General features: G+C 63.7%; 46 protein-coding genes, 1 tRNA gene and 1 pseudogene. 25 read left to right on the top strand and 23 right to left on the bottom strand.

All coding sequences use genetic code 11. The features are described 5' to 3' along the window. The 4 genes from VF769_RS09015 to VF769_RS18535 all read left to right on the top strand — a co-directional run. Nucleotides 1-1,160, top strand: a 1,160-nt coding sequence (locus tag VF769_RS09015) for a TrbI/VirB10 family protein (RefSeq protein WP_331008063.1), incomplete at its 5' end; no start/stop codon positions are given. Then, nucleotides 1,157-1,495 (top strand): helix-turn-helix domain-containing protein, encoded by a 339-nt coding sequence (locus VF769_RS18450; protein WP_349258121.1) that lies wholly within the window; start codon nucleotides 1,157-1,159, stop codon nucleotides 1,493-1,495. The genes VF769_RS09015 and VF769_RS18450, both read left to right, overlap by 4 nt. Nucleotides 1,496-1,560: 65 nt before the next feature. After that, a complete protein-coding gene (locus tag VF769_RS09010; protein WP_331008062.1) occupies nucleotides 1,561-1,833 on the top strand; it encodes a BrnT family toxin in 273 nt (90 codons plus the stop codon). Continuing rightward, nucleotides 1,811-2,302: a DUF2188 domain-containing protein gene (locus VF769_RS18535; RefSeq protein ID WP_331008061.1), complete on the top strand. Its 492-nt coding sequence runs from the start codon at nucleotides 1,811-1,813 to the stop codon at nucleotides 2,300-2,302. The genes VF769_RS09010 and VF769_RS18535 overlap by 23 nt, the downstream gene beginning before the upstream one ends. 127 nt (nucleotides 2,303-2,429) lie before the next feature. Here VF769_RS18535 and VF769_RS09000 read toward each other — a convergent pair whose 3' ends face one another. Then, nucleotides 2,430-2,759: a hypothetical protein gene (locus VF769_RS09000; RefSeq protein ID WP_331008060.1), complete on the bottom strand. Its 330-nt coding sequence runs from the start codon at nucleotides 2,757-2,759 to the stop codon at nucleotides 2,430-2,432. Nucleotides 2,760-2,928: 169 nt separating this feature from the next. Here VF769_RS09000 and VF769_RS08995 point away from each other — a divergent pair, with 169 nt between their 5' ends. Both VF769_RS08995 and VF769_RS08990 read left to right on the top strand, forming a co-directional pair. Next, nucleotides 2,929-3,264: a hypothetical protein gene (locus VF769_RS08995; RefSeq protein WP_331008059.1), complete on the top strand. Its 336-nt coding sequence runs from the start codon at nucleotides 2,929-2,931 to the stop codon at nucleotides 3,262-3,264. Then, nucleotides 3,252-3,473 carry a hypothetical protein gene (locus VF769_RS08990; RefSeq protein ID WP_331008058.1) on the top strand — a complete coding sequence of 74 codons (222 nt, stop codon included), beginning with the start codon at nucleotides 3,252-3,254 and terminating at the stop codon, nucleotides 3,471-3,473. Before VF769_RS08995 ends, VF769_RS08990 begins: the two co-directional genes overlap by 13 nt. 10 nt (nucleotides 3,474-3,483) lie before the next feature. On the opposite strand, the gene VF769_RS08985 is transcribed toward VF769_RS08990, so the two are convergent. Together VF769_RS08985 and VF769_RS08980 are read right to left on the bottom strand one after the other, a co-directional pair. Next, the gene (locus tag VF769_RS08985; RefSeq protein WP_331008057.1) at nucleotides 3,484-3,867 is read right to left on the bottom strand and encodes a DUF5655 domain-containing protein; all 384 of its coding nucleotides are present in this window, start codon (nucleotides 3,865-3,867) and stop codon (nucleotides 3,484-3,486) included. Beyond that, a complete protein-coding gene (locus VF769_RS08980; RefSeq protein ID WP_331008056.1) occupies nucleotides 3,851-4,507 on the bottom strand; it encodes a TetR/AcrR family transcriptional regulator in 657 nt (218 codons plus the stop codon). The genes VF769_RS08985 and VF769_RS08980 overlap by 17 nt, the downstream gene beginning before the upstream one ends. Before the next feature lie 545 nt (nucleotides 4,508-5,052). Between VF769_RS08980 and VF769_RS08975 the strand changes: the two genes are divergently transcribed. From VF769_RS08975 to VF769_RS08965, 3 genes are all read left to right on the top strand, one after another. Next, the gene (locus VF769_RS08975) at nucleotides 5,053-5,655 is read left to right on the top strand and encodes a TetR/AcrR family transcriptional regulator (protein ID WP_331008055.1); all 603 of its coding nucleotides are present in this window, start codon (nucleotides 5,053-5,055) and stop codon (nucleotides 5,653-5,655) included. A gap of 105 nt (nucleotides 5,656-5,760) precedes the next feature. After that, nucleotides 5,761-6,768 (top strand): lipid A deacylase LpxR family protein, encoded by a 1,008-nt coding sequence (locus VF769_RS08970; RefSeq protein ID WP_331008054.1) that lies wholly within the window; start codon nucleotides 5,761-5,763, stop codon nucleotides 6,766-6,768. An 82-nt stretch (nucleotides 6,769-6,850) separates the two neighbouring features. Continuing rightward, complete coding sequence (locus VF769_RS08965; RefSeq protein ID WP_331008053.1) at nucleotides 6,851-7,405, top strand: acyloxyacyl hydrolase; 555 nt, start codon at nucleotides 6,851-6,853, stop codon at nucleotides 7,403-7,405. A gap of 17 nt (nucleotides 7,406-7,422) precedes the next feature. Here VF769_RS08965 and VF769_RS08960 read toward each other — a convergent pair whose 3' ends face one another. The 3 genes from VF769_RS08960 to VF769_RS08950 are packed head-to-tail and all read right to left on the bottom strand — an operon-like array spanning nucleotide 7,423 to nucleotide 11,453. Continuing rightward, the gene (locus tag VF769_RS08960; RefSeq protein ID WP_331008052.1) at nucleotides 7,423-8,859 is read right to left on the bottom strand and encodes an efflux transporter outer membrane subunit; all 1,437 of its coding nucleotides are present in this window, start codon (nucleotides 8,857-8,859) and stop codon (nucleotides 7,423-7,425) included. Nucleotides 8,860-8,862: 3 nt separating this feature from the next. Beyond that, nucleotides 8,863-10,353 (bottom strand): DHA2 family efflux MFS transporter permease subunit, encoded by a 1,491-nt coding sequence (locus VF769_RS08955; protein WP_331008051.1) that lies wholly within the window; start codon nucleotides 10,351-10,353, stop codon nucleotides 8,863-8,865. Then, nucleotides 10,350-11,453, bottom strand: a complete 1,104-nt coding sequence (locus tag VF769_RS08950; protein WP_331008050.1) for an HlyD family secretion protein — start codon at nucleotides 11,451-11,453, stop codon at nucleotides 10,350-10,352. Before VF769_RS08950 ends, VF769_RS08955 begins: the two co-directional genes overlap by 4 nt. A gap of 96 nt (nucleotides 11,454-11,549) precedes the next feature. Between VF769_RS08950 and VF769_RS08945 the strand changes: the two genes are divergently transcribed. Beyond that, nucleotides 11,550-12,494 carry a LysR family transcriptional regulator gene (locus tag VF769_RS08945; protein WP_331008049.1) on the top strand — a complete coding sequence of 315 codons (945 nt, stop codon included), beginning with the start codon at nucleotides 11,550-11,552 and terminating at the stop codon, nucleotides 12,492-12,494. A 105-nt stretch (nucleotides 12,495-12,599) separates the two neighbouring features. Here VF769_RS08945 and VF769_RS08940 read toward each other — a convergent pair whose 3' ends face one another. The 4 genes from VF769_RS08940 to VF769_RS08925 form a co-directional block, all read right to left on the bottom strand. After that, nucleotides 12,600-13,742, bottom strand: coding sequence for an ABC transporter permease (locus VF769_RS08940; RefSeq protein ID WP_331008048.1), 1,143 nt, complete (start codon nucleotides 13,740-13,742; stop codon nucleotides 12,600-12,602). Between the two features lie 74 nt (nucleotides 13,743-13,816). Further along, entirely contained in the window at nucleotides 13,817-15,331 is a 1,515-nt protein-coding gene (locus tag VF769_RS08935; RefSeq protein WP_331008047.1) for a DHA2 family efflux MFS transporter permease subunit, read from the bottom strand. Between the two features lie 3 nt (nucleotides 15,332-15,334). Continuing rightward, nucleotides 15,335-16,423 carry an HlyD family secretion protein gene (locus tag VF769_RS08930; RefSeq protein WP_331008046.1) on the bottom strand — a complete coding sequence of 363 codons (1,089 nt, stop codon included), beginning with the start codon at nucleotides 16,421-16,423 and terminating at the stop codon, nucleotides 15,335-15,337. Then, on the bottom strand, nucleotides 16,423-16,911 hold the full coding sequence (locus VF769_RS08925) for a MarR family transcriptional regulator (RefSeq protein ID WP_331008045.1): 489 nt from the start codon (nucleotides 16,909-16,911) through the stop codon (nucleotides 16,423-16,425). Before VF769_RS08925 ends, VF769_RS08930 begins: the two co-directional genes overlap by 1 nt. Nucleotides 16,912-16,981: 70 nt before the next feature. On the opposite strand from VF769_RS08925, the gene VF769_RS08920 reads away from it, so the two are divergent. Continuing rightward, nucleotides 16,982-17,851 (top strand): alpha/beta hydrolase, encoded by an 870-nt coding sequence (locus tag VF769_RS08920; RefSeq protein ID WP_331008044.1) that lies wholly within the window; start codon nucleotides 16,982-16,984, stop codon nucleotides 17,849-17,851. 6 nt (nucleotides 17,852-17,857) lie between these two features. On the opposite strand, the gene VF769_RS08915 is transcribed toward VF769_RS08920, so the two are convergent. Next, a complete protein-coding gene (locus VF769_RS08915; RefSeq protein WP_331008043.1) occupies nucleotides 17,858-18,265 on the bottom strand; it encodes a MarR family transcriptional regulator in 408 nt (135 codons plus the stop codon). Between the two features lie 95 nt (nucleotides 18,266-18,360). Here VF769_RS08915 and VF769_RS08910 point away from each other — a divergent pair, with 95 nt between their 5' ends. Beyond that, a complete protein-coding gene (locus VF769_RS08910) occupies nucleotides 18,361-21,111 on the top strand; it encodes a TonB-dependent receptor (protein ID WP_331008042.1) in 2,751 nt (916 codons plus the stop codon). A 348-nt stretch (nucleotides 21,112-21,459) separates the two neighbouring features. On the opposite strand, the gene VF769_RS08905 is transcribed toward VF769_RS08910, so the two are convergent. After that, nucleotides 21,460-22,242, bottom strand: a complete 783-nt coding sequence (locus VF769_RS08905) for an NUDIX hydrolase (protein ID WP_331008041.1) — start codon at nucleotides 22,240-22,242, stop codon at nucleotides 21,460-21,462. Nucleotides 22,243-22,494: 252 nt separating this feature from the next. After that, complete coding sequence (locus VF769_RS08900) at nucleotides 22,495-23,730, bottom strand: tyrosine-type recombinase/integrase (protein ID WP_331008040.1); 1,236 nt, start codon at nucleotides 23,728-23,730, stop codon at nucleotides 22,495-22,497. Between the two features lie 152 nt (nucleotides 23,731-23,882). Between VF769_RS08900 and VF769_RS08895 the strand changes: the two genes are divergently transcribed. Continuing rightward, the gene (locus VF769_RS08895; protein ID WP_331008039.1) at nucleotides 23,883-24,509 is read left to right on the top strand and encodes a glycosyltransferase; all 627 of its coding nucleotides are present in this window, start codon (nucleotides 23,883-23,885) and stop codon (nucleotides 24,507-24,509) included. Here VF769_RS08895 and VF769_RS08890 read toward each other — a convergent pair. Continuing rightward, nucleotides 24,506-25,510, bottom strand: coding sequence for a threonine aldolase family protein (locus VF769_RS08890; RefSeq protein WP_331008038.1), 1,005 nt, complete (start codon nucleotides 25,508-25,510; stop codon nucleotides 24,506-24,508). The two genes, VF769_RS08895 and VF769_RS08890, sit on opposite strands and share 4 nt — an antisense overlap. A 160-nt stretch (nucleotides 25,511-25,670) precedes the next feature. On the opposite strand from VF769_RS08890, the gene VF769_RS08885 reads away from it, so the two are divergent. Beyond that, nucleotides 25,671-27,998, top strand: a complete 2,328-nt coding sequence (locus VF769_RS08885) for an ATP-binding protein (RefSeq protein WP_331008037.1) — start codon at nucleotides 25,671-25,673, stop codon at nucleotides 27,996-27,998. Here VF769_RS08885 and VF769_RS08880 read toward each other — a convergent pair whose 3' ends face one another. Then, nucleotides 27,999-29,411, bottom strand: coding sequence for a M20 family metallopeptidase (locus tag VF769_RS08880; protein ID WP_414731772.1), 1,413 nt, complete (start codon nucleotides 29,409-29,411; stop codon nucleotides 27,999-28,001). Nucleotides 29,412-29,803: 392 nt separating this feature from the next. Here VF769_RS08880 and mdoH point away from each other — a divergent pair, with 392 nt between their 5' ends. Then, entirely contained in the window at nucleotides 29,804-31,672 is a 1,869-nt protein-coding gene (gene mdoH / locus VF769_RS08875; RefSeq protein WP_331008035.1) for a glucans biosynthesis glucosyltransferase MdoH, read from the top strand. Nucleotides 31,673-31,729: 57 nt separating this feature from the next. Continuing rightward, nucleotides 31,730-31,804 (top strand) — tRNA-Gly (locus VF769_RS08870). Between the two features lie 28 nt (nucleotides 31,805-31,832). Here VF769_RS08870 and VF769_RS08865 read toward each other — a convergent pair. Then, entirely contained in the window at nucleotides 31,833-33,200 is a 1,368-nt protein-coding gene (locus tag VF769_RS08865; protein WP_331008034.1) for an MBL fold metallo-hydrolase, read from the bottom strand. A 139-nt stretch (nucleotides 33,201-33,339) separates the two neighbouring features. Here VF769_RS08865 and VF769_RS08860 point away from each other — a divergent pair, with 139 nt between their 5' ends. The 5 genes from VF769_RS08860 to VF769_RS08840 all read left to right on the top strand — a co-directional run bounded on the left by VF769_RS08860 (nucleotide 33,340) and on the right by VF769_RS08840 (nucleotide 41,068). Then, complete coding sequence (locus VF769_RS08860; RefSeq protein ID WP_331008033.1) at nucleotides 33,340-34,077, top strand: ABC transporter ATP-binding protein; 738 nt, start codon at nucleotides 33,340-33,342, stop codon at nucleotides 34,075-34,077. Between the two features lie 45 nt (nucleotides 34,078-34,122). Further along, nucleotides 34,123-36,444 carry an ABC transporter permease gene (locus tag VF769_RS08855; protein ID WP_331008032.1) on the top strand — a complete coding sequence of 774 codons (2,322 nt, stop codon included), beginning with the start codon at nucleotides 34,123-34,125 and terminating at the stop codon, nucleotides 36,442-36,444. Further along, complete coding sequence (locus tag VF769_RS08850; protein ID WP_331008031.1) at nucleotides 36,444-37,652, top strand: efflux RND transporter periplasmic adaptor subunit; 1,209 nt, start codon at nucleotides 36,444-36,446, stop codon at nucleotides 37,650-37,652. Before VF769_RS08855 ends, VF769_RS08850 begins: the two co-directional genes overlap by 1 nt. An 81-nt stretch (nucleotides 37,653-37,733) precedes the next feature. Then, the gene (locus VF769_RS08845; protein WP_331008030.1) at nucleotides 37,734-38,150 is read left to right on the top strand and encodes a hypothetical protein; all 417 of its coding nucleotides are present in this window, start codon (nucleotides 37,734-37,736) and stop codon (nucleotides 38,148-38,150) included. 35 nt (nucleotides 38,151-38,185) lie between these two features. Beyond that, entirely contained in the window at nucleotides 38,186-41,068 is a 2,883-nt protein-coding gene (locus VF769_RS08840; protein ID WP_331008029.1) for an HAD-IC family P-type ATPase, read from the top strand. Here the strand turns inward: VF769_RS08840 and VF769_RS08835 are convergent. After that, on the bottom strand, nucleotides 41,040-41,315 hold the full coding sequence (locus VF769_RS08835) for a DUF5132 domain-containing protein (RefSeq protein ID WP_331008028.1): 276 nt from the start codon (nucleotides 41,313-41,315) through the stop codon (nucleotides 41,040-41,042). The two genes, VF769_RS08840 and VF769_RS08835, sit on opposite strands and share 29 nt — an antisense overlap. A gap of 104 nt (nucleotides 41,316-41,419) precedes the next feature. On the opposite strand from VF769_RS08835, the gene VF769_RS08830 reads away from it, so the two are divergent. Both VF769_RS08830 and VF769_RS08825 read left to right on the top strand, forming a co-directional pair. Beyond that, nucleotides 41,420-42,673: a DUF445 domain-containing protein gene (locus VF769_RS08830; RefSeq protein ID WP_331008027.1), complete on the top strand. Its 1,254-nt coding sequence runs from the start codon at nucleotides 41,420-41,422 to the stop codon at nucleotides 42,671-42,673. Between the two features lie 100 nt (nucleotides 42,674-42,773). Further along, a complete protein-coding gene (locus VF769_RS08825) occupies nucleotides 42,774-43,829 on the top strand; it encodes a RimK family alpha-L-glutamate ligase (protein ID WP_331008026.1) in 1,056 nt (351 codons plus the stop codon). On the opposite strand, the gene VF769_RS08820 is transcribed toward VF769_RS08825, so the two are convergent. Further along, nucleotides 43,826-44,557 carry a hypothetical protein gene (locus VF769_RS08820; protein ID WP_331008025.1) on the bottom strand — a complete coding sequence of 244 codons (732 nt, stop codon included), beginning with the start codon at nucleotides 44,555-44,557 and terminating at the stop codon, nucleotides 43,826-43,828. The two genes, VF769_RS08825 and VF769_RS08820, sit on opposite strands and share 4 nt — an antisense overlap. 94 nt (nucleotides 44,558-44,651) lie before the next feature. Between VF769_RS08820 and VF769_RS08815 the strand changes: the two genes are divergently transcribed. After that, nucleotides 44,652-45,224, top strand: a complete 573-nt coding sequence (locus tag VF769_RS08815; protein ID WP_331008024.1) for a TetR/AcrR family transcriptional regulator — start codon at nucleotides 44,652-44,654, stop codon at nucleotides 45,222-45,224. Between the two features lie 285 nt (nucleotides 45,225-45,509). Next, nucleotides 45,510-47,057, top strand: a complete 1,548-nt coding sequence (locus VF769_RS08810) for a 2-isopropylmalate synthase (RefSeq protein WP_331008023.1) — start codon at nucleotides 45,510-45,512, stop codon at nucleotides 47,055-47,057. 41 nt (nucleotides 47,058-47,098) lie between these two features. Here the strand turns inward: VF769_RS08810 and VF769_RS08805 are convergent, their stop codons facing one another. The 5 genes and pseudogenes from VF769_RS08805 to VF769_RS08785 all read right to left on the bottom strand — a co-directional run. Next, entirely contained in the window at nucleotides 47,099-48,409 is a 1,311-nt protein-coding gene (locus VF769_RS08805; RefSeq protein WP_331008022.1) for a TolC family outer membrane protein, read from the bottom strand. 19 nt (nucleotides 48,410-48,428) lie between these two features. Then, nucleotides 48,429-49,667 (bottom strand): ABC transporter permease, encoded by a 1,239-nt coding sequence (locus VF769_RS08800; RefSeq protein ID WP_331008021.1) that lies wholly within the window; start codon nucleotides 49,665-49,667, stop codon nucleotides 48,429-48,431. Next, complete coding sequence (locus VF769_RS08795; protein ID WP_331008020.1) at nucleotides 49,651-50,364, bottom strand: ABC transporter ATP-binding protein; 714 nt, start codon at nucleotides 50,362-50,364, stop codon at nucleotides 49,651-49,653. The genes VF769_RS08800 and VF769_RS08795 overlap by 17 nt, the downstream gene beginning before the upstream one ends. Next, nucleotides 50,364-51,899, bottom strand: coding sequence for an efflux RND transporter periplasmic adaptor subunit (locus VF769_RS08790; RefSeq protein WP_331008019.1), 1,536 nt, complete (start codon nucleotides 51,897-51,899; stop codon nucleotides 50,364-50,366). Before VF769_RS08790 ends, VF769_RS08795 begins: the two co-directional genes overlap by 1 nt. Before the next feature lie 132 nt (nucleotides 51,900-52,031). Continuing rightward, nucleotides 52,032-52,465, bottom strand: a pseudogene (locus tag VF769_RS08785) (hypothetical protein); the annotation flags it as partial.

The raw sequence follows: 52,465 nt of genomic DNA, 5'->3' as shown, positions 1-52,465 counted from the left end.
ACGGCCCGCCGCGGGAGACGCCCATGACAGTCCAGCCCGATGCAGCAGATGACTCACGGCCATCGCCCGCGCCGATAACGGCCATTCGCGCTGCGCCGCCAAAGCCGCGACGCCTCTCGCGCAAGACCTTGATGGCGGGCGCCCTTGGCCTCGGCGCCCTTATCGCGTTTGCGCTCATCAACGGACTGTCGGAACGCGATCGCACGCCGGCTTCTGGCGAAGAAGGCTCGCAAACTGTCCAAGCCTCTAATCCGCCGGAGAACATTCGCGAGGCGCCTGCAAACTATGATCTCGCGAATTTACAGCCGCCCGAAGAAGACCGCGATTATTTCTGGGGCGATCACGCGCCAGCTGACGCAGGCCTGGCTGCCCCGGAGGATGCCGGCCCTGCTTCATACGAGCCGGTTCGCCCCTCACCGCTTGAAACGGAGGCGGACGCGGCGCGCACGTCATCCATTCTCTTTTCAGGGCGCCGCGAAGGCGCGGCGTCTGCAAGCGCGCAGAGCTTCAGTGAAAATGGCCGGGGCGCCGCCTTCCTGAATGGTCAGCGCGGACGTGACGACGGCGTGCTCGACGCAGCCTACGCGCCGCCCCGCTCGCCCTACACGGTTCAAGCCGGCGCCACGATCTCTGCCGCGCTCATCACCGCGCTCAATTCCGACCAACCCGGGCGCGTCATTGCTCAAGTGAGCGAGAACGTCTTTGACAGCGTCACCGGCGAGACATTGCTTATCCCGCAGGGCGCGCGTCTGATCGGCGCATATGATGCCGATACGGCTTATGGCGAGCGGCGCCTTCTGGTTGTCTGGAACAGGCTCATCATGCCGAACGGGTGGTCGATCCCGCTGCGCGCCATGCCCGGGGCCGACGCCGCGGGAAGCGCGGGTCTGACCGGCGACGTTGACGCCCACATTAGCCGCATCGCGGTCGCCTCGCTCATCTCCGCCGTGCTTGGCGTCGCCGCCAATGAAAGTGAGGACGAAGACGACGCGAGGCTTTCGCAGAGCATCGGCGATGCCGCCGCGCAGCAGGCTGCGCAGACTGGATCGCGTCTCATCGATCGTGAACTGAATGTGCGTCCGACATTGCGGGTACGCGCAGGCGCGCGCGTCCGGGTGCTCGTAAGCCAAGACATTCAGCTGCGCCCATACCCACCGTGAAGAAACCGCGCGCCAAAAAGCAGCCCCTGCCGCAACCCGATCTCTTTGGCGAGGGCGCCCAATTCTCGCAGGCGCCCAAGCAAACATCGTCGCGCGCACCGCCTGCGCCAAGCTCGCGCCGTGGGCGCGTCGTTACTCCGCCGCCTCTTCTGCTCAACGTCCGAGAAGCCGCCGCGCGCCTTGGCCTTTCCAAGTCGACCTTGGACAAGATGCGCTGCGCCGGCAAAGGGCCCCGATACGTTAAATCGACCGATAAAGCGGTGCGATACGACCCAGCCGATCTCGACGCATGGATCGCCGCGCGACGCAGCAAAGACGCCGCCGGGGCCAATTAGCCCCCAGCCTTCGCGCCAATCACCGCTTGAACGCCTTGAAACCGCCAATTAATGTAGTTACGTAAATGTACGAATGGGACCCGAATAAGGCGCGCGCGAACAAAGCCAAGCATGGGGTCGCGTTCGACGCTGCCCATGAGTTCGATTGGGATGAGGCTTTGGAGGTCGAAGACACGAGCGAAGATTACGGCGAGGAGCGTTGGGTCGCGATCGGCCCAATCAAGGCCCATCTTCATGTCCTTGTTTATACGCCCCGCGGCGCCAACCACAGGATCATCAGTTTGCGCAAAGCCACGAAAAAAGAAGCAAAGGCCTATGTCGAAGCGAAAGCCCAATAACATCCGTCAGAGCGACTGGGACGCGGTAGACTCTCCCGAACTCTCGGATGTGATGCTGAAACAGCTGACGCCGGCGCGAGGGCCGGGCCGCCCCCGCGCGCTCAATCCAAAGCAAAGTGTTACGTTACGTCTCGATCGTGATGTCGTCTCTCACTTCAAAGCGACCGGCACGGGCTGGCAAACCCGCATCAACGCCACGCTCAAAGCGGCGGCAGGAGGTAGCGCCATGACGAAGAATGATCGCTATGTCGTGAAGCATGGCGATGGCTGGGCCGTGAAAGCCCCTGGCGCCTCGCGCGCTAGCGCCGTTGCGCCGACGCAAAAGCAAGCCGAAGCGCGCGCCAAGGAGATCGTGAAGAAGCAAGGCGGCGGCGAGGTCCGCATTCAAGGACGCGATGGGAAGATCCGGGATTCCGACACAGTGAGGAAGGGCCGCGACCCCAATCCGCCAAGAGACAAGAAGCACTGATCACAATTGGCAGGCGGCAGCTGGCGCGAAAGCGATCGAAGCCCGAAGGGCCGAGACGCGCGCGCGCTTTATCGGTGCGCGGCTCGGTTCACGAGAGCGCGTCCCGCGCACAGCGCGGGTTCGCCTATCATGAAATCTTCTTCTTCGGTTTCAGCATTTCCAGACTCAACACCAACGCATCGAGATCCGTGGCATTGAGCGCTACGACTTCCGCCTTGGTGTAGAATGGTCGTGAGACTCCGACATAGACGCGCGGCGGTCGCTTCCTGTGTTGCTTGCAGAATTTGCACGATAGCCGCTTAGCGAGATCGGCAACGCGTCCCTCAGTGCCATAGAGCTTCACCAGTTCGATCGCCGTGAAGAGCGTGCCACGCGCGCATCCCGTGCAACCGAAATAGAGCCCGCTCAGTCGCCCGAGCTGGCCAAACTTCACTGGCACTTTCTCCTCGTAAGCCACGTGACTACTCGCACCCCGAACGAGGCGCCCCTCCTCGCAGAGACGTCTTGCACGCTCAACCAATTTGTGCTTGTTTTGTTCTCGCATCGGGGGGACCGATTGGCGCCAGCCAATCACGTCGAGACATCAGCGCCCTTCTCTTCAACGCTTGAAGAAGGCGCGTCTCGTCATGGGCCGTCTCTATCTGACCGCACGCGAGTACGAAGCGCTGCTGAAAAAGCAGAACGGCGCCTGCTGCGTCGATGAGTGCGAAGAGACTGAAGGGTTGATCGGCGAGCACTCGACGCCGAACGCATGGCGGCGCGCCAAGCCTGACCAGCTCATGTGCGCGCGCTGCCACAAGGTCAAAACGCTTCGCGACATCAAGAACATTTGGAAGGTGAAGCGCCTCAACGGTGAAGCGCTGTCGCAATACGAACGCCGCCGCCGCTATGGCGCCCAGCTGCGCGGCCGGACCCTTCAATTGCGGCGCGATCAGCCCGGAGCTTCAACATGGAGGCGTTAGTTGTCGCCTGTGCTGCGCTGGTCGCTCTTGTCTTGATCGACGCCGGCTATTGGATTGCGGTGAGCTTGGCCCGATGGGCGCCTGTGATCGCCACAGGCGTAGCAGCGGCGTGGTTCGCTATGCGCGCAGGACTGCATCCGACGGAAACTTTGATCGTTGTGGGGCTCGCGAGCTTGTTAGTGCGCCATCTACGCCGAACCGGCTCCTGAAACCGCCAGCTTATGTCACGCGGCTCAGCGCGCGGGCCGTGACGAGCCAGCCGATGAGTTGGCCGTCAACATCCGCCTCCGAGGTCAAGCGAACTTCATTGTGCCAGCGATTGCGCGATACTTGTTCCGATTTGCGAATGCGCGGTCCAGCCAATGGTTTTTCCAATCGGATGGTGAGATCGAGCCAATTCTTCTTCGGATGCACGCCAGCGAACGCCGTCCCGTGGGTGAGGTGCAAAGACGTTTTCTTCGCATCCACTTCAAAGGTCACGGCTTGCCGTTTCAAGGAGGCTAGCAGTTTCTTGTAGATGGCGCGCACTACCGGCGCTTTGTTCGAAAAAAGCGCATCTTCGCCGTCATTCCGTTTGGAGGTCGATTTAACCGCTTTGCTCATGCTTCGCCTGTCTTGCAGCGCCTTGAAGAATTATGCGCACGGCGGCGCGCACATGCTGTGAAATCTCTTCGTCGCTCAACCGGTAATCGTCTTCAAGAATAGCTCGATACTGATGCTGACCGCGAACAAGTGCGAAGAACGCGAGCGCGGCTTCGTCGTGATCTGCAAAAACAACACGCTCGAGGGGCGCTCGCTCGCGCGTGTAATCCGCGACGATGCTAGCGACCCGGTTCGGTCCCACCCGCAAGCTCTCCTTGACCGCGTCGGGAAATTCACCGCTCGCGGCGCAGATCATCTTGAAGAACCGGCATGATTCCGGCGCCAAGGCGCGCCGCAGATAATGTTCGCCAATGCGTTGCAGGCCGTCCCGGAGTTCGAGCGATGGATCGGCGACAGGACAGAGCGCGGCCGCAATGCGGGAGTTGCACTCTTCCAAGACGGCCAGAAACAGGCCCTCTTTGTTGCCGAACTGAGAGTAGAGGGTCGCCAGCGAACCGCCCGCCTGGCGCACGATGTCATTGACATTGACGTGCTCGTAGCCGCGCTCACAAAACACAGTGAGCGCGGTTTCTAGAAACGCGCGTCGCCTCACCACACCGCGGTCAGAAGACGCGCCGGACACTGGGGCGTTTAGTGGCATGTGCCGAATCCCACGCTGTTCCGGCGCATTCTAGGCAATGTCGAACGATTGCGCGAGCGACAGATTGCGCGTCGCGCTTGCGCGCGACGAAACGAAACGGGGCGGGAAAAAAGCCGTGCGATTGCAATGATCCCAGTGGGAGGCACAAGGCCCGATCTTCCCCATAGCCGAACGCGCCGCAGCTCCGGCCCGCGATCATATCCGGCAGCCTTGAGCACGTCGGATCGACACTTCAGCAGCGCGGGAATTTCAACATCAGCGACCGCCGACGCAACCGCGTGCAATCCGGCTTATTCGAGCCTGGGGCAGCGCCCCGTCCGTTTGGCGGTTTCGCTCCCACTCCCGCCCGGGCATGAATGTGCAACGTCCGCTGGATCTTGGCTGAGCAAAGACGTGTTGCGGCACGCGCCGCTCGCTCTTAATCGCGATGCTGGTCCGCGGGACGACGCCCGCGCCCCTGGCGGTGCGGAGCGGGCGCACCATGTCTAGTTTGGGCGCCGAGCAAGACATAACAAACTTTAGCTCCGCAGATTGGAAACTGTCCCATGGCGCGAACCGTAGACCCGCTTCTCGGCGCGCGGCGGCGGCGCCAAATTTTGGAAGGCGCGATGGCGTGCTTTAAGATGCATGGCTTTCATCAAGCCAGCATGCACCAGATTTGCGCGTCCGCCGGCATGAGTCCGGGCGCGGTCTACAGGTATTTTCGCTCCAAAGACGACATCATCGCGGCGATCGTCGAGGCCTGGACCAATTCGCAAATGACAGCCCTAGAAGAAGCGCCCGGCGCCGGCGCGCTCACCGGCCGCCTGAACCGCTTCGTTTCTCGTTGGTTGGAACGCTTCACCGAGCATGGCCAGTCGCTCGCTGCCGACATTCTGGCGGAAGCTGCGCATAGCCCCAGCATCGCTCGCTCGCTTGCCCGCGCCGACGCACACCGTCTCAAGCTCCTCGCCACAGCCATCCGCGCGGCGCAAGCACTGGGCGAAGTCGACACCTCAATCAACGCGAACGATGCGGCGCAGGTGCTGTTTTCCGCCATCGACGGCATGAGCCTGCGACTTGTGACCGGACTAGACACAGACGCAAGAGCGGCCCGCCGGCAGTTCCGCGAGCTTGCTAGGCGCTATCTGCTGGCGCCGGCTTGTTAGAGTTCCGCGCGCGCTCAACTTGGCGAAGTTCCAATTGTAAAGGTGTTTACTTTCTTCCGTTTTTGCGTATCTATCTGCCGTCGAGTGTAGCGAGGGAGCGCAAGAATGCGTGGTGCGATACTGGCGCCGTTCGCCGGCCTTTGCCTTGCGATCAGCACGGACGCACTCGCGCAAGCCGAACTTCCTCCGAGACCTGACGACAGCGGAACGCTGACCTTCGTCTGGGAAAACGACTCCTTCGCCGATTCCGATCATAACTATACAAACGGCGTGCGCTTAGCGTGGTTGTCGGGCACCCAAACGCCGCACGGCCTCTCGCGATGGATTGCACGCAGCCTCTTGAACGCAGGCGACGACGCCGTCATCCGGCGCGGTCTGGCGATTGGCCATTCGCTGTTTACGCCCAATGACACGCAAACCGCCGCGCCGCTTCCTGATCAGCACCCTTACGCTGCTTGGCTTTATGGCGAGTACACAGCGTTGGTTGAGCAGCGCCACGAGGTCGACCAGTTCACGCTGCAGGTCGGGATCGTCGGTCCGAGCGCGGGCGGCGAATGGCTGCAGAACGAGTTTCATGCGCTCATCGGCGCAGGCGACGCGCAAGGCTGGGACAATCAGCTCGACGACGAATTGGGCTTGATCATTTCCTATGACAAGCGCTTGCGCCGGCTTGCGCGGCTGGGCGGCGGCGGCTTTGGCGCCGACGTGACGCCTAATGTCGGTTTCTCGCTCGGCAACGTCCACACCAATCTGCATGCAGGGCTGACATTGCGCATCGGCCAGGACCTTGAAAACGATTATGGGCCTCCGCGCGTTGCCCCGTCGCTTGCCGGGACGGGTTATTTCACCCCGCGCGACAATTTCAGCTGGTATGTTTTCGCTGGCGTCGAAGGGCGCGCGGTCGCACACAACATCTTTCTCGACGGCAGTTTGTTTCGCGAAGACGACCCGAGCGTGTCGAGCAACAGCTTCGTCAGCGATTTACAGGCGGGCCTGGTGGTGCAGTTCCGCCAGACGCAGGTCGCCTTCACCTATGTCGAGCGCGACGAGGAGTTCGAAGAACAGATCGACCCTCAGCGCTTCGCCGCCGTGAGCATTTCGAGAAAGTTTTGAGCGCCGCCTCCCCTCCTGCGAAGGATCATCCATGAAACAGATTGGTCGATTTGGATCCGCTCTCTCAGCATTTGCTCTTGTAATGACGCTGCAGGCGCCGGCTGCGCACGCGAAAATCGACGAGATCCGGTTTGGCGCAGTCCACAACCTGCGGCTCGATCACGACGAAGTGGTCGACGGCAAGGAAGGCGACAACGTCGAAATCGAGCTCGTTTCGAGTTCTCCAGACCTTCTCAATTTCATCGGCTCCCCGCGTCCTTATGCGGTGGCCTCGATCAGCACAGGAGACGGCGTCTCCTTTGCGGGGGCGGGCCTCATTTGGCGCTGGGAATTCGCCGACGGCTGGGCGTTCGAGCCGGGCTTCGGCTACATCGTCCATGACGGCGAGATCGACAACATATACCCGCCCGGCACGGCGGACGCGGCCGCGTTTGAGGAAGAGAACCAGCTGCTGGGATCGGAGGACCTGTTCCGCACCACGCTGGCGCTGGAGCGTGAATTCTCACCACGCTTTGCAGGCCAGTTCTATTATGAACACATGAGTCACGGTCAGATTTTGGACGAGGGGCGCAACCAGGGTCTCGACTATGTCGGGGTGCGACTGCTCTATCGCTTCGACACGGACGCTGCAGAATAAGCCGCGCTGACCGCGGCTCAGCCGCCCTCTGCGCGCCAATCGCTCGCCGTCGCCACGAAGAGAGCCGCGATGTCCCGGCGCAATTGTGCGTTCGCCTGGATGAGGCCCAAGCGCGCGCGCTGCGACTGACGTTGCGCGTCGATCACCTGCAGCAGCGTGCCCGCGCCATTGTCGTAAGCAAGCTCCGCGAGACGCGCATTCTCAGCCGCCGCGGCCGCAGCGCGGATTTGAGCCTGCACTAATTCCTGGTCCTGCGCGACCGCCTGCAGCAAGTCCGACACCTGCACGAAGGCGTTGAGCACGGTCTGCTCGTAGCGGGCCATTGCTTCGACCTGCGAGGCTTGCGCGCCGCGCCGCTGAGCGCGCAGCGCACCGCCATGAAACAGCGGTCCAGTCAAGGACGGGCCAAGCGACCAGCCTGCGCTCTCATAGTTGAACAGCGTTTCGGGTTCGAGCGAAGCGACGCTGAAGGCCGCCCCCAACGAGATGCGGGGATAAAGCGCGGCGGTTGCGACGCCGATGTCGGCTGTAGCGGCGTGCAAATCCGCCTCAGCGGCAAGTATGTCGGGGCGCGCGCGTACGAGCTCGGATGGCAAAGACACCGGAATGCGCTCCGGGATGTCCATTGCCTCGAGCGTAAGCTCCGGCGCCGCCCATTCGCTCGGCGCGTGCCCCAGCAACGCCGCCAAGGCATGACGCGCTTGCGCAAGCTGGATCCGCAGCGGAGGCAAGCGCGCTTCGTCCTCGGCGAGCTGCGCTCTCGCGGCGGTCTCGGCCGAAGCCGGCGCGCCGCCCGCGGCGATCGATCGGCGGATCATCTCGATCACGCGTCGATCATCGGCAACGATCCCTTCGGCCGCCGACAGCTGTGCTTGCAGCGAGCCAATGTCCACGGCGCGCGTGACCACCTGCCCGCTCAGCGACAGGTAGGCCGCGTCGGTGCGGCGGGCCTGCGCCTCGGCGCGCGCGGCTGCGCTCTCGATGCGCCGGCGCTGCCCGCCGAACACGTCGAGATCGAACGCCGCGCTCGCACCGACCGAATAGAGTGAGATTGTGGGACTCGGAAATCCTTCGATGCCAAAGGCGGCCGTATTGACACGCTCGCGTTCGGCGCCCGCGCCGTAATCGATCTGCGGGACTGCGCCGCCGCGCGCGGCGCTAAGGACAGCCTGCGCACGCGCCAGCGCCGCGTCGGCGGCGGCGAGCGTCCTGTTCTGGCGGAGCGCTTGCTCGACGAGTCGATCAATGTCCGTGGAGGCGAAACTGCGCCACCATTCACGCGCGACCTCATTGCTCGGAGTCAAGGCAACCAGGGTGGGCGCAGGTGCATCGCCAGCCATGGCGTAATTGGCGTCGGGCGGCGGGGCCGGGCGCTCGTAGTCCGGGCCGACGGTGATGCATGCCGATGTCATGGCGGCGCCGACAAGCATGGCGGGGAAACGGATTCTCTTCATCGATCAGACCACTATTCTTTTTGTCCGCATCAGCAGAACCAGCGGCGCGAGCGCCATGCACATCCAGAACAACAGATGAAAGGCGTCGATATAAGCGACCATCGCCGCCTGCCGCGCGATCGCTTGCATCATGCCTGCGAGTGCGCGCACGCTGGCGAAGTCGACCGCACCGGCGGCGATTGGATTATCCGGCGTCACATGTTCGACGAGCTGCGACTGCACGATTTTGGTGTTGTAGATTTGCAGCGCGCCGACAAAGGAAATGCCAATGCTGCTGCCCACATTGCGAACGAGCGTGAACAGCGAAGCGGCCTGCGTCCTCAGCTGAGGAGCGATCGTGGTGAAGGCGAGCGCCGACATGGGCACAAAGATGAGGCCAAGGCCCAGGCCCTGCAGCAAACCCGAGATCAGCACCAAGCCCTCGTCCATCTGCAGCGAAAAGCGCGACATCTCCGCGTAAGACCAGCCTGTGAGCGCCAAGCCGGCCAGGACGATTAATCTCTGGTCGATGCGACCGTGCAAGCGCCCGACAAGGACCATCGACAAAAGCGTGCCCACCCCGCGCGGCAACTGAACCACGCCGCTATGCAGGACAGGATAACCCAAGAGGCTTTGAAGCAAAGTGGGCAACACCGCCATGCCGGCGAACATCAGCATGCCGATGAAAAAGATCATGATGCTGGCCGTCAAGAAATTGCGGTCGACCCATATCTGGCGATCGAAGATCGCCTTGCGCGCAGTGAAGGTGTGAACAAAAAACAGATAGAAGCCGAGCAGACCGAGCCCGAACTCGATCCAGATTTCGCTCGAGGCGAACCATTCCTGACGCGGTCCACGATCGAGCATCAGCTGCAGACCGATCAGCCCCATCGCGAGCGCGCCAAATCCAAATGCGTCGAACTTGTGGACTTCTACTTCCTCGTGTTTCGGCAGCGCGGCGGCGACCATGAAAAAGGCCACGGTGGCCAGGGGCACATTGATAAAGAAGACCCATCGCCAAGTCAGGTTTTCGGCAAGCCAGCCGCCGAGCACCGGACCGATGATCGGTCCCAACACCGCACCGATGCCCCATAGCGCCATCGCTTGGCCGTGGCGCTGCGGAGGGTTGATGTCGAGCAAGATCGCCTGCGACATCGGAATGAAGACGGCGCCGAAGGCGCCCTGGGCCAAACGGAAGAGCACGAGTTCGACGATGCCGGTCGCCAAACCGCACAGCATTCCCGATACCGTAAAACCGACGATCGAGGCGAGCAGCAGAAAGCGGCGGCCAAACTTCTGTTCCAGCCAACCGAGGGCCGGCGTCACAACCGCGCCCGCCAGAATGAATGAGGTCAGCACCCAGCTGATCTCGTCCTGCGCGGCGCCGGTGCTGGCCCTGATCTGAGGCAGCACCACATTGGCGATGGTCGAGGCGACCGTAGAAAGGATCGTCGCCAGGATCAGCGCGAACGTGATGGCGCTGCGCTGTGCTTCGCCAATCGAGCTTTCGGTCACCGCGCCCGCCCGCGCAACGCGTCTCCGTGATCGCGGGTGTTCACGTCCACGCGCGCGCTCAGACCCATGGCGAGCGCTGCATCAGGCGGCGCCTCGTCGAAAGCGATGCGGACGCTCAGGCGTTGTACGACGCGCACCCAATTGCCGGTCGCGTTCTCGGCCGGCAGCACTGCGAAGCTGGAGCCCGTGCCCGGGGAGAAGCTCTCGACATGACCGCGAAACGCTTCGCCCGGGAAAGCGTCGATGCGAATGCGCACCGGCTGACCCGGGCGCAGGTTCTCAATCTGATTTTCCTTGAATGCCGCCTCGATCCAGGGTTCGCCTGAAACAACATAAAAAAGCGTTTGGGCGGGCTGGACGTAAGCGCCGAGCTGCACCTGACTTATGCGCGCGACAACGCCGTCGGCCGGCGCCTTGATCTCTGTGTCGGCCAGATCGCTGCGCGCGTCTTCAAGAGCGGCAAGGGCCTGCATGACCAAGGGATGAGAATCAATGTCGGCGCGCGGGTCGCCGCCGAGATTGGCCAAAGCGATCGCCTCGCCTTCAGTCGCGGCCGCGGCTTGACGGGCGGTCACGTCGGCCTGGACACGAGCGCCATCGAGATCCTGGCGCGACACCACCCCTGCCCTGAACAGGTTCTCCTGCCGTCTGGCTTCCGCCCTGGCGTGGGCGGCCGTCGCTTGCGCGCCGCGCCTGCCCGCGATCGCTTCCAGATAGGTCGCACGCAAGGCCGACACCTGAAGCCGGGCCGCCGCCAAGCGCGCCTCGGCCGTGGTCACGGCCCGCTGGAAATCACCTTGGTCGAGCCGGACCAGCGGATCGCCGGCGCGCACGGTCTGATTGTCGCTGACAAGTATTTCGACAACGCGGCCACGCACGCTGGCGCTGATCGGCGCCCGCGCGGCGGTCACGGTTGCGTTGTCGGTGCTGACCGAGCCTGCAGACGCCAGCAGCCAGACCGCCACCGCCGCCAACACCAGAACCGGGGCGCCAACCATCAACAACAGCCGGCGCCGGTCGGCGGTTCGCATCCGCCGTATTGCTTCGCTGGCGAAACTGCGCACGCGCGCCGTTGCCGTATCGGCGAACGAGCCATCCATCCGATTTATCCTCGCGCGGGCGGCCCCGCGTTCACATCGATCGCACAGATAGGTTGACATCTATTGTGAGCAAAATGGTATTTATGCACACGCAAAATGAACAACGCTCAATTTAGCGGTCTCGACCTTAATCTGCTCAAAGTGCTGATGGCGCTGCTGGCGCGGCGCAGCGTAACCGCAGCTGCCTCCGACCTCGCACTTAGCCCTTCGGCCGTCAGCCATGCGCTCAACCGCCTGCGAGCGGCGCTCGACGATCCCTTGTTCGAGCGCCGGGCCGGCGGTCTTGTTCCCACCGCATACGCCATCGATGTCGGCAAGCGCGCGGGCCCTGCGCTCGAGCAGATGCGCGCCGCCGTCGCGAAAACCGCCTTTGACGCGTCTAGCGCAGAGCGCGAGTTTGTCATCGCCGCCGGCACCTATGCAGCTTCAGTGCTGTTGCCGCACGCGCTCGCGCGCATTCATGCGGCAGCGCCTGGGGTGACACTTCGCGTCAAGCGCATCGACGCCCACTACGTCGATGATGTCGAACAGCGGCGCGTTGACCTTGCGCTCGGCGTGCCGAAGCTTACGCACCGAAGTGTGCAATGGCGCCCATTGCTTGCGGACGGCGTCGCCTGGGCCGCGCGGCGCGACCATCCGTTCATGCGCGAGCCGGTGACGGCGCAGATGCTGGCCGGAGCACGCCATGTCGTTCTCGACCGCTTCCAGTCGCTGCTCAGCGCCGAGTCGGATGCACCCTCGCCTCTGCTGGACGTAGGCGCCCAGCTCAGCGCCGCGTATTCAGGCGTCATCGCATCCGGGCGCGGCCTGCCGCCGGTTGCGATTGTCTCGGACATGGGCCAGGCGATCGACCTTGTGCGCAGCTCCGACTTCGTCACCCTGACCATGCGTAAGTTCGCGCTGGCGCAGCGTCTGCCGGACCTCGCCGTGCTCGAGCCGCCTCACCGCGGAGCGGATATCGAGATCGGCGCTGCTTATCATCCGGCCCGGCTGCATGATGGCGGCCTCAGCTGGTTGCTCGACATCTTGGCCGCACAATGAATGTCTCGCACCGCCGGCAGAGTCGCTTTGGACCGGCGCGTCGAGCGAAGTTCACGGAAACGCAATTCGGAACGTCCACCGCTAACGCCCAGCCCACTCAGACCGTCACTCTAACGTGCGCCGGAAGCGCGCCAGCGCGAACGCGCCGACGACGATAAGAATGATCGATAAGCGGACGAGATCGCCGCCGATGTCCGCAAGACCTGCGCCCTTCAGCGTGATTTCGCGCACGATGCGTAGGAAGTGCGTAATCGGAAAGCATTCGCCGAGCGCCTGGGCCCATGCGGGCATGGCGCGGAAAGGAAACATGAAACCTGACAACAGCATTGACGGCAGGAATATGAAGAATGTCGCCTGCATCGCCTGCATCTGCGTGCGCACCGCTGTCGAGATGAGGTAGCCCACAGCGAGGTTCGTCACCACGAACAGGAGCACGCCGAGCGCCAGCGCCGAGGGGGAGCCCGTGAACGGAATGCCAAACAGAAGAATGCCTGCGGCGATAACCACGAGACTCTGGATCGCTCCCACCAGCACGTAGGGTGCGGTTTTGCCAATCATCACTTCAAACGGACGCACTGGCATGGCGAGCAGGTTTTCCATGGTGCCGCGCTCGGTTTCCCGCGTCAGCGCGATTGACGTGATCATTGTCATTGTCATCGTCAGCACGACGCCAAGCAGCGCCGGGACGATATGAAAGGCTGTGACGCCCGCGGGATTGTAGAGACGATGAATGACGATGTCATAAGGCGGCGGGGCGGGCGCGAGAAACGCGAGCGGCCCTTCGAAATCGGGCGCAAACGCCGTCTGCGCAATGCGCTCGACCGCGCCGATCACGCCACTCGCGGCCACAGGATCGCTCGCGTCGGCGGCGATTAATAGTTGCGGCCGCTCGCCGCGCACCAGCCGTCTTTCAAATCCTTCAGGGATCACCACCAGGAACGTCGCCCGCCCCGACCTGATCATGCGCTCCCCTTCTTCGGGATCGTGCGTGACCTCCACGAAGTCCACCAGCGAGGAGGCTCGCAACGATGCGAGAAAACTTCGCGTCAACGGTCCGTCTTCACGCAATTCAACGACGGCCGGCAAATGGCGCGGATCGGTATTGATGGCGTAGCCAAAAAGAATGACCAGCAGGATGGGCACGGCCACCATGATCGCGAACGTCAGGCGATCGCGGCGCATCTGCACCGCCTCTTTCACGAACAAAGCCGCAAGCCGCGACCAGGAGATATCCAGCGCGCGCGCCATGACGTCACATCGTGGCGACGCTCGGCCGCGGCTCATCGGCACGGGCGCGGCGGCGAGCGAAGAACGGCGCTGATTTAGTCCAAGGCATGAACCGCTCCGGCTTGCGGCGGCGAGCGCGCGGGGCGCATGAGAAAGGCGATCGGTGCGGCCAATAGCGTCAGCAGCATGATCAAGTGAAAGTCGCTGACGTACGCGACCATGGCGGCTTGGCGAGCCACTTCGGGGGTCCAGGCCGCGAGCTGTTCGGGCCCGGCTGCGGCGGCCCCTAGCACTGGATTGTCGGGCGTCAGGTTCTGTACAAGTTCGGAATACGAAGCCTGCCAATTGATCAGGAAGATGGCCTGCATCACCGAGATGCCCACTGCCGAACCAATATTGCGCACAAGCGTGGTGATCGCTGCGCCATCCGTGCGCAATTCTCCAGGCACGGTTGAGAAGGCCAGGGTATTTGATGGAATGAAGACAAACCCCAGCCCAATGCCCTGAATGAGGCTCGACCAGATGATCAGATGCGAATCCATGTCGAGATTGAAATGCGTCATCTGCCACGCGGCGATGGCGTTGAGGCCGAAGCCGAACGCCATGAGCCAGCGGGAATCGATCAAGCGCATGAGGCGGCTGATAACGACCATTGCGGCGAACATGCCGATCCCGCGCGGCATGGTGACCAGCCCCACTTCGATCACCGGATAGCCCATCAAGTTCTGCATCATGGGCGGCAGCAGAGCGAGCGAGGCGAACATGAGCATGCCGACGACAAACGTCGCGAGCGCGCCGACGACGAAGTTGCGATCGCCCAGCAGCCGGCGATCGAAGAACGGACGCTCCGCCGTCAGTGTGTGCAGGGCAAACATGTAGAGGCCAGCCAGAGCGATCGCGGCTTCGATTCTGATCTCCCAGGACTGCAACCAATCTTCGCCTGGACCTCGATCAAGCATGAGCTGAAGCGCGGCCACGAACAAAGACAAGGTGGCGAACCCCGTGAAGTCGAAGCGCGGCGGTTGCGGCTTAGGCGCCTTGGGCAGGAAGGCGTAAACCCCGAGGAAGGCGAACACCCCGAGCGGCAGGTTGATCAGAAAGATCCAGCGCCAGCCCGAATTCTCGGTGATAAAACCGCCGAGCGCCGGACCGATAATCGGCCCAAGCACGATCCCCGCGCCAAATACCGACATCGCCTGCGCGTGCTTGTGAGGTGGATTGATGTCGAACAGGATCGCTTGCGAGAGCGGGATGAACGACGCCCCGCCTATGCCCTGCAGCACGCGAAAGGCGATCATCTGCTCCAAGTTCTGCGCCAAGCCGCAAGCGATTGAGGCCCCGACGAAGACGATGATGGAAACCAGCATCAGCCGCCGGCGCCCGATGCGCACGGCCAGCCAGCCAACCAGAGGCGTCATCAGCGCCTGCGCCACGATGAAGGAGGTGAGCACCCAGGTAATCTGATCGACGCCCGCCGAGAGCCCGCCTTGCATATGCGGCAAAGCGACATTGGCGATGGTGCTGTCGATGGTGAACATCGACGCAGCGAGCATGATCGAGATGGTGAGCGGAACCCGCCTTACGTTGTCGGGGGTCATCGCTTCGGACACTGCCTAGCGCCCTCGCAAGCGATCGGGATCGGAGCGCGTGTCAACGCGTGTGTGGGCGCTCAATCCCGCGCGCAGGATCAAATCCGGCGGTGGATTGACCAGTGTCAGGCGCACCGGAACGCGTTGCACGACTTTGACCCAGTTGCCCGTCGCGTTTTGCGCCGGCAATGGCGAGAATACGGCGCCTGTGCCGGGGCTGAAGCTTGCAACGCGCGCCTCGAACGCCCGGCCGCCAAACGTGTCGATGCGCACCGTCGCTCGTTGGCCGATCTGCATGCGGCCAATCTGGTTTTCCTTGAAGTTCGCCTCGATCCAGGGCTCGCCTGCGATGAGCCAGAACAGCGTCTGTCCCGCGTTGACGAACGTTCCCACCTGGACCTGGTCGACACGAGTGACCACCCCATCCTGAGGCGCGACAACTTCAGTATAGGAAAGCGCCAGCCGCGCCCGTTCAAGCCGGGCCGCCGCCTCGCGCACCGAGGCGTGCGCCTCGATGTCGAGGTTGGCGTCCCCGCCCAGATTGGCGAGCGCCGCGCTGAGGCTCTGCTCCGCCGCGGCACGCTCGGCCTCGGCCTGCTCAAGCGCATGCTCGGCCGCCTCGACATCCTGGCGAGCCGCAATCCCCTCTTCGCCAAGCCGGCGCGCGCGCCGCAACGCCGCCTGAGCGAACGCCACGCTCTCCCGCCGCGCCCGCAAATTCGCTTGTTGGGCGCCATACTCCGCGCGCAGCGCCATCACGCGCGCCCGCGCGGACGCGAGAGCCGCTTCGTATTGAGCGACATCAGCCTCGGGATTGGCCCGATCAAGTCGAAACAAGACTTGGCCGGCGCGCACCGGCTGATTATCGGCAACGCGCATCTCGACAATGCGGCCGGCGACGCTCGTGCTGATCGGCACGCGCGCCGCTTGTACGTAAGCGTTTTCGGTCTCCTGGTAGCGCCCGCTCGTCACCATCATGAAGAGCAACGCCGCGATCGCCACAGCGGGGACGCCATAAATGATGTAGAGGCGCGCGCGTCCGGTCAGGCGCGCGCGCAGCCTCGCCGCGAGCGAGCGCGCCGGCGCCGGTTCGGGAGCGTCGCCCGCATCCATTATGAATCGGGCGCGGCGCGGATTGCGCCCATGGCGCTCGCGCGGTCTCGCAGCCGCTCAATTAGGGCCCGCAAGGCCTCCAATTCGTCATCGGTGAATGCAGCGCACAAGTCCTCGTCGAAACGGCGCACAACGTCGAACACTTGGGCCATGGTCTCGCGGATTCTGGGATCGAGATATACCCGCCAGCGCCGCCCATCGGCAGGATCGGATTTGCGCCTGACGTGGCCGCTGGCTTCGAGTTGGTCGATCATCTGGCCGGCGCCCGCGCGGGTGATCTCGAGCAGGCGCGCCAACTCGGTCTGGCTCAGGCCGTCCTGGCGATAAAGATAGGCGAGCACGCGCCAGCTCGACCCGCGCAAGCCGACTTGGCGCATCCGCGCGTCGAAGGCCGACCGCATAAGGCGGGTTGCATCGGCGATGGCGAAGCCCAAGCCCGCCAAGCGCGTATCGAGCAAGCTCGCCTCCTCAGAGCGTGAAGCGGTCATGGGCTTGTCTCCCCCGAGGTTAATTCTGTAAACCGCTTTACTATAATCCCGCATGCGGAAGAAGGCCTTAATGTCTGCACTCGCCGATCGCATCTGTTTGTCCGGCGTCGACGAAATCCCGCTCGTTGCGGACAGTCTTGGCGCCGGGCGCCGCGGCGTTGTGCTGCTGGCTCATGGGGCGGGACAAACGCGTCGCGCGTGGGCGGGGACGGCCTCACGTCTGGCTGCTGAGGGCTGGCGCGCTGTTGCGCTCGACCTGCGCGGCCATGGCGACAGCGGCTGGGCGGCGGACGGCAACTACCGGCTCGAACGGTTTGCAGGCGATCTGGCGCGCGCCGGCAAAGCGCTCTCTACAGACACAAGGCGCCCTCACCTCGTGGGCGCGTCGCTCGGCGGCTTAGCCGGCCTCATGGCCGAGACGCACGTTGCGCCCGGCGTGTTCGCCTCGCTGACCCTGGTCGATATTACTCCACGCATGGAAGCCAGCGGGGTTGAGCGGGTGCTCGCATTCATGGCCGATCGCCTTCATGAAGGCTTCGATAGCGTCGAAGACGCAAGTGTGGCGATCAGCACCTATCTGCCGCACCGGACGAAGGGGGGCGACCTAACAGGCCTCGCGAAGAATTTGAGGCTTGGCGCTGACGGACGCTACCGCTGGCACTGGGACCCGCGTTTCATCGCCAGCGTTTTGGAATCCCGCAACGAGCACAACATCGCTGAGTTCGAGCAAAGGCTGGGCGAGATCGAGCTGCCATTGCACCTCATCCGCGGCCGGATGAGTGAGTTGATCTCGGAAGACAATGCGCGCGCGTTTTTGACCGCTGCGCCACGCGCGCGATTCACCGACATCGCCGGTGCGAGCCACATGGTGGCAGGAGATCGTAACGACGCCTTCTGCGAGGCGGTGCTCGCTTTCCTCAACGAGGTCGCCGCGAGCTGAAGCGCTTCAGTCTTTGGGCGGATTGTCGCGCGAGCCTCCTTGCATTTTAGCAAGATGATCGCGAAGGCGTGCGACCAGAGTGGTCAACGTCGACAATTCTCTATCGGAAAATTCTTCAAAGCATTCCGTCTCGACCGCTTCGGTTACGGCCAAGAAGTCCAACACTTTTGCTTGTGACTGAGGGCTTAGAAAAACCCGCCAGGACCGGCGATCATCCGGATCGGTGCGCCTTTCAACTAGACCACCCGCTTCCAGCCGATCCACCATCTGACCAACTGCCGGCCTGCTGACTTCAAGTAATTTGGCGAGTTGGGTCTGGGTGAGCCCGTCCTCTCGATATAGATAGGCAAGCACACGCCAACTGGCGCCGCTCAAGCCATCCGAACTCAGCCGTGCGTCGTAGATGGCGCGCATGAGACGCGTCACCTCTGCCAGGGCAAAACCCAACAACGCGCGTGGCGACAATGCCGCACTCGCAGAAACGCGCCTCTTGACGCTAGTGCCAGTGCTTGCGGCTCGGCGCGACATATGCAAACTTCCTCATTATAAAGCTCTTTACTAACCTCGGACGCTGCGCGAACCGGGGACGAGGGGGGATTGCCATGAAGAAAATGTCAACACTTGCGCTCCTGTCAGGGGCGTCGCTTGCCGCGATTGGAGCCTTCAGTCCCGCCTTTGCGCAGGATGAGCCAGAAGCTTCGGAGGAGATCGTCGTCACAGCGACCGGACGGACCGCAGCGATTCAAGACGTTCCGCTGGCGGTGACCGCGGTGAGCGGTGAGCAGCTCACTAATGCAGGTGTCCAGGACCTCCGTGATGTCACCCAACTCGCGCCATCGTTCCAACTCGGCACCGGCCAATCCATCGCCGCGAGCACCGCGCGGATCCGGGGTATCGGCACCGGAGGCGACAATGTCGGTTTCGAGTCAGCGGTCGGCATCTTCATCGACGGGGTTTACCGCGCACGCGCGGGCGCAGCGCTCGCCGATCTACCGGATGTGGAGCGGATTGAGGTTTTGCGTGGTCCACAAGGCACCTTGTTCGGGCGCAACACCTCCGCCGGCGCGATCAGCGTCGTGTCCGCAGGACCCGACTACGAGCCGGGCATGTACATTGAAGGCATGTTCGGCCTTGACGACTTGGAAGAGGCCGGACTGCGCACCGGTGTCAACATCGCCGTGAACGACGGCTTGGCATTCCGGCTGGATGGCGCGATCAGATCACGATCTGGGTATATCACCGACCTCATTTCAGGCGATGACCTCAACACGCGTGACCGCTGGACGGCGCGCGGACAAATGCAATTGGACATCAACCCCGACGCAACATTGCGGGTCATCATCGATGCGTCGGAAGCAGACGAGGTTTGCTGCGGCGTGACGCCGTTTATCTACGGTTCGACGCAGGGCGCCGTCACCGCGATCGTCGGACCCGCGGGGACGCCTGCGATCAATCCAGAAGGCCGCTTCATGACCGTAACGGGCGCGTTGCCCGGCCTTCCTTCGTTGGGTCCAGGTTTGCCAGCTCAGCCGCAAACGGACGCGCGCGACTATTCCGACGTCACTGAGGATATGGGTCTTTCCGCCCAGCTCGACTGGGACATCGGCGGCATGAACTTCACGTCCATCACCGCATATCGCGATTGGCAACAGACCCGCAGCCAAGACATCGACTTCAACCTCATCGACATCGCCTACCGTGACGGCGTCGAAGTCGGCGTTGAGAACTTTACTCAAGAGTTCCGACTGCAGGGCGAGACGGGCCGTCTCAACTGGCTCGCGGGGATATTCTATTCCGACGAGACCCTCACGAACAACGATCGCATCCGTATCGGCGCTCATGCCAATCTATTCGCAAACGCCCTGGCGCAGGGAGGCACGGCGCCGCTCGCCGCCATTGGCGGCCCTGCCGGCGGTTGCCAATTGTTTGACTCTGGTGCGCCGAACGCCGAACCGGACTCGATTCCTTCATTCTTCTACTGCGCCAGCGACAATCCCGCGACGCCACTCGTATTTGATCCCAATCCGGCGCTCGCTGGCTTCTATCTGCAAGGCAACGTGGCGGGCGCCGGTCAACAAAGCGATGACTGGCAGGCTGACACCCAAAGCTGGTCCGTGTTCACGCATAACGAGGTGAACCTAAGCGATCAGCTGGTGCTGACCCTTGGCGCGCGATATACATCCGAAACCAAGGACGTCACCGCCGATCTTTTGTCTGTGTCGCCTGCGTGCGATGCATTACGCGCTATTGAGATTGGCACCGACCCGTTCTTCGGCGGAGCGGCGGACGGCGTTGGCTTCATCGAGGTGCTGCAATCCACCGCAAGCGCGGGCGGCTTGATGAATATTGCGTGCAGCCCAGCCGTGAACCCAATGGCCAACGGACATTGGGAAGGATCGTCCGAGGAGAACGAATTCAGCGGCACCATCTCGCTTGCCTACCATCTCTCGGACGACGTGATGCTCTATGGCGGCTATTCGCGCGGCTATAAAGCCGGTGGCTATAATCTCGACCGCCAAGGCATGGCGCTGCGTCCTGACACAACCAGCGCGGCCACGCTGAACATCGAGCAGACCCACTTCGATCCCGAGTTCACGGACGCCTACGAGATCGGATTAAAGTCAACGGTCCTTGGCGGCACGACGACCCTCAACCTCTCAGCCTTCTATCAGCAAATCCACGATTACCAGCTGAACGCGTTCAACGGCTTCAATTTCATCACCCGCAACGTGCCGGAGGTAATCAGCCAAGGCGCTGAGCTCGAGCTGTCGTCGTCGCCTATGGAAGGCCTCACGATCAGCGGCGGCGTCAGCTACATCGACGCCTATTTCGATAGCGAAGTACGATTCAACCCGCTGACCGCCGGACAGGGCGCCAGCGACCCGAACGCCGTGTTCGCGGGCGATCCGCTCGCGCTGTCGTCGGAGTGGACGGCCACTGGCGCGATCGCCTACGAGATGCCGCTAGGCGGCGACCTGCGCGCGCTGTTCTACTTGGACGGGCGCTGGAACAGCGAATATCGCACCCAGACCCTGGGCCGCGATCCGCTTGGGCGCACCGACAACGAGGCGTTCGCGATCTTTAACGGCCGCGTCGGCATAGGCCCGCAGGACGAGCGCTGGTCGGTTGAGTTCTGGGGACGCAACCTGACCGACGAGTTCTATTATGTCGGTGCGTTCCAGGCCACGCTGCAGAACACCTACGTCATCTATCCGAGCGAGCCGCAGACGTACGGAGTCACCGTTCGCGCGCGGTACTAACGCCCCCTACCGATCAGCTGCTCCCGCGGCTGTACACGACGCGGTTGTGCCCTCCCAGGCCACTGCGTTCGCTTAAAGCCCCGGTCCCTAGTGGGCCGGGGTATTTTTTTTCGACCGTCCAATGCCCGGGCGCGGCGGTCAAGCCGTGCGACCAAGGAATCCCGTCTAAAACGCGCCGAGAGCGAGCTTGGCGCTAACGCTGTGTTCGCTAGATCACGTCCTTGACCTCAAGGGTGCGAGCGAGGCCGCTTCACCTGCGCGCCTGCAGCTCTTGCCGCTTGTCATGCGGACTCATCAAATCCCGGTCGGGCGCGAAACTTCGAGGTGCCCCGGGGACAACCTTAAATCTCACGAGAACGCGCTCAAAGGTTGCCATACCTCGCCATAACCGGCGTTGGACGGAATGCTGAGACCCGTCTCTCCATTCCGTACCAAGACTTCAGGCAACACCGTCACGAGACTGCGCGCTCTCGCCCGCGCGATGCAGTCACGAGCATCGCGCGCTTCGGCAAGCAATCGCAGGTTCATGAGCGTGGGAAATATGATGGAGCGCTCTCCCGCAGCCGCCAATCTAATGGCCTCGGCCGGAGCGAGCCATTCTGCGTCGACGGTCTCGGATCCATCGCAGGCTGCCATCTGGCCGGGTGGGGCATGCAGCGCGTAGAACCACGTGTCGAAACGCTTTGGCATCACGGTGGGCGTGATCCAACGCGCGAAGACGGCCATATCGTCGAGCCGCAGCCTTACTCCGAGATCGCTCACGACGTCGATGAAGGCCGCCTCGCCAACGTCCACAGCCCTTCGAACGGCGACATCGCAGGCGGCCTCGAAAGGCGATCCGTCGGCGCCTTGCGCCAGAAGCAATCCCGCTTCCTCGAAAGTTTCCCGGATCGCGGCAATGCGGAGCGTTCGCTGAAGCGCGTCCAGCTGATCCCAGCCAACGGAATGCGCCGCCCATCGTTCATCGCTGTCGCCAGCTTGTGTCTTACCACCGGGGAAAACCAGAGCGCCGGACGCAAAGTCGATTTGATGATGACGCTTTACCATCAAGACCTGAAACAAGGGCTGATCGCGCAGCAGGAGAACCGTCGCGGCCGGCTTGGGTTCTGGCGCTTGCCGTAGACCAGTCATCTGGCGTTCTTTCCTGCTACTTGGCGACGCACATTGTTGATCGAGTGAGACAGTGGATTACGATATCCGCATTCGCAGCCGGTGAACTACGCCAATTGCTAGCACGAAGCGACAGTGAGAGCAGAACAGCAAGCCCTTCAATCGAAGCGCGGCTCACTGCCACGATGCGACGCACAATTCTTCGAATTCCGGATTGCGCTGGGTAAGTCGCCTCATCGTGTCGGAGGCGAAAGTGGGTAGCTCCTCGAATGATCACTGCCTCGCCTTAGCGCGCTGAACGATTTGCATCAGGTGCTCCTCCCAGCGCTCTAGAGCTTCGCGCTTCTGAGGTTCGTAGTCGAAGCGATTATAGATCTTCGTCACCTGCGGACCCGGTGGCGTGTGGTTCAGTATTCGGCTGATCACATCGCCCGAGATGCCGATCTCCGCCATCATGGTCGCGCCGGTGCGGCGCAGGTCGTGCACCGTAAGATCGCCGGCGCCGACATCTTCCCGCAGACGGATGAAGCCGCGCGTTAGTGCATGGCCAGTCGATGCAACTAGCATCTTGCGACCCGCAAATGCTTGATCAGTTCCAGTGTGCGCAAAACCCTCCTGCACGACCTTCAACGCGAGCGGAGCCAGCGGGACAACCTGGGGCGACTTGTTCTTGGTTCTGCTCCCCGGGATCGTCCAGCGCCTAGCGCTAATATCCACTTCGGACCTGCTGAGCCCAGCAACCTCGCCACGCCGCTGCAGCGTCAACAAAGCGAGTTGCAGCGCCTGAGCGGTCGAACGGCCGTGCGGATTGGTGGCCATATCCACCAGGCCCCACCAAACGAGCTTGAGTTCGTCCTGCGTGGCGACGCGCTCGCGACTGGCAATGCTCGGACCTGGATACCCCGCCAGCACGTTACGTTCGATCAGGCCTCTCTGGAGCGCGAAGGCCATAAGCCCCTTGAACGCTGAGCACGCACTCCGTGCGGCTCCAGGGCGCCCCGAATCCTCAATCTCCTCAACGTAGCGCCGCACCTCATCCAATGTGAGGAGCCCAATACTCTTCTTGCCGAATTTGGGCGTCACATAGAGCCGGATAGTCGACTTCAGCCGGACGATGGTGCAGTCGCGCATCCTGCGCTCAGCATCCGCCATATAGGTCTCAAGCACCTTGTCGACGGTCCGCTCCTTGCGAATCGCGTGCGTGCGCCTCGCCTCTTTGCGCTCCTTGGCAAGGTCGCGCCCTTCGAGCCGTGCGCCAGAGCGTACTTTGCCCGCATAATCGCGCGCGGTCTCGGGAAGCACACCAGGATAATCGCCGAGCACGACCTCCGTTGGCGAAGCGCCTTCCGGCTTATAGCGCACCGACCAGGTCTTGCGGCCCGACGGCATCACCATGATCGAGAGGCCTGCAATCTCGGTGTCTAGAACGCGATAACGTCGACCTTCAGGCTGCAGATCTTCGATCGCGCGACGCGTTAGTTTGAGCTTGTGGTTCGATGGTCTTGGCAACTGATACGCTCCACTGCATCCCTCAAATCCCGTTCCTGTCCCATTCGCTGCAGAGGGAGGCATAGGGACCGGTAGGGCCCGGTAGGGTTCAGCTAGGAAGGAAAAGCCAAGCACGACAAGGGGATGCGCCGCGCGCGCGGAAAAACCGCAAAGTGCGGCAAAATCGCGGAAAATTACTCAACGTCACCGAAGACGCCGACCTGGGCTATCGCCTCGCCCGGGATGGGTACGCGCTCTCCGTCATCGGCCCACCGACCTATGAAGAAGCCCCGATCAGTTTTGGGGCTTGGCTCAGTCAGCGGACGCGCTGGATCAAGGGGCATATGCAGACTTGGCTCGTGCTCATGCGCGATCCGCTTGGCGCCGCGCGCGACTTCGGCTTTCGCGGATTTGCGGCGATGCAACTTGTTCTCGGCGGCGGCCTGCTCGCCGCTTTCGCGCATGGGCCGCTCGCGTGCATTGTGCTGATCGCGGCCCTCTCACCGTACAATTTGCTCACGCCCTCGGATTTTGCGCTGGCGGTGTTCGGCTATTGCGTCGCCGTGTTCGCCGCCTTGAGCGCGGTGGCGCTGTCCGGAAACCTAAGTCATATCCGGGCCGCGCTGACGATGCCCTTCTATTGGCCGCTCGCCACCATCGCCGCATTGCGCGCCCTGCTTGAACTGCTCGTCAGGCCCCACCATTGGTCAAAGACCGCACACGGCCTGTCACGACGCACGCCCCCGCCGCTCGCGGTCGCCGTCCCGGATCAACCTCTCGCCCGACGCGCGGCGAGTTAGAGCGACGCCAAAAGGCGGCACATGGCTTCGATGTCCGCCTCCGACTGGTTCCAGGAGACGACGAGCCGCGCCTCACCCGGCGACCAATCATAGAACTCGGCCCCCGCTGCACGCAGCTTCGCCAGCTTTTCGGCCCCTGGCTTGATGAACACCTGATTACTCTCCACCGGCGTCGATACATGGGCCGCACCGGCCGCACCGAGTTTCGTCGCCAGCGCGTTGGCGCGTGCGGCGAGCTTCAGCCACAAGCCGCCCTCGAGATATGCCAAGAATTGCGCGGCCGGATAACGTCCCTTGCACAGCAGATGGCCGCCGCGCTTGCGTCGCCGCGCGATCTCCTCGGCACGGTCCAGATCGAAGCACACGATTGCTTCCGCCGCGATCGCGCCATTCTTGGTGGCGCCAAACGAGAGCAGATCGACGCCCGCCCGCCAGGTCACATCCGCTGGCGCGCACCCAAGCGCGGCAACGGCGTTGCCAAACCGCGCACCGTCCATGTGGGTTGCGAGCCCCGCTCGCTTGGCGATCTCGCCGATCGCCGCCACCTCCTCAGGTTTATACACGGCCCCACGCTCTGTCGTTTGCGAGATCGAAACAACGCTCGGCGCCACGGAATGAATCCCACGCGCATTGCGTACGATGGCTTCCTGCAACGCCGCCGGCGTGATCTTGGCTGCTTCGCCCTCGATCAGGACGAGTTTTGCGCCTCCTGAGAAGAATTCCGGCGCGCCGCATTCATCGCACTCGATGTGCGCCTCGCGATGGCACAGCACCGCGCCCCAGGGCGGCGTGACGCTGGCGAGCGCGATCGCGTTCGCCGCGGTGCCGCTAGCGACTGTAAAGACGCGCACCTCCCGCTCGAACAACGCACTGAACGCTTCGTTCAATTTGCGCGACCAGACATCCTCTCCGTACGCGGGCGCCGGTTTATCGTTTACGGCGGTTAAGGCGGCGACGATCTCCGCGGCCGCCGCAGCTGTATTGTCCGAACGAAAATTCATTCTTCACATCCCCGCCAAAGTCACGCGTCAACACACTCTTCACAAACGCCAGGAAAACCGCGCACTTTTCGTCTCAAAATAAAACGAAAACGCAGATGCGCGAACGCTTGCTTTACAGAGCGCCGATAGGCTTAGCGCAAATTAGCCATCGGGGCGGGGCGTGCAACATTTCATCAACCATGCGGCGATCGAACGCGCAGCGGCGGAGATCTTCTCCAGCACACGCACGCGTTATTATCTGTACGCGCTGATTGCCGTCGCCACCTCGATTTCGGCGGGCTTGCCTTTGGGCGCTGTGTGGTTCGGCCTCGCGCTCATGGTCGATGAGATGCACAAATGGGCGAGCACGCACGCCAACGCGCTTGTCGGTACGCACACTAAATCACTACATTTCACGCTCGATCTCGCGCAGTCGGCGAGCCTTGCTGTCGCGCCCGGCATCCTTTGGTTCGAGCAATCCGCAGTCGGCGCGCCCCTTGCCGCCGCCATGCTCGCGATGCTTTGCACCCACACGGCGTTCTCCGCGCGACGTGGCCGGCTCTATGCATTGGCGATCTGCGCGCCCTATGCAGCGCTCGGACTCGTGTTTCTGTTTGCGAGCGGCGGCTTGACCGCCTTCGCCACCGTACTCGCCGTTGGCGCTTGTGTGGCGTACGTGCTTGCTGCGGGCCTGCATCACGCGCATCGCGCTTCACATGCGCGGGTGCAGGACATCGAGTGGCTGCGACAGCTCAACATGAGCTTCAGCGACGCGACGTCGGCGGCTTGGGAGATCGATTTCACGCGCGAACGGCTCATCGGCGCCGACCGCCTCGCCGCCTTGGTCGGTCGACCGATCAGCTATCGCGACGTGGTCGAAGGCGCGTGCTTTGCGCCGCCCGAAGATCGCGCGCTGGTGAAGTCCGCTTTCGCCCCCACACACGGCGCCGTTCGCCGCCTGGCGCTGGCCCACGACGTGATGCGCCCCGACGGATCGCGCGTCCGCGTGCGTCACCACGCCTTCGTCCGCACCACGCCGGAGGGCGCTCCGGTCCGCGTCACCTGCGTTTCCCGCACAGGCGAACCGAGCGTCGCCGCACCCGCCCTTTCTCAGGATGCTTTGAAAGACGCATCCACCGCGCTCTTAGCGCAGGGTGAGACCCTAAAAACGCTGCGCAATGAATTGTCCTTGACCACCGAGACGCGCGCGCCGCTTGAGACGCTGTCGGCTGGTCTTGCGCGCATCCTTGGCGCACTCGCGCAAGGCGCGATCGATATCGAACGTGGCGTGGATGATCTGGCCCACGCCCGTCACGCCGCGGAAAGCGCCAATCTCGCCAAGTCGCAGTTCCTCGCGAACATGAGTCACGAACTGCGCACCCCGCTCAACGCCATCATCGGCTATGCTGAGATGCTGCAGGAAGATGCACAGGACAATGGCGACGCAGCCACCGTGCAAGACCTGCAACGCATTTTAGGCGCCGCCAAGCACCTGTTGAGCCTGATCAACGAAATTCTGGACCTCTCCAAGATCGAAGCCGGCCGCATGGACGTGAGCACCACGGAGTTTGACCCGTGCGAAATGCTTGACGACGTCATTGCCACCATTCGTCCGGTCGCGGAGCAGAACGGCAACGTCATCACGCTGACCGGACTGGCGGATGGCGGCCTCGCGCAGACCGATTCCATGAAGCTTGGCCAGTGCGTGCTGAACTTCCTCTCCAATGCCGCCAAATTCACGAAGAACGGCGCCATCGAGGTCACCTGCGACCGCCGCGAATTCAATGGCGTCGAGCAAATGTTCATCAGCGTGCGCGACACCGGCATCGGCATGTCCAGCGAGCACATGTCGCGCCTATTCCAACCGTTCGTGCAGGCCGACCCGAGCATCACGCAGCAATATGGCGGCACGGGCCTTGGTCTCACCATCACACGCCGCTTCGCGCAATTACTGGGCGGCGATGTCACCGTCGAAAGCAAGCTCGGCGAAGGCTCCATCTTCACCGTGCATGTGCCCGTGAACTTCTCCGACGCCGCCGCGGCTCTGGGCGCCGCCGCGAAGATCGATGAGATGCAAGGCACGGCCGATCAGCCGCTGGTCATCGTCATCGAAGACGAACCCGATGCACGCGAACTCGCCGCGCGCGCCCTCACCCGCGCCGGTTTCGCCGTGCAAGGCGTTGGCGGCGGCGAAGCCGGCCTCGCGCTTGCGCGCGCCAAGGCGCCGGCGCTCGTGCTGCTAGACATCTTCCTGCCGGACCGCTCGGGCTGGCGCGTGCTGCAAAGCCTGAAGCACGACCCGGCGACGCAGGACATTCCGGTGGTCGTGCTTTCGGTCAACGAAGACCGCGGTCACGCGCTCGCACTAGGCGCCGCCGAGCACATCGTGAAGCCGGCGGATCGCGACATGCTCGCCGCCACTGTGATGCGCTACGCCCGCAAGCGCCCCCCTGAGCGAGACGCGCCGGCCGCCACCGTCACGCCCCTCGCCCATAAGCACGCCGGCTGATTAGTGCGACGCGTGCGCGGCGACGACGCGCGCCACCACTTCCGTCACCCGCTTGCCGGTTGGGATGTGCAGAAATTCGTTCGGCCCGTGCGCGTTCGAGTGCGGCCCAAGCACACCCGTCACCACGAATTGCGCCTCGGGGAATTTCTCGCCCAGCATGCCCATGAATGGGATCGAGCCGCCTTCGCCCATCATCGCCACCGGCTTGCCGAACGCGGCGTGTGAGGCGTCCTCAAGCGCGGCTTCCAGCCACGCCGCCGTTGGCGGCGCGTTCCAACCAGAGCCGGCCTTCTCCCCCTCATAGGTGACGCGTGCGCCATAGGGCGGATCACGTTCGACGATCTCTTTCATGCGCTTGCTCGCTTGCACCGCATCGACCGTCGGCGGAATGCGCATCGAGAGCTTGGCTTCGGTGAAGGGGCGCAGCACATTGCCTGCATCCTGCGGCGCTGGCGCGCCGGCGAAGCCTGTCACCGAAAGCGCCGGCCGCCAGGTGCGGTTCAGCACCAATTCCGCAAGATCCGTTCCAGCGGGCTTCATGCCGTCGACGAACGGAAATTTCGCATAAACCTGATCGCCCAGCGCCTGCGCAGCGACTTTCGCCTGACGCACACGCTCGTCCGGAATTTTGGCCTTCAACTCGTCCACGACGACTTCGCCAGTCTCAATGTTCTCCAACCGCGCCAGCACCTGACGCAGGATACGAAAACTTGACGGCACGACGCCGGACGCGTCGCCTGAGTGTACGCCCTCGTTCAGCACGTCGACACGCAAGACGCCGCCAACCAACCCGCGCAACGAGGTCGTGAGCCAAAGCCGCTCATAATCGCCGCAGCCGCTATCGAGGCAGACCACCAGCGAGACTTTGCCGATACGATCAGCGAGCGCATCCATGTAGAAAGGCAAGTCCGGAGAGCCGCTCTCCTCGCTCGCTTCGATCACGATCACGGCGCGCTTGTGCGGCACGCCCTGATCCTTGAGGGCCAACAGCGCGCCCAGTGCGCCGAACATCGCGTAGCCATCGTCGGCGCCGCCGCGTCCATAGAGCTTGTCGCCTTCAAGCACCGGAATCCACGGCCCCTTGCCGTCCGCCCATCCGGTCATTTCTGGCTGCTTATCCAAATGGCCGTAGAGCAGCACGGTGTCGCCGCTCACGCTTCCGGGGACATCGATGAAAATCAGCGGCGTGCGACCCGGCGCGCGTTCGACGCTCAGCGTCGCGTTGAGCGCGGGCAACTTCTTTTCCGCCCAGGACACGAACAGCTGCACCGCCCGTTCCATGTGGCCATGCTTCTCCCAGTCAGGGTCGAACGACGGCGACTTGTTGGGAATGGCGATGTATTCAACGAGGGTCGGAACAATCTCGTCGTTCCAAATCTGATCCGTAAAGCTGCGCAGCTGCGCGTGCGAAATCTCGGCCATGAACGGGGGCTCCTTAGTTCGCAAAATAGGGCCGAACGTCAGGCTTGACCACGCGCCAAGGCGACCATTGCACTTTCACGCGTAAGCATTGCTTCCTTGCATAGCTTGACGCCCGCGGATCGTTTCGGGCGGACATTTCGCGTTATCGATGAAAAGAGCCGGCTTTTTACAGGAAATGGGTTCGAGGCCGCGCGCGTCGGGCAAGATTCGGCGACGCCAGCGGCAACGAGACGCATTGGAGCTTTCCAGGCGCCACATTCTTTAGCGACGCTGCGCGGGCCTCGCCCAAGTGGTGTGCGACGCTTGGGCATTGTATCTGTGCAACCGATATCGCACTTACGTGTTTAAGCGGGTTGGCGCCTCAATGCGCTCCGGGGGATCCATTGCCTTACGATCACGCGACGACGCCGCACATTCTGCCGCCGCCGGCAACCTTGGCGATGCCTACCCAGCCCGTGTCCCAGCCGGCGCAAGCGCGTCGCTGGCATGAATACACGCCGATGTGGCTGCGTCGCACCGGCCTGTTCGCCGCCACCTTCCTGCTGACGTTCGCGGCCTTCATGGCCCCTTATGACTTGTTCGCAGGGGAAGGCTTCACCTGGATCGAGGTCGCAGCACTCGTGCTGTTCGGTCCGCTCTTCATCGGCATCTCTTGCTGGTTCTGCAGCGCCCTCGCCGGCTTCTTCCTGTTGGCGACACGCCGCGGCGGTTTCTTCAAGGTGGAGGACATCCACGGCGCTTCGCATAAACGCACGGCGTTGCTCGCCGTTGTACGCAACGAAGACGTGGCCGCCGTCTATGCACGTCTGCGCGCGATGGATAACGCGCTCGCCCGTAAGGGTCTCAGCAGCCAGTTCGACTTTTTCGTCCTGAGCGACACCAACAAGGAGCTTGTCGCGGCCCAAGAGGGCCTCGCCGCCGCCAATGCCGCCGCCAGCAGCCACAGCGCCTTCTACTATCGTCGGCGCGCCATCAATCATGGCCGCAAGTCCGGCAATGTCGCCGATTGGGTCCGCAATTTTGGCGGCGCCTACGAATACATGATTGTGCTCGACGCCGACTCGCTGATGAGCGCCGAGCTGTTGCAAGCCCTGCCGGTTTACATGGACGCGCGCCCTGATCTCGGCGTGCTGCAGACCATCCCCATGGGCATGGCCGGCGAGACTCTGTTCGCGCGCCACATGCAATTCGGCATTCGCCTCTATGGCCGGGTCGCCAGCGCCGGCGTCGCCTGGTGGACGGGCGCGGAGGGCCTGTTCTGGGGCCACAACGCCATCCTGCGCACGCGCGCCTTCGCCGCGAACGCAGGGCTGCCGCGGCTTGAGGGGGCCCCGCCGTTCGGCGGTGAAATCCTCAGCCATGATGTCATCGAGAGCATGTTCATGCGCCGCGCCGGCTGGGGCGTGGAAATGGCGCCGCTGCTGGAAGGCTCCTACGAGCAATGCCCGCCGACCCTGGTGGACGAAGCCATTCGCGACCGCCGCTGGTGCCAGGGCAATCTCCAACATCTCGGCCTGATGCGCGCGCAGGGGCTCGGCTGGCTCGCCAAGGTGCAGATCGCCATGGCGGCGATGGTCTATTTCGCGGCGCCGCTCTGGCTCGCGTTCCTGAGCGCCGGCATTGCGCTGCGCCTTGAGCAGGGCGCGCCCGAACCAGGCGAACCCTGGTTTTCAGGCAGCGCCGAGCAATTGCTCGAATTGCACTGGAGCATCGTGCTCACGGTGGTGATGCTGTTTGGGCCCAAAGTCATGGGCGCATTGCTCATCCTTACGCGCCCCGAAGAACGCAGAGCCTTTGGCGGCGGCTTCGCCGTCATCGCGGGCCTGCTGGGCGAGTTGGTGATGTCAGCGGTTCTGGCCCCGATGCGCATGCTCTTCACCTGCCGCGCCGTTGCGGAAACGCTGCTCGGCTACGACAGCGGCTGGAATTCTCAACGCCGGTCCGCGGACGCCGCGCCCTGGTCGGAAGCCTGGCGTGCGTGCTGGTGGCACACGGCCATCGGCGTTTTCGTGCTGGCGCTCGCCGCGCCCTATTCGGATCTGGTGATCTGGACGGCGCCCATCCTGTTTGGACTGGTCTTCAGCGTGCCGTTGACCGTGCTCACCTCGAGCACGCAAGCGGGCATGCTGGCCGCAAGCGCCGGCGTCTTCCTGACGCCTGAGGAGGTGGCCCCGCCGGCCGTGATGGCGGCGGACGCCGCTCGACCCGAAACGGTCGCGCCGACGCCCGAGCAAGCTGCATCCTATGCCTAGCGCGCGCCGCGGCGCGCTTGCACGCATCACAAAACGCGCTATCGGTCCTCTCAACGCGCGGGCGTAGTTCAGAGGTAGAACGTCAGCTTCCCAAGCTGAATGTCGGGGGTTCGATTCCCCCCGCCCGCTCCAAACTTATGCGCCGTATGGTCAGCCCGGTTCACTCTCCCAAATTGTAGCTGCGCCGATCATCGACGACCGTCGCCCTCCATTGGAGCTCGCGGCCGATTCTCACGCGCAGCGCGTCTGCGGCCGCTGGCTCTCCGTGCACGATGAAGGTGCGCTCGGGCGGCGCCTCAAATCCATGAAGCCAACGCATGATCTCGTCGACGTCCCCATGCGCGGAAAGCTCGGACAGATTGGCCACCTCGGCGCGGATTGGCACCCAAGCGCCAAACATTTTCAGTTCGGTTTCTCCCGCCAACAGACGCGCGCCACGCGTGCCCGCCGCCTGATATCCGGCGAATAGGATCGTGCTCCTTGCATCGGGTCCAAACGCCTTGATGTGATGCAGCACGCGACCGCCCGTGGCCATGCCGCTGCCGGCGATGATCACTTTGGGCACGGGGTTAGCCGTCAGCGCTTTCGACTCTTCCACATCACGCACATATTTCGTCGCCGCGCTGGCCGCCTCACAGACATCTTGCGGCAAGCGATGGTCATCCAGATGGTGGCACATCAAATCTGTGGCGCGGATCGCCATGGGGCTATCCAAAAACACCGGCGTCGACAGCAAGCGACCGGCTTCCTTCAGCGTCCATAAATGATGCAGCAGAACTTGCGCGCGGCCAACGGTGAAGGCGGGTATGACGATTGTGCCGCCCCGCGCGACTGTCCGTTCAATGATCGCGCCGAGCGCATCCAGGGGGTTGGTCCGCGCATGCGTGCGGTCGCCATATGTGGATTCCACCAGCAAATAATCGGCGCGTGCGATCGGCTCGGGGTCGAGCATGACGGCGTCGCCGAACCGACCCAAGTCGCCTGAAAAGACGATCACACGGTCATTGCAGCGCAGCTCCGCCGTAGCGGCGCCGAGAATGTGTCCCGCACGACGGAATCTGAGGGCGACATTGCCGCGCAATCGTTGGTCGACGTGAAAGCCTATCGGGCGCAGCAATGTCAAAGCCCGTTCCACGTCGCGCATTGTAAAGAGCGGCAACGCCGGCTTGTGCTTGCTGAACCCTTTCCGGTTGGCGTAGGCGGCGTCCTTCTCGGCAATCTCGGCGCTGTCCCTGAGGAGGATTTCGGTGAGGTCCGCCGTAGCGGCGGTGCAATAGACCGGCCCGGCGAAACCCTCACGCGCCAGGATTGGCAGATAACCGCTGTGATCGAGGTGCGCGTGCGTGAGCACCACCGCATCGATCGAGCGCGGATCAATCGGCAGCGGCTCCCAATTGCGCTCGCGTAGGACCTTGAGCCCCTGAAATAGCCCGCAATCGAGCAAAATCCGGGCATCAGACGTCTCGATCAGGTGCTTGGAGCCCGTGACCGTACCAGCGCCGCCGAAACTGGTGAGTGATAGACTCAAAACCCGCTCATCCCCTTCTCTCGGCTCGCGCAGACCATTGTCAGCCGGCCGCTCCAGCGCCACCCTCGCCGACACCGCCGCCCGCCCGATTGAGGCCAATCAAGCGCGTGACGGCTCCGCCGGGGCAAAAGAAACACCCATGGACCGGGCTGAAGAAGTGAACGCCGCCGAAGGCGGCCCTCTGTTCGCCCTGCGCGGCGTCGGCAAGACTTATGGCGAAGGCGCGACGGCTGTCCATGCGCTCATTGACGTCAATCTGGATATCGTCCCGGGCGAGTTGATTGTGCTTCTCGGGCCCTCGGGCTCCGGCAAATCTACTCTTTTGAACATCCTCGGCGGCCTCGATCGACCAAGCGCCGGCGAGGTTCTGTTTCGCGGCGCGTCGCTCACAACGCTCAACGACAGCGGGCTCACGCAATTTCGGCGCAAGCATGTTGGCTTTATTTTTCAATTCTACAATCTCATCCCCAGCCTCACCGCCCGCGAGAATGTGGAACTCGTGGGCGAGATCACCGACGACCCGCTTGACGCCGCCGAGGCGCTTGAACTCGTGGGCTTGGCCAAGCGGCTTGATCATTTTCCTTCGCAACTCTCAGGCGGCGAGCAGCAACGGGTCGCGGTCGCGCGCGCCATCGCCAAACGTCCGGCGGTATTGCTCTGCGACGAACCCACTGGCGCGCTCGATGTGAAGACCGGCGTGCGGGTTCTGGAGGCGTTGCAGGAGGTCAATGAGCGCTACGGGTCCACGACCTTGATCGTGACGCACAATGCCGATGTTGCGCGCATGGGCGCACGCGTGATCCGCTTTGGCGACGGACGCGTGCGCAGTGTCGAAGTAAACGCCGACCGCGCGGCGCCGTCGCAATTGGTTTGGTGATCCATGCGCGCGCTCGACAAAAAGCTCTTGCGGGACGTCTGGCGCATGCGCTTACACGCAGCCGGGGTCGCGCTTGTGCTTGGGTGCGGCCTCTCGATCCTGGTGATGGCTGTTGGCATGCGCGGCTCAATGGAGCGGACGCGCACCGCCTATTATGCCGAACGCAATATGGCCGACCTCGCCGTGTCACTCGTGCGCGCGCCGGACCGCGTCGCGCACCAATTGGCCGAGGCGCCCGGCGTGCAAGCGGTGGAAGCCCGCATCAGCGGCGTCGCGCTGCTGGACCTGCCCGACGTCGAGCAGCCGCCATCGGCGCGCCTCGTCTCCTTGCCTCGCGATGGACGGCCGCTCGTCAATGATCTCACCCTGGCGCGGGGACGTTGGCCGGACCCAGCACGCGCCAACGAAATCATCTTGAGCCAAGCGTTCGCCGACGCCAACCGCATCGAGCCCGGCGATACGCTCGCGGCGACAATGTACGGCCGCCGACAAACACTGCACGTGGTCGGCATCGCCAACTCGCCCGAGTTCGTCTTCGTCGCCGCGCCTGGCGAGTTGTTTCGACAAGCCGACCGCTTTGGCGTGATTTGGATGGGCCGCGAAGCGCTCGCGCGCGCCTATGATCTCGACGGCGCGTTCAACGACGCTGTGTTCACACTCGGCCGCAACGCCAACCCATCGGAAACGATCGCCGCGATCGACCGCATCCTCGCCCCCTACGGCTCGACCGGCGCCTATGGCCGTGACCGCATGATCTCTGACAGGTTCCTGAGTGAGGAATTGCGTCAGCTGTCCACCATGGCCACCTTCATCCCGGCGCTCTTTCTCATCACGGCGGCGTTCTTGGTCAACATCGCGATGAGCCGCGTGATCGCCACTGAACGCTCGAACATCGGCTTGCTGAAGGCGTTCGGTTATTCGGACGCCGCGGTCGCGTGGCATTACGCCAAGAGCGCCCTCATCTTCGCGGCGATTGGAGCATTCTTGGGTTCGGCGGCAGGCGTCGCTCTCGGGCGTGCTGTGGCCGACCTCTATCGCGAATACTACCATTTTCCACGGCTCGATTTCAGCGCGTCTCCCGCGACATTCATCGGCGCTTGGGCGGCGGGATTTGCCGCCGCGCTGGCAGGATGCTTGGTTTCGGTTCTGCGCGCAGCGCGCTTGGCGCCTGCGGCGGCGCTCACACCGCCGCGGCCGACCGCATTCTTTTCCGAAGGGGGTGGCGTTGCCGAATTTGCGGCAAAACTCGACGCCAAGTCGCGCATTATCATGCGTCGGATCGCGCGCTTCCCCCGTCGCGCCGGCACCACCTCGCTCGGTGTCGCCTTCGCCATCGCCCTGCTGGTGGTGGCGCGTACATTCCCCGCCGAAATGGATTATTTGCTCGACGTGAATTTCGGCGTCGCCAATCGCCAGGACGTCACGCTCACCTTCGCCGAAGCCCGCGATCAAGCCGTGCTGCACCAGGTCGAACGGCTCCCCGGCGTCCTCTATGCTGAACCGTTCCGTGTTGATGACATCGTCCTGCGTCACAACGGCCGCACCGTCCACGAGGCGGTTTTTGGCGTGCCCCCGGCGGCGCGCTTGAGCCGTGTGGTCGGCGCCAACCAGACGCCCATTCCGCCCCCCATTTCCGGCATCGCCTTGGCGCGCGCGCTTGCGCAAAAACTGGATGCACGCCCTGGCGACGAAATCCGTGTGGAGCAAACGCGCGGCCAACGCATCGCCACAACAGTGCGCGTCAGCACCATCGTCGACCCGATGATAGGTTCGTCAGCCTATATGGAGCTCGGCGCTCTCTCGCGCCTCCTGCGCGAACCCGGCCGTATCAGCGGCGCGCATCTCATGATGGACCCCGCTCACATGACGACATTCAATAGGCGCATCAAGCAGATCCCGGTCATCGCCGGCGCCAGTTATGTTGGCCAGGCCGAAGCCTCGATGCGGCAGGAGTTCGACGAAGGTGTCGGAGTGATGAATTTCATCTATGCCGCGTTCGCCGCCATCATGGCGGGCGGTGTCGCCTTTTCCGCCGCGCGCATCACGCTGGCCGAGCAAGAGCGCGATCTCGCCACGCTGCGCGTCCTCGGCTTCACGCGGGCGGAGGTGTCCTACATCCTCATCGGCGAACTCATGGCCCTGGCGCTCATCGCGGCGCCCGCGGGGATCGCGTTCGGCACGCTGCTTGCGATATGGCTGATGCAACTTTTCCAGACCGACATGTACGCTTTTCCGTTTGTGTTCAATCCCGGCGGCTATGCGTTCGCTGTGACGTTCACACTGGTCTGCGTCGCCGCGGCCGCGCTGGTGGTGCGCATGGGCATCGATAAACTTGATATGATCGGCGTTCTTAAGGCGAGGGATTGATGATGCGCCTGCCTACCCCAGCCGAACTGACGGCCATCGTCCGCCAGCACATCCCATCCAAGCCGCCAAAGCTCGCGCGGGCGCAATGGATATGGCTGGGTGCGGGCGCGCTCCTGGTCGTCGTGTTGACTTGGCTCGCATGGCCGCGAGCGCAAGCCGTGGATGTGGCGGTGATCGACCGCGGCGTCGTGCGCGCAGAAGTCGTTGATGAGGCCCGCACACGCATTCATGACGTCTTTGTGGTTGCCGCGCCGGTCAGCGGCGAATTGCAGCGTATCGAGCTTGAGCCAGGAGACCCAGTGGTGCGCGGTCAAGTCGTCGCCACCATACAGCCCGCCGACCCCGCGCTCCTTGACGCTCGTGTCGCCGCTGAAGCCAATGCCGGCGTGAGCGCGGCGCAAGCGGCGCTCACGGCTGCGGAAGCAGATTATCAATTGGCGCAAAACGATCGGCAACGCATCGCCGCTTTGTTCGCGCGCGATTTCGCCTCGCAAGCCGCGCTTGACGCCGCCGATGCCGCGCTGCGGGCCGCGCGCGCCGCCGTCAACGCGCGCCGCGCCGACCTCACGCGCGCCCGCGCCGCCGCTGGTTCGCCCACATCACGCGCCCGGCGCGCCACCCCGATCGCCAGCCCCGCCGCGGGCCGCGTCCTGCGCGTTCTGCAAGAGAGCGAAACCATCGCGCTGGCGGGATCCCCGCTTCTGGAGATCGGCGACCCCGCCCAGATTGAAATCGTCGCCGAGTTCTTGTCGCAAGACGCGGTACGGATGCAGGCTGGAGCCGCAGCGCAGATCGAGAATTGGGGCGGCGATCCGCCGATACCCGCGCGCGTGTTTCGCATTGAACCCTACGCGCGCACCAAGATTTCGGCGCTGGGGGTCGAAGAGCAGCGCGTCAATGTGATCATCCACCTGCAAGAGCCGGAGCGCGCGCCGTCCCTGGGGCACGGATTTCGCGTCGACGCGCGCGTGGTGATCGCTGAAGCGGCGGACGCTCTACGTGTGCCGACGGATGCACTCGTCCGCGACGGACGCGGCTGGGCGGTGTTCGTGGTCGAAAGAGGCCGTGCGCGGCTTCGGCCTATCGCGGTCGGCCATGGCGGCGAGGATTACCGCCTGGTCACCGAGGGACTCGCGCCCGGAGACCGCGTAGTCCTGTTTCCGGGCGACGATCTGGCCGATGGCGCGCGCATTCGCCCAAATGGGTGAGCGTGCGCGCTTCTGTCTTGATCGCGCGCAAGGTAGTCTCCGCCCCGGCGTGGACACTCGCGACCGAAAGGGAGCATCGTGATGAGCCAAGCAGTTATTGATTTTTGTGAAGGCTTGAAGTCGACGTTGTTGACGCTGGAAGATCGTCTGGCCAAGGCGAAAACCAATTTAGAGACTGGCGCCGCAGGGGCCAGCAGCGAAGCCAAGAAGCACATTGACGAAGCCGCAGCGCAATTGGCGCAGTTCAAGACGCACGCGGCTCTGATGGCCCAAGCCATCCGCGCCGACTTGCCAAATCAAACCGCCGTGGCCCAGGAAAAGCTCAAAGACTTTGGGCAAGAGGCGCAAGTTGCCCTGCGCCACGCCGTGGTTTTCCTCGCCGAGAATACGGCCGAAGCGCTGCAGGTCGGTGCGAAGTCCGCGCAGCGCGTCGCCGAGCACCTTCGCCATGAGACCGCCGTTGCCGTGGTCGAAGATCAGGCCAAGCCGCCGGCGTGACGCTCAGGCCAAGCCTCACTGCTGATGTAGCCGATGTGACTTACGATCATCGGCTGGAGCCGCATGTTCGTGTGCATCACGCCTTGCCAGGGCGTACGCGGCTCAGGCTTGAGCCCTTGCGCGGGCGCCACGATTTGCTGGGCGCCCTTGCACGTCGCGTCGCGGCCCGCCCTGGCGTCGCCGACGTGCGCGAAAGCCCTTTGACCGGCGCGCTCCTGATTGAGCACGACGTCAGCCTCAGCGCCGAAGAGATTGCTGCGATAGTACGTAACCTTTGGCGCGGCGGCCTCACCGCGCCAGTCGCGCCCGCGCCTGCAGACTCCGCAAGCCAACCTTGGCACGCGATGACGGGACCAGCGGTGGCCTCGGCATTCGCCAGTGCGAATGGCCTGACACACGATCAAGCGCTGGAGCGATTGTATCGCATTGGCGAGAACCGCCTGTCGGAGCCCGTGCCGCCTTCGCCGCTCACGGTCTTTGTCGGTCAGTTCAAGTCCGTGCCTGTTGCCTTGCTTGGCGGATCGGCGATCCTCTCGCTCGCCACGGGCGGCGTCGTCGACGCAGTGCTCACCTTGGGTGTGATCGCCCTCAACGCCGGCATCGGCGCATCCACCGAAAGTTGGACCGCAAGCCTCATCCGCAGACTCGCGCGTCAGACCGATCCCGACGCAATCGTGCTGCGCGCCGGGAGAGAGACGCACGTGCCGACCTCACGCGTCGCCCCAGGAGACTGGATCTCGCTTAAGACAGGCGCCGCGGTGCCCGCGGACGCGCGTCTCTTGCAATCGGAATCGCTGCTGGTCGACGAATCTTCTCTGACCGGCGAGAGCTTCCCGGTTGAGAAATCCGCGGAGGCGTTTGTTGAAGACAGCGCACCGCTCGCGGTCAGGTCCACGATGGTGCATCGCGGCGGCGTCGTGACCAACGGGACAGGGATCGCCGTGGTCACCGCGACCGGCGCCGCCACCGAGATCGGCCGTGTGCGCGGTTTACTCCAAGCAGCTCATCCGCCCAAACCGCCGATGGAGCAAGCGCTCGACCGGCTCGGCGTGCGTCTAACGCTTGCCTGCCTCGGCGCATCCTCGCTGCTGGCGGTGATGTTGCTTGTGCGCGGCGCGTCGATGGGCGCCGTTGCGCGCAGCGCCGTTGCCCTGGCTGTCTCCGCCATTCCCGAGGGTCTGCCCGCGCTCGCCGCCTCCACAAAGGCGATCGCCGCGCGCGCGATGTCGCGCGAGGGCGCGTTCGTCCGCAACGTGAACGTGCTTGAGACTGCGGCCAATATCGACGTGCTGTGCCTCGATAAAACAGGCACGCTGACCCAGAACCGCATGCAGGCCTCAGTGGTTCAAACACTCGCAAGCCGTTACGACGTGACAGATGAGAAGCGCGCACCTGCGGGGGCGCGACTCGTCGCGAAATTCGCCGCACTCTGCAACGACGCCACGTTGTCGGACTCCGAGACGCCTTCCGCGGGCTCGGGCACAGAACTCGCGCTGCTGCACCTAGCCTCCAACGCAGGCTTCGACGTTAACGAACTGCGCCAATCCCTCCCGCGCGTCGGCGTACAACTCCGCACCGAACAGCGGCTCTACATGGCCACGGAACACGAGCACGGCGAAACCCCGTTGCTCGCGGTCAAAGGCGCCCCTCACCAAGTGTTGGGCCTCTGCACTAAAGTGCGTTCAGGCGGCGCAACGCGGGCGTTGTCCGAGGCCGACCGCCTGCAAATTCAACAGCAGAACGAAACCCTCGCACATGAGGGATTGCGCGTGCTGGGCGTGGCTCGCGGTCTCGGCGCGTCGCTCAGCGGCGGCGAGCCGGACCAATTGGAATGGCTCGGCCTGGTGGGCTTGCGCGATCCGCTGCGTCCTGGCGCCGCCCAAATGGTGTCGACGTTGCAGCGGGCGGGATTGCGGACGATTATTCTCACGGGCGATCAGGCGGGTACCGCACGTAGGCTCGCGCGAGATCTAGGATTCTCGAAGGATGGCTCGCTCGATGTCGTGGACGCGAGCGCCTTGCGCGACATGTCCGCTGAGGTTCTGAAGCACACGGTGCGCACGACAGAGGTTTTTGCGCGGGTGAGCCCATCGGACAAACTGGCCATCATCCGTGCGCTGCAATCGGACGGTCACGTCGTGGCGATGACCGGCGACGGTGTGAACGATGGTCCGGCGCTACGCGCCGCGGATGTCGGCATCGCGATGGGCCGATCCGGCGCCGATGTGGCGCGCGACATCGCAGACATCGTCATCGCCGACGATGATCTCGGCACCCTGCCGCGCACGCTGGCGCGCGGCCGGACCGCCGACGAGAATCTGCGCCGCGCCGTCCGCTTCTTGCTCGCGACGAACGCCAGCGAGGTCGCGCTTCTCCTCGCCGAAGGCCTGCATGGCCCGGACGCGCTGGAAACGCCCGCGCAACTTTTCTGGCTCAATCTGATGACCGACGTGTTTCCCGCGCTCGGGCTGTCCATGGCGCGCCCGGCCGCCGACGTTCTCGAACGTCCGCCGCGTGCGGCCACGCACGATGTATTCGGTCAGGAAGAGCTGAACTCAATCGCCAAAGACGCCGTGCGCATGGCCATGCCCGCCATCATCACGCACATCATCGGCACAGCGCGCCACGGGTCAGGACCGCGCACGCGCGGTTTGACCTTCCTGGCGCTCGCCAGCCATCAGCTCGCGCACGCGCTACGCCTGCGCCCCGGGCGCCCAGTGAGCGATCTGTTTGACCGACCGGTGGAACTGGGGGTCGCTGCGGCTTACGTGCTCTTAGCCGCGCCGTTTGCGCTCGCGCCGCTACGACGCATATTGCGCATCACACCGCCGCGCGTGCTCGAAGCAACCACCATCGTCGGCTTTTCGCTTGTCCCCCTTGTCGGCAAGCTCATGGCGCGACACGTGGCTCCTCGTTGACGACGGCGGCGCTCGGCTCCGCGGTCAGATCGGTTTTCACCTCAGCCACCAAGTCTTCGATGTCCTCGGCGAATTCCGCAACAGAAGCGCGCGCGCCTTCGTAAAATTTTATGCCTCGCTTCAGCCCTTCACGCACGAGCGGTCTGGCAGTTCTCAATACATGCGGTGCGGCCACCACCGCCGCGATGGCCAGAGCGCCCGCGCCCAGTACAAACGCCGCCCCAAGGACCCGACTGCCCAACGCCATTGTCCACTCCGCTTCGGCCCGCCCTCTCTTGCATACGAGGAGCCGACCTTGCCAACTTGCCCTGGATCAATCGTATCCAACCCAAATATGCGAGCAATTCGACAATGTCGCACGAGAATCTCAGCGAACCGGCGGATAAGACGCGCTCCCTCGCCGCCATGCGATTGCTCGCAGGCGGCCTCTTGGTGCTCATGGCCTGCACCTTTGTTCTGGCGCTTTCGCGGCAGGATCAAGCACCGATCTGGGGCTATGTCCGCGCCTTCGCCGAAGCCGCGCTGGTGGGAGGATTGGCTGATTGGTTTGCGGTAACGGCCATCTTTCGGCGGCCGCTCGGCCTGCCAATCCCGCACACCGCGGTCATTCCCCGGAGCAAGGAGCGCATCGCCCAAGCATTGGGGGAGTTCGTCGCGGTGAACTTCCTCGCGCCCGAGGTGATTGGCGCACGGCTGCGCGACCAGGACCTCGCCACCGCGCTTGGCCGTCAACTGGCGGATCCGGCCACCGCCCGGCGCGTCGCGGACGGCGTTATGGATGCCCTGCCTGGCGTCGTTGATCTGCTGGACGACGAAGTCGTCAGCGAATTCATGCGCCGCCAACTCACCGATTTCAGCCGCGATGAGCGGCTCTCCGCCACTTTGGGACGCGGTATCAAACTCCTGACCGAACACGGTCGCCACCAGCCGGTGCTCGACGCGGCGCTTGCCGAAGGCTGGCGCGCCCTGGAAGAGCACGAGCCGGCCATTCGCGCGCAAGTGCGCGCGCGCACGTCGTGGGCTTGGCGGCTCATCTCCCTGGACGCGCGCGCCGCCGATGCGTTGATCGGCGCCATTGAAGACACGCTGCATCAAGTGGCCGAACAGCCCGATCACCCCGCGCGTCAGCGCATTACCGAGTTGCTGCAGAAATTCTCCGACGATTTACAGCATTCGCCGGAGTTGCGCGCGCAGATGGAACGCATCGTCGCCGACATCCTCGCGCATCCTTCCGTCGCGGCTTACCTCGGCGAAGTGTGGCAAGCCATGAAGCTGGCGTTGCGCGGCGCGGAAACCCAAGCGGCGGCGCGCAACACACTCGCCTCCGGCATTGAGCGCTTCGGAGCGGCGCTGTTGGAAGACCAAGCGGTTGTCGAGACGCTCAATCGCCGCCTTCGCGCGCTGCTGACCGAAATCGCCGGCCGTCACAATCGCGACGTCGGATCGCTCATCTCCGAGACCATTCGGAGCTGGGACACCGCGACCGTGGTCGAAAAGCTGGAACAAAATGTCGGCGCCGATCTGCAATATATCCGCATCAACGGCACCATCATCGGCGGCCTGATCGGCCTCGCCATCCATCAGACGACGATCTGGTTGCGCTGAACGGACCCAGGTTCCCACGCCCCCAATGCAATGACGTGTTGCATTGGCGAAACATTCGCCCACATTCGCGCGTATCCGTCGGCCCCGCAGGAGGTGACGCATGCGCTGCTGGCTGTTCTTCAACCGAGAGGTAGCGCCCGGCGTTCCCGAGGCGCCGGAGATTTTGCGGTTTCAGGAAACCGCAAAAATGCTCGACATCGAATTACATGTCTTGAAGCCGAGCGAGTTCGATCTTGTTGTCGATTCCAATGATACTTGGTCCGCGAGTTACCAGGGCCGCGACCTGCGCAAACCGGATTTGATCATCCCGCGCTGCGGCAGCGAAACATCCTACTTCACGCTGGCCGTGCTACGGCATTTCGAACGCCAAGGCGTCGCGATCGCGAACAGTCCCGCGGCAATTGAGTCAGTCTCGGACAAACTGCATACGCTGCAGGTCGTCGCCGGAGCCGGCCTGCCTGTACCAAAGACCATCCTCGGCAAGTTCCCGGTCGATGTGAATTTGGTGGAACGCGAACTCGGCTTTCCCGTGGTGGTGAAGAAGCTCAAGGGCACGCGCGGCAACGGCGTCGTACTATGTCGGGACCGCTCGCAATTCGACGATCTCGCCAACCTGCTCGACGGCGCGGCGAACGGAGCCGATTTCCTTTTTCAGCAATACATTCGCGCCAGTCACGGTCGCGACGTGCGCGTGCTCGTCATCAATGGCCAAATCGTCGCCGCGATGGAGCGGCAATCGGCGGACGGGGGCTTTAAATCCAACATCTCGCTCGGCGGTCACGGTCGTCCCTTCCCCGCGCCGCCGGAAATGGCGGATCTCGCGCTCAAAGTGACGCGGGCGCTCAATCTCGACATCGCCGGCATCGATATCCTGTTTGACGAACACGGCTATCGTGTCTGTGAAGCCAATTCCGCCCCGGGCTTTCAGGGGCTCGAACGCGCTTGCGGTCTCGACGTGCCGGCCGTGATCTTCCGCGCCATGGCTCGCAAATTCGGCATCCGCATCAGCCATTCCGATCGCTGGACGCACACGATCGAGACCGCCGCTCGAAACGCCCTCGATGCACTGCCGACGCCAAGGCCGGCCGCGTCGCCGCAACCGACAACGCCGCTCTTGCAGCCCGCGCCCATCCGGCGCCGGCCGCGCCCGAGCTAAGCCGCAAGCGCTTCACGCACGCGGCGATCGTAATCATTGCCGAGTTCGATCAAAGCTGTCGCGCAATCACCGGCGAAAGACGGCCCATGCATCAGCGCCAGCGTACGTGGCCGCATTTGCGCCAATCCGCGTATCGTCGACCCCATGCCGGGATGCAGCGCCGAATAGTGCGAGACGTCCTCCGCAACGATCGCCGGCTCAACAATGTCGCTCTCCACGAGAGCCGGCCGATCGCCATGCTGCGTGAAGAGATCGCCGCAGAGCAACGTGCCCGTCGATTCTTCGAACATCAGCCCCGCGTCCCAACCATGGGGCGTGTGCGGCGTATCGATGTAGCGCATACGCTTGCCCCCAAGATCGATCACCTCACCGTCAGACAAGAGGCGCGGCGCCCGGTCCGCCATGTCATTCAGCGACACCATGCATCCCACAGCGCCATGCGCGACTTCCGCGTGCGGGGCGATCGCCAACCATTCGTTCATCGCACCACACTCATCGGCCTCGTAATGTCCGAACGCAATCCAGCGCAGCTTTTCGGGCGCAATGACACGGCGCACCGCCTCGCGCACCAATGGAAACATGCGGCGCGGGCCAGTGTGAAACAGAAGCGGCTCGTCACCGGTGATCAGGAATTGGTTGAAGGTGAAGCCTTCGGGCGGGATCACCTCCGGCATAAAGGTCGACAGACGATACACGCCGCTCGCGATCTCGTTGACTTTGGTTTGCATCACCGCACCCAATTCATATTTTGACAATACAAATATGTGCAACCAAATTTGGATAGAGTCAATATAGGTGCACGCCCATGTGCAATGAAATTCGATGGCCCGCGCGTACACGTTGAAGCGCCGCGCAGAGCGACAAGCCGAAACACGGCAAAAGATCGTGGACGCCGCTGTCGAACTGCACAGCACGCTCGGCCCCGCGCAGACCTCGCTCAGCATGATCGCCGAGCGCGCCGGCGTGCAGCGGCACACGCTCTATGCACACTTTCCCGACGAGCGGAGCCTCTTCATGGCCTGCTCCGGCCACGTATTTGAACGCCATCCGCCACCTGATTCTGCGCCGTGGGGCGCCATCCGAGACCCCATGAAGCGCCTGCAAACTGGCCTTTTGGCCCTCTACGAATGGTACGATTGCGTAGCCGCCGCTATCGCCGCGCCGATGCGCGACGCAGAACATCACGCGCTCACGCGCGAGGTCAGCGAACTTCGCTTCGGTCCGCCGATGGCGGCGATGCACGAAATCCTGGGCGCCAAGCTCAAGGCCAAGCAGCGCGCTCTCCTCCCCCTAGCGCTCAGCTTCGCGACGTGGCGCACGCTGGTCCGCGACACGGGGCTGAAACCGGCAGCGGCAGCCATGGCAATGGTCAAGGCCATCGAGGCGCAGGACTAGGCGGCACCTGCGCGCGCGGGCTCCGGACTGGAATATTCCACCTCAGTACAGTCGCCGCTTGCGAAATCCACCCCCAAATCCGCCTGCACCTAGCCCTTCCAGCAATAATCTTGCTTACAAGCACACAATCGGGTAGGAAATTTCACATGAGCGGTCGCCGCCCCCTATGTCAGGCAAGCCTTGCCTCCCTGAGCCTTAGCGGCCCCAGGGCGTAGACCGGCTGCTTTGCGGCCTGCCCTGGGGATCAACGTTTCCGATCGCAGTCCTATTCCCAAGGCCAGGGCCATGACCAAGCAAGACCACGTACGCATCTTCGACACCACTATGCGCGACGGCGAGCAATCGCCGGGCGCGGCCATGACCATGGCCGACAAGATCGAGATCGCGCGCCAACTCGATTCCATGGGCGTCGACATCATCGAGGCGGGCTTTCCCGCCGCCTCCAACGGCGACTTCGAAGCTGTCCGCGCCGTCGGCACGGTGCTGGAGAACGCGGTGCTCTGCGGGCTCTCCCGCGCCGGCCCGAAAGACATCGAACGCTGCGCCGAAGCGATTAAAAGCGCCAAGCGTTTCCGCATCCACACCTTCATCTCGACCTCGCCGATCCATCGCAAGCACAAGCTCAACATGGAGGCGCACCAAGTGCTCGATGCGGTCACCGCTTCGGTCACGCTCGCGCGCAATTTTACCGACGACGTGGAATGGAGCGCCGAGGATGCGACGCGCACCGAGCGCGATTTCCTGAAACGCTGTGTCGAGGCCGCGATCCGCGCCGGCGCCACGACGATCAATATTCCGGACACCGTGGGCTATTCTTTCCCCGATGAGTATCGCGAGCTCTTCCGCGACTTGATCGAAAGCGTACCCGGGGCCGACAAAGCGATCTTCTCGGCGCATTGTCATAACGATCTGGGTCTCGCCGTAGCCAATTCAATCGCGGCCGTGCAAGGCGGCGCGCGCCAGATCGAATGCGCCGTCAATGGTCTCGGCGAACGCGCAGGCAATGCAGCACTCGAAGAGATCGTCATGGCGTTCCGTGTCCGCGGCGCCGACCTCCCGTTCCAAACCAATATCGACAGCCCACAATTGATGCGCGTCAGCCAAACCGTGGCGCGCGTCACCGGCTTTCCTGTGCAATTCAACAAAGCCATCGTCGGCAAGAACGCCTTCAGCCACGAAAGCGGCATCCACCAAGACGGAATGCTGAAGCACACCGAGACGTACGAAATCATGCGCCCCGAAGATGTCGGCCAAGGCGCGACCAGCTTGGTGATGGGTAAGCTCTCCGGCCGCCACGCGTTCAAGAAGAAGCTCGAAGAGCTGGGCTACACGCTCGCCGACAACGCGTTGAACGACGCCTTCCAGCGCTTCAAGGAATTATGCGATCGCAAACGCCACGTGTTCGATGAGGACATCGTCGCGCTGGTGGACGATCAGATCGCGCACGGCGATGACGCCATCCAGGTGTCGCGCCTGCGTGTCGTCGCCGGCACCGAAGGCCCGCAAACTGCGGAAATCGACCTCACCATCAATGGCGAAGCGGTTTGGAGAACCGCCCGCGGCAACGGGCCCGTGGATGCGATCTTCAACGCCATCAAGGAAGCCGCGCCGCACGAGGCGGACCTCGACCTCTATCAGGTCCACGCCGTCACCGAAGGCACCGATGCGCAGGCGATCGTGAGCGTACGCCTCTCGGCGGGCGGCCGCTCAGCCTCGGCGCGTGCGTCGGATGCGGATACGCTGGTGGCGAGCGCGCGCGCGTACGTGGCCGCGCTTAATCGCCTCAATGCATTGAGCGGTGGGCGCATCTCGGCGCAACACAGCGCGGCGTAGCAAGGAGGAGCGCCGGCGTCACGCCGGCGGTCCACCCGAGATTAGCGTCCCCGCAATCCGTCGTTCTGGCCTTCGATCAGCCCACCATTCTGCGGCGGGATCGAGAGGATGCCCACTGAAGCCAGCATCTGGCGCTCAGCCACAACCAGATCGCGCTCGGCTTGCGCCAACGCGATCCGCGCGGTCAGCAAATCCGCCTCCTGGTCAAGCACCTCGACCGTCGAACGCAGGCCTGTTTCCTGTTCCAGCGTCACGCCTTCATACGCCAGCTCCGCCGCCTGGACTTGCTCGCGTGCGGAATCAACCGCCGCGCGCGCCGAGGCAAGCCCAGTCCAAGCGTTGGTGACGCTCTCCTGCACACCGCGTTGTGCGGCGGCGAGATCGAGATTCGAGGCCGAACGCAGCGCCCGTTGCGCGCGCGTGCGCGACCGGATCGCGCCGCCTTGGAAGAGCGGGATCGAGACGCGGACGCCCACGCTATCGCTCGTCGCTTCGGAATCGTCATCATCGAAATCCGCGCCGATCGAGCTGCCGGCCTCCAATGTGACGTTCATGCGGCCCTGCGCGGCGGCGACGTCCACGTTTGCGTCAGCCAGGCGCGTATCGGCCATGGCGGCGATCAGCACTGGGGAATTGTCGACCGACAGATCGAGCGCTGTCTGCAGATCGCTCGGCAAACCCGGTGTCGGCGCCGGCGCGCTGAGATTGGACGGCGGACGACCAACCAGACGCTGATAGGCCTGCACCGCCGCGGCCATGGCGCCCTGGGCCTGCACCAATTGCGTGCGCGCTTGCGCCAAACGCGCCTGTGATTGCGCGACATCGGTGCGCGTCACTACGCCGGCATCGAATTGCGCTTGTGCGTATTCGAACAAGCGCGTGAGGTTTGACACCGTCGTCTCGCGCGCCGCGACCACGGCCTGCGCCTGGCGCACGTCGGCATAAGCGCGCGTCACGTCGAGCAGCAACGTCTGTGACGCCAATTCGTAATCCGCTACGGCGCCGGCGATCTGCGCCCGCGCCGCGCGCGTCGACGCCACCACACGGCCCGATCCAAACAGCAGCTGCGAGACATTGGCCGAACTCGACCACGTTTCCGTGCGATCGCCCTCCAGCAACGGGTTGTCTGAATCGCGATCGCTCGCGCCCGCCGAGCCGGAAATGGAAATCTGCGGCAATGCCGCAGCCCACGCTTGCGGCAGCGCTTCGCGCGTTGCGTTCAAGCGTTGGCGTTGCGCAGCCAGAGTTGGGTTTGATTCCGAGGCCGCAACCATCGCTTCCGTCAGCGTGTCCGCAGCCGCCGGCCCAATCGCCATGCTCAGCGCCGCCAGCGAAACCATCAAAGTCCGCATGAGAACGTCTTCCTCATCTTCATTCCCGGCGCAGCGCTTCGATCGGGTCGAGCTGCGCCGCACGCCAGGCCGGGTAAGCGCCAAACAACACGCCCACCAAGCCGGAGAAGCCGATCGCCAACCCCGCATGCCAGGGTGAAATTACCAAGGGCAGTGTAAACAAAGAGGTCATTAACCAGGCGCCCAATACGCCTAAAATGAGACCTATGATCCCACCTGCGACCGAAAGCGTCACGGCTTCTAGTCCGAACTGACGCAGGATGTCGCCTTGACGGGCGCCAAGCGCTTTCCGCAAGCCAATCTCACGTGTCCGTTCAGTTACGCTGACGAGCATGATGTTCATGATGCCGATACCACCAACCAGAAGCGACACCGCCGAGATTCCCCCTAGAAGGTAGGTGAAGACCTGCGTCGTCTGCGCGGCAGTCTCCGTGATCGAACTCAGATTTTGCACCGTGAAATCGTCTTCGCCTTCGCGCGTACGGTGGCGTTGTCGCAAAAGCGTCTCGACCTCCTCCTGTAAAACGCTGAGCACGTCTTCGCTTTGCGCCTTCACCGAAATCTGACTGACGCTGTCGCCACGTCCGCGCCGCCCCGAAATGCGGCGTTTGACCGTGGTCAGCGGCGCGAGAACGATGTCATCCTGGTCGGCGCCGAACCCGGATTGCCCTTTCGACTCCAAAACGCCGATCACTTCAAACGTCCCGCCGTTCATACGCACGGTCTGCCCAACTGGATCGAGGTTCGGGAAGAGTTCGTTGGCCACGGTCGCGCCGAGAACAACGACCCGGCGCGCTTGACGCTCTTCGGACTCGTCGAACATGCGGCCCGAGGCAATTTCCCAATCGCGCGCTTCAAGATAGCTCGGCGTCACACCTTCGACTTGCGGATTCCAGTTCAAGCCATTCGCGATTACCTGCGCGCGTGCGCGTTGCGAAGGCGCCACGACCGCCACCCCTTCCAGCTGCGCGATGGCCGCGGCGTCGTCCAGGGTAAGCGTATCCCAACCCATGCCGCCCCCGGCTTGCGCGCGGACGCCGCCGCCGCTGCGCTGCGCGCCCGGCACGACGATCAGCAGGTTCGATCCCAGGCTTGCGATCGAGCGCTCCACTTGCGCCTGCGCGCCGGAGCCCAACGCCACCATGGCGACCACAGAAGCGACGCCAATGATGACGCCAAGCGCAGTGAGCGCCGAACGCAGCGGATTTGACCGCAGCGCCCGACTTGCGCTGGCGACAAGGTCAGACGTGCGCATCATGGCGCGCCTCCTGGCCACTCGTGCGATCCGCCACGATCTGCCCATCGCGCATTTCAATCGTACGCTTCGTGGCGGCCGCGACTTCGTGGTCGTGCGTGACGATCACGATCGTCGCCCCCTCGGCATTGAGTTCGCGAAACAACGCCATGATCTCGATACCGGTATTGGTGTCGAGCGCGCCTGTGGGTTCGTCCGCCAAGATCAACGACGGCTTACCCGCCAGTGCACGCGCGATCGCCACACGCTGCTGCTGGCCGCCCGAGAGCTGCGTCGGCATGTGGCCCATGCGCGAACCAAGCCCCACCCGCGTCAGCAATTCCATCGCCCGCTCACGCCGCTCCTTCGGCACGATGCCGCCATAGATCATCGGCAGCTCGACGTTCTCCAACGCCGTCAGCCGCGGCAGCAGATTGAAGCTCTGAAACACGAAGCCAATCGTCTGATTACGGAAGACAGCCAGGTCGTCATCGCTCATCGCGCCAATATCGTTGGCCGCAATCGTAATGCGTCCGCTCGTGGGCGTATCCAAGCCGCCGATAATGTTCATTAGCGTGGACTTGCCCGAACCTGACGGCCCGACAATGGCGCAATATTCGCCGCGCGCGATGGTAAAATTCACGCCGTCGAGCGCGTGCACCGTCTCATCGCCCATGCGATAGAGCTTCACCAGATCGCGCGCTTCGATCAGCGTGCTCATCACGTGCCCCGGATGCGGACGGCGCCGCCTGGAGGACCGCCCATCGCCCCGCCCTGCCGACGGCTCTCCCCTGGCGGACCGCCGCCGATGATCACTTCATCGCCTTCGCTCAAGCCGCCATGCAGCAGCGTGTTGGAATTGTCGGCGACGCCAATCTCGACAAGCACCGGCGCCGGCTGATTGTTGCGCAACACCCACACTATAGCCTGCTGACGCACCTCTTGGCGTGGCCCGCCACCAGCGCGCATTTGCGCAAGCAATTCCTGCTGTTGCGGCGTCAGCGTCGGCTCGATCTCGCGGATCACTTGCTCACGGATACGCCGCATTGCCGCGCGCCGATCGCCACCGGCTTCGCCGCGCGGCATCGACGCCATCGCGTTTTCAAACGCCGTTTGCGCCGCCGCGCGTTGTTGTTCGCTGAGCTGCAACGTGTCCGCGATTTGAGCGACGCCGCGCCCGCGCCCTTGAGCTTGCCCGCCTGACGGAGCGCCGCGTTGCTGCGCCTGCGCCTCGCCGCTATTGCCGCGACGTGGTCTATCCCCGCCGCCCATCAGGGCTTGCCCCTGCGCGACCAATTCCGCATCGGCAGGTCGGAAACGCAGCGCTGTGTTCGGCAACCGCAGTACATTCTCGCGCTGCTCCAGCACGATTTCGGCGTTCGCCGTCATGCCCGGCAACAATTGCCGTCCCGGATTGTCAGCCTCTACCACAACCGTATAGCTCACCACGCCAGATTCAGCCACGCCCTGTTGGCGCACTTGACTCACACGGCCTTCAAACTCGCGATCCGGGAACGCGTCGACCGTGAAGCGCACGCTCTGCCCTTCGCGCACATCGCCGATATCTGCTTCATCAACGGTGATATTCGCTTGCAGCCGCGACAAATCCTGCGCGATCACGAACAACGTCGCCGCCTGCAAGCTCGACGCCACAGGTTGGCCCACATTCACTTGACGATCCACGACAACGCCATCGATCGGCGAGCGGATCACGCTGCGATCCAAATCCGTGCGCGCCGTCGCCACTTGCGCCTGCGCCTGCGCCACCGCCGCGCGCGCCGTGTCCCGCGCCGCGCGCTGTTGCGACATCAATTGCTCGGAGGCAAAGCCGCGCTGCTGCAACAGTACGTAGCGCTGATAATCCGATTCCGCGACCGCGAGTTGCGCCTGCTGCTGCGCCAACGTCGCTTGCGCCTGCACGATGCGTTGCTGGAAGGGCGTCGGATCAAGCCGCGCCAGCACTTGGCCCGCGCGCACCTGGCTGTTGAAATCCACCAACACTTCCGTCACCGGACCCGATACTGTCGAGCCCACATTCGCCGACACCAAAGGCTGCAGCGTGCCCGTTGCGCTCACCACACGCGTGATGGCGCCGCTCGTCACTTCGGCCGTGCGATAGGGATCTTCATTGCGCTCGCCGCCAAGTACGTTCCAGGCAAGGAGCGCCGCAACGACGAGGCCGCCTGCGACCCACAGCGCCCGCCCCCGCAAGAAGCCCGGGCGTTTCGCCCAAAGCTCTTGAACTTTCTGCTTCACGTCCGCGAACATAACGTCCTCTGATCTGACGGGTTCTGTCGGCGCGGCAAGGCGCCTCCCCAAATACGGCGCCTTCACAAAATTTGACGCGGCCGGACGTGAGCCTATCGCCCGGCCGCGTCTGCCGGCGCTTTAGTCTCGTCCGCGGTGGGGCGGACGGGCGGCCTGTGCCTCGGCTTGGGTCACGCGCCCATCGGAATTGGCGTCGAGACGTTGGAACATGGACGCGCCCATCGCGTCGAATTCGGCGCGCGAGATTTGACGATCATCGTTCGCATCAAAATCGGGGCGATCTGCTCGGTCTCCCCTTGAGCCGCGTTCGCCTCGTTCGGGATGCTGCGGGCGCTCTGAGGCATGGATTACGCCGTCGCCGTTGGCGTCCAGGCGGGTGAAGTGCTCAAGCGGACGGGCGAGGAACTCGTCACGCGTGATATTGCCGTCGTTGTTGGCGTCGGCGCTGGCTAGATGGTGCATGCCGCCGCCGCGGCCATGGCGGGCGCCGCGATGTTCGCGACCCGCGCGCATTTCTTCGCGCGTCAATTGACCATCGCCGTTCGCGTCGCGCC

The organism is Vitreimonas sp., from assembly GCF_036392335.1.
GTDB lineage: Bacteria > Pseudomonadota > Alphaproteobacteria > Caulobacterales > Aquidulcibacteraceae > Vitreimonas.
Note: the sequence above shows the minus strand (reverse complement) of the source record. Positions and strands in the feature narration are given on the sequence as shown.

What these genes read in the sequence shown, in the direction of transcription:
- VF769_RS09010 (WP_331008062.1), top strand. Translation starts at nt 1,561, where the DNA reads ATGTACGAATGGGACCCGAATAAGGCGCGCGCGAACAAAGCCAAGCAT.
- VF769_RS18535 (WP_331008061.1), top strand. Translation starts at nt 1,811, where the DNA reads ATGTCGAAGCGAAAGCCCAATAACATCCGTCAGAGCGACTGGGACGCG.
- VF769_RS08995 (WP_331008059.1), top strand. Translation starts at nt 2,929, where the DNA reads ATGGGCCGTCTCTATCTGACCGCACGCGAGTACGAAGCGCTGCTGAAA.
- VF769_RS08990 (WP_331008058.1), top strand. Translation starts at nt 3,252, where the DNA reads ATGGAGGCGTTAGTTGTCGCCTGTGCTGCGCTGGTCGCTCTTGTCTTG.
- VF769_RS08985 (WP_331008057.1), bottom strand. Translation starts at nt 3,867, where the DNA reads ATGAGCAAAGCGGTTAAATCGACCTCCAAACGGAATGACGGCGAAGAT.
- VF769_RS08980 (WP_331008056.1), bottom strand. Translation starts at nt 4,507, where the DNA reads ATGCCACTAAACGCCCCAGTGTCCGGCGCGTCTTCTGACCGCGGTGTG.
- VF769_RS08975 (WP_331008055.1), top strand. Translation starts at nt 5,053, where the DNA reads ATGGCGCGAACCGTAGACCCGCTTCTCGGCGCGCGGCGGCGGCGCCAA.
- VF769_RS08970 (WP_331008054.1), top strand. Translation starts at nt 5,761, where the DNA reads ATGCGTGGTGCGATACTGGCGCCGTTCGCCGGCCTTTGCCTTGCGATC.
- VF769_RS08965 (WP_331008053.1), top strand. Translation starts at nt 6,851, where the DNA reads ATGACGCTGCAGGCGCCGGCTGCGCACGCGAAAATCGACGAGATCCGG.
- VF769_RS08960 (WP_331008052.1), bottom strand. Translation starts at nt 8,859, where the DNA reads ATGAAGAGAATCCGTTTCCCCGCCATGCTTGTCGGCGCCGCCATGACA.
- VF769_RS08950 (WP_331008050.1), bottom strand. Translation starts at nt 11,453, where the DNA reads ATGGATGGCTCGTTCGCCGATACGGCAACGGCGCGCGTGCGCAGTTTC.
- VF769_RS08945 (WP_331008049.1), top strand. Translation starts at nt 11,550, where the DNA reads ATGAACAACGCTCAATTTAGCGGTCTCGACCTTAATCTGCTCAAAGTG.
- VF769_RS08940 (WP_331008048.1), bottom strand. Translation starts at nt 13,742, where the DNA reads ATGGCGCGCGCGCTGGATATCTCCTGGTCGCGGCTTGCGGCTTTGTTC.
- VF769_RS08930 (WP_331008046.1), bottom strand. Translation starts at nt 16,423, where the DNA reads ATGGATGCGGGCGACGCTCCCGAACCGGCGCCGGCGCGCTCGCTCGCG.
- VF769_RS08925 (WP_331008045.1), bottom strand. Translation starts at nt 16,911, where the DNA reads ATGACCGCTTCACGCTCTGAGGAGGCGAGCTTGCTCGATACGCGCTTG.
- VF769_RS08920 (WP_331008044.1), top strand. Translation starts at nt 16,982, where the DNA reads ATGTCTGCACTCGCCGATCGCATCTGTTTGTCCGGCGTCGACGAAATC.
- VF769_RS08915 (WP_331008043.1), bottom strand. Translation starts at nt 18,265, where the DNA reads ATGCGCGCCATCTACGACGCACGGCTGAGTTCGGATGGCTTGAGCGGC.
- VF769_RS08905 (WP_331008041.1), bottom strand. Translation starts at nt 22,242, where the DNA reads ATGACTGGTCTACGGCAAGCGCCAGAACCCAAGCCGGCCGCGACGGTT.
- VF769_RS08890 (WP_331008038.1), bottom strand. Translation starts at nt 25,510, where the DNA reads ATGAATTTTCGTTCGGACAATACAGCTGCGGCGGCCGCGGAGATCGTC.
- VF769_RS08860 (WP_331008033.1), top strand. Translation starts at nt 33,340, where the DNA reads ATGGACCGGGCTGAAGAAGTGAACGCCGCCGAAGGCGGCCCTCTGTTC.
- VF769_RS08855 (WP_331008032.1), top strand. Translation starts at nt 34,123, where the DNA reads ATGCGCTTACACGCAGCCGGGGTCGCGCTTGTGCTTGGGTGCGGCCTC.
- VF769_RS08850 (WP_331008031.1), top strand. Translation starts at nt 36,444, where the DNA reads ATGATGCGCCTGCCTACCCCAGCCGAACTGACGGCCATCGTCCGCCAG.
- VF769_RS08845 (WP_331008030.1), top strand. Translation starts at nt 37,734, where the DNA reads ATGAGCCAAGCAGTTATTGATTTTTGTGAAGGCTTGAAGTCGACGTTG.
- VF769_RS08835 (WP_331008028.1), bottom strand. Translation starts at nt 41,315, where the DNA reads ATGGCGTTGGGCAGTCGGGTCCTTGGGGCGGCGTTTGTACTGGGCGCG.
- VF769_RS08830 (WP_331008027.1), top strand. Translation starts at nt 41,420, where the DNA reads ATGTCGCACGAGAATCTCAGCGAACCGGCGGATAAGACGCGCTCCCTC.
- VF769_RS08825 (WP_331008026.1), top strand. Translation starts at nt 42,774, where the DNA reads ATGCGCTGCTGGCTGTTCTTCAACCGAGAGGTAGCGCCCGGCGTTCCC.
- VF769_RS08820 (WP_331008025.1), bottom strand. Translation starts at nt 44,557, where the DNA reads ATGCAAACCAAAGTCAACGAGATCGCGAGCGGCGTGTATCGTCTGTCG.
- VF769_RS08815 (WP_331008024.1), top strand. Translation starts at nt 44,652, where the DNA reads ATGGCCCGCGCGTACACGTTGAAGCGCCGCGCAGAGCGACAAGCCGAA.
- VF769_RS08810 (WP_331008023.1), top strand. Translation starts at nt 45,510, where the DNA reads ATGACCAAGCAAGACCACGTACGCATCTTCGACACCACTATGCGCGAC.
- VF769_RS08805 (WP_331008022.1), bottom strand. Translation starts at nt 48,409, where the DNA reads ATGCGGACTTTGATGGTTTCGCTGGCGGCGCTGAGCATGGCGATTGGG.
- VF769_RS08800 (WP_331008021.1), bottom strand. Translation starts at nt 49,667, where the DNA reads ATGATGCGCACGTCTGACCTTGTCGCCAGCGCAAGTCGGGCGCTGCGG.
- VF769_RS08795 (WP_331008020.1), bottom strand. Translation starts at nt 50,364, where the DNA reads ATGAGCACGCTGATCGAAGCGCGCGATCTGGTGAAGCTCTATCGCATG.